Raw genomic sequence first — 57,106 nt, forward strand, 5'->3', positions numbered from 1 at the left:
CAACAACTCGGGCGCTTCTTCGGGGATGTAATGGCCGCATGGCAGCGCGTGGCCGGCGACTTTGTCGGAGAACGATTTCCATTCGGCGACCGGGTCGAAGCACTTTTCGATCACGCCTTCCGCGCCCCAGAGCGCCAGGAATTCGCATGCGATTTTCTGCCCTTTGGCCAGCGTCTCGCGATCGTGCTCGAGATCGATCGTCACGCTCGCCCGATAGTCCTCGCAGATGCCGTGCGCGGTGCCGGGGAGCTGGAGGCATCGAAGATATTCGGCGTATGCCTCTGGCGTGAACGGTTTCAACCCCGCGCTGCGAGCGCCGATGGTCTGCTTCAGGTAAAGGTCGGCGTCGGCGTTGATCAGTGTTTCGGGGAACGGCGCCGGGCGCACGAGGAAGAACCAGTGCCAGTAGGCGCGCGCAAAATCGAACGAGGTCTTTTCGTACATTGCGAGGGTCGGCGCGACGTCGAGCGTGAGAAGTTTCGTCACCGCGTCCGGATGGTCCAGCGCCATGCGCACGGCGACGCGGCCGCCGCGATCGTGGCCCAGCACCGCGAAGGTTCCATGGCCGAGCGTACGCATCAGCTCGACCTGATCCTGCGCAAGCCGGCGCTTCGAGTAATTGCTGTGATCGGGCAGACCTTCGGGTTTGTCGCTGTCGCCGTAACCGCGCAGATCCGTGATCACGAGTGTGAAGTGCTCGGCAAGCATGGGCGCGACCTTGTGCCAGATCGCATGCGTTTGCGGATGGCCGTGCAGCAGCAACAAAGCGGGACCGGCGCCGCCCGTGATTGCCTTGATTTTGACGCCATCGACTGTCGCCGATACGTCCTTGAATTGATCGAACATCATTGTCTCCAGCAGTTTTATGAAGTTTAATTGATGCGTCAGCCGATACAGTTTCTATTCAGGCAATCCAGACTTAACTTTTAGGAACGAATCCGATGGACGGTTTTTCCGACCTCAACCTGTTCACGCTGGTGGCGCGACACCGAAATCTGGCTGCGGCGGCGCGCGATCTCGGTGTGACGCCGCCATCGATCAGCAAGCGGCTTGCGCAACTCGAACGACGCCTGGGGGTGCGGCTGTTGAACCGGACGACGCGGCGCGTCAGCCTTACGCCCGAAGGCGAGTTGTATTTGGCGAACGGCTCGCGCATCCTCGATGAACTTGCCGAGCTAGAACAGCTCGTCACGAAAAGCCGTGGCGAACCGACCGGGTTGCTGCGCGTGAATGCATCGTTTGGGTTTGGACGCAGACGCGTGGCGCCGGCGGTATCGAAGTTCATCGCGCGGTATCCGGCGATCAAGATCCAGCTGCATTTGTCGGACAAGCCGGCGAATTTGCAGGAGGAAGGGTTTGATCTGGGCATCCGTTTCGGCGATGTCCCCGACGCACGCATCAATGCCCGCCTGCTCGTGAAGAATCGGCGGGTCGTGTGTGCGTCGCCGGAATATGTAAAGGAGTTCGGCGCGCCCGTGATGCCGCACGATTTGACGCGGCACGCGTGCCTGGTGCTGCGGGAGAATGAATCGGCCTATGGCACGTGGCACTTCACGCGCGGGAAAAAGGCAGAGACGGTCAAGGTAGACGGACCATTGAGCAGTAACGACGGCAGCGCAGTGCTGGAATGGGCGCTCGAAGGACGCGGCATCGCCGTGCGCTCGCAATGGGAAACGGAGGCTTTAGTTCAGGATGGAAAACTCGTGGTGCTGCTGAACGACTGGACGCTGCCCAACGCGGATATTCATGCCATCTACCTAGAACGGCACGAGTTGTCCGCGAAGCTCAGGACGTTTGTGGAGTTTCTGGGGGAGGAGTTGCGAGGATTTCGAATTGATAATCGTGGTGCTGATTAAACGCGAATAATTAAGGCGTTATTACAACGCTTAATTATTCGCGTTTTAAAGGCGCTGATTACGCAGCGCGCTCGAAAGCGGGTTGTGCATGGGCATTCCATTCATCGACTTTTGCCGGGTCGGGATGTGCGTGCCACCGTGCGTCGATTTCCGTCATGCCATAGGCCAGCGCAAACTTCCGGGCATCCAGCGCACACGCGAAGTGCCCCAGAATACCGCTCGCGCGCTGAAGGCCATCGAGTTCCCTGACAATCAGCATGGCGGCATACGTACCATCGTCGTAGGCCGCCATGGGAATCAGAACAACATTCTTGTAAGCGATCTCACCGTCGCGCATGTCGGACTCCTCTCAGTTCACGATCCCACCGTCCAAGGTTCTGGGCCGGACCGATACGTAAATTTGTGTTTAGGCATTATCGATAAACAAAATAACCGAGTCATCAGGATTTGCCCTATTTCGAAATTTCTTAATAGATTCGAGCGGTTTTAACAGCGGTTCTGATGCAGTTCCGAGCTTCATTCAGAATGCGCTTCGTTAATCGATGTGCGCCTGCTGTTATCGAAGACGAATGAGAGTCCGGTTTATTGCAGTGCGACGAGCGTTTGCCTCGCATTTCTTGCGGCGCTTTTTTATCCTGGCGTATGCTGGCTTTGACGTTAACTGGACGATGTGGCCGCGTCGAGGCATGCGTGCCATCCTGACAACCGACTTTTTGGGGGACTTGTGAAAATCGAATCGACCGAATGGTTTCCGTTGAGTGACTTTGCACCCGTTCGCGATGGCTGGTACGAGGTTCAGCTCGCCAGTGGCGAAACCGCGTTTGCGAAGTTCGGCGCGGATGAGTGGACGGAAAAGCCGTTGCTGGTTTTTACCCACTGGCGCGGACTGGTTGCGGATCCAAGCGCCGCCCAAGAAACGGAAAATATCAGCGCGGAAGTCGTCGCGGCCGAGGGCGTGAGAGCGGTTTGGGACAAGTTCTTCCCAGGGTCGGGGGAAGAACAACATAAGCCGTTGGGAGCCGGGTAACCGGAAATCGGGTCGTCTTTGCTTTTAGTGCACGAGAGTACGGCACGCCGCGTGTGACAATCAGCCTTCTCCATTCTCACAACCACATCGCGGCGGCTACACATGAACAAGAAAGTGACCTATCTGGTCAGCATCTTTATCGGCAGTCCGACGCAGCAGCACGCAAAGATCAAGGATATCGCCGTGCAATTGTCGGGCGGCGACTACGAGTTCTTGCATCTTCATCAGATGGGCGCTTTTCTTGTGCTCAACACCGACCGGGATGCGCGGGATTTATCGAGTTCATTTGCGCGTGCCACCGCAGCCGATGACCGCGTGTTCATTTGCGAGATTGGTCAGGACTGGCACACACAAGGTCTGAACAAAGCGATGTTCTGGCTGCAGAACCATCTTTCTACCAAGACACAAGCGCCTGCTGCGAAGAAAGGGAACCCGTTCGGCGACTGATCACGGCCACCGGCCCCAGAACGCATCCGAACCGCTGCATTCCGTACGAATGAAATCGGTCAGCAGTTTGACTCGGGCAATGTCCCGCGTATCGGCGTGTGACACCAGCCAATAGGAACGGCTGAGCGCGATTTCATCGGGCAGTATGCGCACGAGCGCCGGCTCGTTGCGCGCGATAAAACACGGCAGCACGCCGATCCCCGCGCCGCCGCTTACGGCGGCCGCCTGACTGATCACATTCGAGATCCGCACCGACGGCATCAACGCCGTCGATATCTGCGATAAATAATCGAGCTCCGTGCTCCACATCAGGTCGTCGATATACCCAATCCACCGATGCTTGAAGATGTCCTGAAAGGTATTGATGGGCGCGTGTGAAGCAAGGTATTCGCTCGATCCAAAAACGCCCAGCGCGTAATCATTGAGCCGATGCGCATAAACGCGGCCACGGGTCGGCCGCGTCATGGTCACTGCAATGTCCGCCTCGCGCTTCGACAAGCTGAACATGCGCGGATTTGCGACCAGCTCGATCTCGAGATCCGGATGCGCGGCCGTGAGTTTTGCGAGCCTCGGCGCCAGAAAATATGTGCCGAAACCCTCGGGCGTTCCCACACGAACGGTGCCGGTCAAACCGCCTGAAGGATCATCGAGACGCGCGTTGATACGCATCGCAAGACTTTCCATGGCCTCGGCATCGGTCATCAACCGTTCGCCTTCGGGCGTCAGTAGAAACCCGACCGAACTGCGCTCGAACAAGGTCACGCCAATGCTCGCCTCAAGCGATGCAACCCGCCTGCTCAACGTGGAATGATCGACGCCCATTTGCTGCGCCGCGATAGTCAGGCGTCCTGCGCGGGCGATTGCGAGGAAGGCTTGAAGGGCGTCCCAGTCGAACTTTCGCATGGGGATTTTTGCACAGCGCGGTTGTGGAATTGCCCATTCTATTGCAAAAAGCATGCTGCTATCTTTGGTTCAAGGACGCTTCAAACGCCTCTCGAACATCACAACAAAGGAGACAGCATGTCGCTTATCGCGAAACTCGAAGCACGCGCTCAGGCGGGCCGACCGGTTCGTGTCGGACTGATCGGCGCAGGCAAATTCGGCTCGATGTACCTCTCGCAGGCGCCGCGCACGCCGGGCATTCATCTGGTTGGTATCGCGGATATTTCGCCTGAACGCGCGCGCAACGCGATGCATCGCGTAGGTTGGGAAGAAGCGCGCTATTCCGCTGCTTCGTGGTCCGAAGCATTGCGTAGCGGCTCGACGTTCATCACCGATGACGCCGACGCCATGATCGCAAGCGATCACGTGGACATCGTGATCGATGCAACCGGCAGCCCCGCCGCCGGCATTCATCACGCGTTGCTGTGCTGCAAATACAAAAAGCACATTGTGATGGTCAACGTCGAAGCCGACGTCCTCGCCGGCCCGCTGCTGGCACGACGCGCGGCCGAAGCCGGCATCATCTATTCGATGGCATCCGGCGATCAGCCCGCGTTGATCGCGGAACTCGTGGACTGGGCACGCACGATCGGATTCGAAGTGATCTGCGCCGGCAAAGGCACGAAGTATCTGCCGGCCTATCATCAGTCCACGCCGGACACCGTGTGGGGATATTACGGCTTCACCGAGGAACAGGTCGGGTCCGGCGACTTCAACGCGCAGATGTTCAACTCGTTTCTGGATGGCACGAAGTCGGCGCTGGAGATGGCGGCGGTATCGAATGCATGCGACTTGCGTCCGCCTTCCGATGGCCTCGCGTTCCCGGCATGCGGCGTCGATGACCTTCCGAATCTGTTGAAGCCCGCATCCGAAGGCGGGATTCTTCCGCATCGAGGCAGCGTGGAAGTGGTGTCGTCGCTGGAACGCGATGGCCGGCCCGTCTTCCGCGACCTGCGATGGGGCGTGTATGCGGTCTTCGAAGCGCCATCGGATTACGTGCGCGACTGCTTTGCGCAATATGGCCTCAAGACCGATAGCAGTGGACGCTTCGCGGCCATGTACAAGCCTTATCACTTGATTGGACTGGAGCTGGGCGTATCGATAGCGAGCATTGCCGTGCGCGGTGAAGCAACGGGCGCGACGACCGGCTTTCACGGCGATGTCGCGGCCACCGCGAAGCGCGACTTACGCGCGGGCGAACGGCTCGATGGCGAAGGCGGCCACACCGTCTACGGCAAGCTGATGCCCGCAACGGATTCGCTGATGCAAGGTGCATTGCCCATCGGCCTGGCGCACAACATGGTGCTGCAACGGCCCGTTGCCGCGGGTCAGCCCGTTCGCTGGACCGATGTCGCTTTCGACGCCAACAAGGAAGCCGTGAAAGTGCGCCTGGAGATGGAAGCGATGTTCAGGAAGGAACTCGGCGTGGAGGTGGCAGCGGCCAAGCTTGCATCGTAAGCACCCCTGATTTGCGCGGGCGATGTCCCGCGCACTTCGCTCTCTATAACGCCCGCCAAAGGGCGACGGAGGAGACATGAGCCATATCAGCGACACCATCCTGGTCACGCCATCGGCGCGCACCGACGTCTACCGCAAGATCAGCTGGCGCATCATGCCGTTCATTGTGCTGTGCTATCTGTGCGGGTATCTCGATCGCGTGAACGTGGGTTTTGCGAAGCTGCAGATGCTCAGCGCGCTGAATATGAGCGATGCAGTGTACGGCCTTGGCGCGGGCATTTTCTTTATCGGCTATTTCATCTTCGAAGTCCCGAGCAACCTGATCCTGCACAGGGTTGGCGCGCGGCTATGGATCGCGCGAATCATGATCACGTGGGCGATCATTTCGGCCGCAACGTTGCTGGTCAAGACGCCGATGCAGTTCTACACCGCGCGGTTTTTCCTGGGCGTGGCGGAAGCCGGGTTCTCGCCGGGCATCATGCTGTACCTGACGTACTGGTTCCCCGCGCGAAAACGCGGCTTTGCGCTCGGCGTGTATTACATCGCGATCCCGCTATCGGGCGTAGTGGGTGGTCCGTTGTCGGGATGGGTTCTGACGCGCTTCGCGCATTCCACGGTCATGGCGGGATGGCAATGGTTGTTTCTTATCGAAGCGTTGCCGGCGCTTATATGTGGCATCGCCGTGCTAGCGTTGATGGTCGATAAACCCGGCCAGGCGAAGTGGCTCACCGATACCGAAAAGAGCCTGGTCACCAGCGAGATCGAACGTGAAGACGCCGAAAAAACGACGCATCACAACCTGCGAGCAATCCTCTCCGATAAACATATCTGGAAGCTTTGCGCAGTGTATTTCTGTCAGATTATCGGGCTGTATGGAATCAGCTTCTGGTTGCCATCGATCATCAAGGATTCGGGGCTTACGGATGTGTCGCTGATCGGATGGTTATCGGCGATTCCTTATCTCGTTGCGATCCCGGCGATCGTGTTGACCGGGATGAGCTCGGACCGGTTTCGTTCGCGGCGGATGCATTTTTCGGTGCTTGCCGTGATCGGCGCGATCGGGTTTGCGGCGAGCGGGTATGTGGGGCATCACCCGGCGCTTGCTGTGATCTGGCTGAGCGTTGCGGCGGCAGGGATCTTATCGGCGTTGTCGCTGTTCTGGAGCATTCCGTCGTCGTTTCTTGCGGGGACGTCGGTGGCGGTAGGGATCGCCGGGATCAATTGCGTGGGGAATCTGGCGGGGTTTGTATCGCCGTATGTGGTGGGTTGGCTCAACGTCACCACGCACGATAACCGCATGGGGCTTTACTTCGTTGCAGTGTGTCTCGTGCTCGGGGCGTTGCTGGTCAGGACGATATCGGGGAAGTTGGCGGATCGATGAATTTGTTTCGGGGCGGGGCCGGCTCGTCTGGGTCGGTCCCGATCGCCGCTTACCAGGGAACGACTCGTCCCAGATAGTCCAGATAATGCAAGCCGGAGCGCCCTTCATAGGCCTCCATCGTGTTCAGTAGATTCGGGATGCTTTCTTCGATGCTCAGACGCGCACCCGATCCGCCCATGTCCGTCTTGACCCATCCGGGCGCCATCAGCAGCAAGGTTTTCGCATCGTCTTTATGGCGTGCAGCAAAGCTGCGCATGAACATGTTGAGCGCTGCCTTGCTCCCCCTATAGACCTCGTAATTCCCATTCGTGTTGTTCGTAAGGCTGCCCTGCCCTGACGACATCACGCCGATCGTTCCGGCCGGTTGCACGAGGTCCTGAAACGTTTCGATGACCCTCATCGGACTCAACGCGTTCGTCACCATCACACGCACGAATTCGTCGGTAGAGACATCGGCGATGGTTTCGCGGTCATCGTTCTTGACCCCGGCGTTCACGAAAAGTACATCGAGTCGCCGGTCTTTGAGACGGTCGTGAAGCGTGGCGACCTGATCGGGAATCGTGATGTCGACTGTTTCGATTTCCAGCACGCCCTCCGCGTTGTCCGAGAGTTGGCGCAGCTTCTCTGTTGAGCCTTCCCTGCCGGTGGCGATCACCCGCCAGCCGCGCTTGAGATATTCCTCGACCATCGCGAATCCGAGACCGCGCGACGCGCCGATTAGTAGGACGGTTTTTTGTGTAGATGTGTCTTGCATGTCAACGGCGGTCGCGCCTCACGTGTGTTTGCGGTTTGCGCCCAAGGCCGAGAAGACGGCGGCGTATTTGCGGGACGGCTCGGCCGATCTGGAGATTGGTGTTTTGAGCGAGATGGGCCCGGAAGTCCGCGTGCAGGCGTTGTTTCGGGATCGCTTTGTGGGCGCCGTCAGGAAGGGGCATCCGCTAGCGATGAAACGCGAGGTGACGGCGAAACGGTACACCACGTTCGGCCATGTCGTTGCGTCACGCCACGGTCGCGCGAACGGACCGGTCGATGACGCGTTGGCCGCTTTAGGGCTGGAACGGAGGATTGTTGCCGTGGTTCCGAGTTTTCCGGCCGCGCTCGCCGTTGCGCGGGCGTCCGATTTGATAGCGCTCGTGCCTGCTTCTCTAGTGGGCGGTGAGGCCGCATCCGCCAGCATTTGTGCGTTCGAGCTTCCGGTAGAAACCGAGCAGATCACGGTGTCGCAGATGTGGCATCCGCGTTTGGAAGTCGATCCGGTTCATCGGTGGCTTCGGCAGTTAACGCTGGCAGTTTGTCGGGAGCCGGCTGCACAGGCCAAAGCATAGCGCCACTGCGTTGAAATGTTTTGACTACGCCAGAGTACTAGATGGATCGCGCCCGCCCAACGAACGCACTTGCTCCTGATAACAATCGGTGCGCTAACTGATCCAGGCAGTGCCTTTGTCAATGCATGTTGGTAACTTAAAAAATTGGCTGTCGTATTGCGGGCATGGTTTTGGACCCTTGGCGAGCTCCAATAACTTTATAGTTTGACATTTATTAAAAAAAGCTGAAAAAGGCATTGTATATGAGACCAAATCCATGTTTACTTACAAACGGCTACGCGTTTGCGTATCTATATGCGTGGGTATAACCATAGATAAAAATATCTGAGAAAAAATGAAACTTCATTCCTTAAAAATAAATGGCTTCAGAAGAATTGAAAGCGCGGAAATCAATTTCGGAGAAGCCACGTTTTTGATCGGCGCAAATAATTGTGGAAAAAGCACAGTCTTTAAAGCGATCGAATGGCTTCTCTCTGCAAAAAAACAAATTCCGAGTCAAGAGTACTTTTCCATCGTGGACGATGAAACTGGCGAAACGAAGCCTGCAGTCCAGACCATTGTATTAGAAGCCGAGTTTAGGAATCTACCGGTTGATGCTGTTAATTGGCGCGGCTTTAAAGGACGAATTTTTAGCTACGCGCCAAAAGACGCTGAGGATTCCGGCCTATCCGTAACGTATCGCAAGACGTTTCCACTAGGCAGTGACGTTGTGGTGGAATTCAAATCAAAAGAGCGGTTTATGAGCCCCAAGTTCGAGGGGGCAAAGACTGGAAATGATTTCATCCTAAAAGGAGTGCCTGAAGCCGACGTTATCGAGGTCTTCCCGATTTTGGGCGATAAAATTGGAGCGAGCAAGGCGGCGTTAGAAAAGCTCGAGCAACTTGACTTCATATGGGAAACAAGAGAGAACGAGACTTGGTTCCAAAATCCGGGAGGAATTCCTGGAAACGTGTTGAAGATGTTGCCTCGTTTTTTGATCATACCGGCTGATGCTGCAGCATCAGAAATCGAAGGCGGTGCTTCAGGCGTGCTCGGAAAGACTTTGGGTGAACTGTTTGAAGACGTACGCGGTATGTCTCAGAACTATGCACAAGCACAGATTTTTTTGGACAAATTGGCGACCGAACTAGATCCCGAAGACGGGCTCTCAGAATTTGGGAAAATGATCGCCGAATTGAATGGTGTACTTGCGGGGGTTTTTCCGGACTCCAAGCTTCACGCGAAAGCGAGTCTAAATGATCCCAAAACCGCTCTTCGACCAACTTTCACAGTTGAAATGTCTAGCAACGTCAGGACGCCAGTAACACACCAAGGCACAGGAATGGTCCGCGCGGCGGCGTTTGGTATGCTTCGATTTCGTCAACGTTGGCTATCCAAAAGGGAGGATGACCACACGCGTTCGCTGATTGTCTGCTTCGAGGAGCCTGAGATATATTTGCATCCCAGCGCAGCGAGTCAGATGCGTAATACCATCTACGAACTCAGTGGAGGTGCTTCGCAGATTATCGCAACAACGCATTCACCATACATCATCGATCTTTCTCGAAAGCCGCGGCAGATACTAAATAGTTTAAAGATCGAGGACGGTAGAGTTGTCGCCAAGGCGTTCAACGTCACTGACGAATACATTGCTCTTGAGGCTGACGACAAATCACACGTAAAAATGTTGCTGCGGGTAGATGACTATGTTTCCCGTGTTTTTTTCACTAAAAACGTAGTTATTGTTGAGGGCGATACCGAAGAGGTCTTAATTAAGGAGTCGATAAAACGTCTTGAAAAAGAGAAGTTGCTTCGAATCGTATCTGATTTTGAGATCGTCAAAGCGCGAGGAAAGGCATCGATCATAGGCTTGGTCAAATACTTGGTCGCGTTAAGGATTTTCCCTATTGTTGTACATGATCGCGACCAAGGAACGCCAGGCGCAGAGAAGTTCAATCTGCCGATAGCCAACGCCGTTGGCCAGAATGGTCGTGTCGTGCAAATGCACGAAAATGTGGAAGATGTACTAGGGTATAAGGCCGCTTCAGAAAAACCATTCCGCGCATACCAAGAGACGCTGAAGTGGGGCGAAACTTGGGATCAGGTTTCTCCTGCTTGGCAAGTTAAGATGAAAGAGATTTTTGGCGCCTATGTTTAGCCGATTTTTATCTCGTACGTGATTTTGTAGAGCAATTAGCTTCAGCTTTTCTAGCGATCCGCGAATTGTGCTTTTATACCGAGGCCGCTAGCGGCCTCGGTATGCCTGGCAGAGAAGGGGTAGAAGTAGCGAACGACCAACGATCTACTTCCCCAACACCCCCGCCATCCCCATCGCATGCCGCGCCTGCACCAACGCCCCCTTCGCCACCCTCGCATCCCCGGCGATTTTCAACAGCGCTCCAAGCTGCTTCGGCTCCCGTAAAAGCTCCCTTAGAATCGGCAGGATCGTCGTAGTCCCATCATCCCTGAGCCCCACCGTCGCCGCCTTCGGCAAGCTCCGCCACGCCGGATCCACAATCGCCCTACAAACTGCGAACGGCAGCCCTCTTGCCTTGGCGATCGCCCCGGCGATATGCGATTCCATATCCACCGCGAGCGCCCCCGTCGATCGATAAAGCGAGCTTTTCTCCTGCACCCCCGCCAACGGCGCCGCAACGCCCGCCATCGTCCCTCGAACCGCCTTCGCCTCGACCGGCGTTCCAGCAAAAGCCGCAAACATCCGCGCAGACCACTCAGCATCCGTATCGATAACCCCAAGCGGCCCCGTCACCGCACTCGCGATAATCACCGTCCCCGGCTCCAGGTCCGGCGCAAGCCCGCCGGCCGTCCCGAAGCTGACGATGCCGGAACACCCCCGAGCCAAGGCTTCGCTTAACGCACGCTCAAGCAAATCCGCCCGCGCCGCAAACACCGCCTCAACGCCGGGCCCGCGCGCAATGCGCGCTTCGAACGCCATCCCGGTTACCGCGATGACGGGCAAGCTCACATTCCCGCCGTCACGCGCGTGGTGCCATCGCGCAGCATATTTCTGTAGCGAGCCAGCGCCCAAAGCGGGAAGAACTTTCTGTAGCCGTGGTATCGCAGATAAAACACGCGCGGGAAGCCGGTCGCGGTGAATCGCGTTTCATCCCAAAGCCCATGTTCGCGCTGCGCGGCCATCAAATACTGAATCCCCTTCGCCACCGCCGGATGTCCGACAAACCCCGCCGCCATCAACCCAAGCAACGCCCACGATGTCTGCGACGCCGTGCTCGGCGCCGCCTCGTACCCGCGATAATCCAGCTTGTAGCTTTCGCCGCCCTCGCCCCAACCTCCATCGGCGTTTTGAATGCTGATGAGCCATTGCGCGGCGCGCTGCACTCGCGAATCGGTCAGCGGCAATCCCGCCGCGTTCAGCGCGCACAGCGCCGTCCACGTTCCGTAGATGTAGTTCAGGCCCCAGCGTCCGTACCAGCTTCCATCGCGTTCCTGATCGCGCAGGATGTAGTCCAGCGAGCGCTTCGCCGGCTCGCTCGTCGCGGGCAATTCGCCAAGCTGCGCGAGCATCGATAAACACCGTCCCGACACATCCACCGTAGGCGGATCGAGCAACGCGCCGTGATCCGAAAATGGGATGTTGTTGAGGTAATACTGGGTGTTTTCGGGCTCGAACGCGCCCCATCCGCCGTCGCTGCTCTGCATGCCGACGACCCATTCCCGCCCGCGCGAAATCGCCTCGCCATACAACGCGGTGCCGTTTTCGCGGTCGGCGCGTTCCATCGCCATGGCGACAACGGCGGTGTCATCGACGTCCGGATAATGCGGGTTTGCGAACTGGAACGCCCAGCCACCGGGCCGGATATTCGGCCGGCGTGAGATCCAGTCGCCGCGTACATCGAGAATCTGCAGCGGCACGAGCCAGTCCAGTCCACGCGATACCGCCGCGCGCGCCTTCGGTGTATCGGCTTCGAGCAACGCGTGCGCAACCAGCGACGTGTCCCATACCGGCGACAAACACGGCTGGCAATACGCCTCGCCATTGGGCGCTTCATCGATGATCAAAAGCTTTTCAATCGACTTGCGCGCGATCGCCCGGTTCGGATGATCTTCGGGATAACCGAGCACGTCGTACATCATCACCGAGTTGGCCATGGCGGGGAAAATCGCGCCGAGGCCGTCTTCGCCGTTCAGGCGTTCATCGACGAAACGCACGGCCGCTTCAATCGCGCGCTGGCGTGTGTGACGCGGGAACAGCGGATCAACGGTGCGCAGCACGGCATCCACGCAGCGGAACAACACGAACCAGCCCTGATGCTGGTGCGGCGCACGCGCGGCCATGCCGGTGTTGACGGGGGCATCGAAGAAAAGCTCGTCGATGCGCACGCCCTTCGGATTGCGCGCCTTCGGCCGCTTTGCGTTGAGCACGAGCAAGGGCACGATGACCGTGCGCGCCCAGTAAGACACCTTCGACAAATGGAACGGAAACCACTCGGGCAAAAGCGTGATTTCGACGGGCATCATGGGCACGGCGCGCCACGAGATCACGCCGAACAGCGCCAGCAAGATGCGCGTGAACACGTTCGCTTTCTCCGCGCCGCCAGCCGCGATGATCGCCCGGCGCGCGCGCTGCATATGCTCGGCTTCGGGCAAGTCGCCGATCATCTTCAGCGCGAAGTACGCCTTGACGGTGGCGCTGACGTCCATGGCGCCGTCGGTGAACAAGGGCCAGCCGCCGTCCTCGCGCTGGATGCGGCGCAGGTACCGACCGATCTTTGCTTCGAGTTCGGGCTTGGGCGTCTCGCCGAGGTAATGCACGAGCAGCACGTATTCGGCGGGGATGGTGGCGTCGGCTTCGAGTTCGTAGAGCCAATAGCCTTCGGGATGTTGATCGGCGAGCAGCGCGTCGGCCGCGCGGGATACCGATGCCTCCAACGCCGCCGCGTTGACTGGCGCGGTTGAGGCATCGGGTGGCTGGACAAAATCGTTCATCTGCTTTCCATCGGGGGATTCATGAGGAGGTCCGCGGCCTTCTGGCCGGAGCGGATCGAGCCTTCTATAGTTGCAGGCAGCCCGGTGGCCGTCCAGTCGCCCGCCAGCATGAGATTCGGCCAGCGGGTGCGGGTTGCCGGCCGGAGATTTTCCTGGCTCGGCAGCGCGGCGAACGTCGCGCGTTTTTCAGTGACGATCTGCCAGGTCGGCATGCGTTCGACCGGCAAGCGCGCGGCTTTCGCCACTTCTTGCCACAGCGTGTGGGCAAGGGTTTCGCGGGGGGTATCGATAAAACGGTCTGCGTCGTGAATGGTCACGGACAGACGGTCATCGAAGGCGAAGAGCCAGTCGGCCGTGCCATTGAGCAGACCGGTCATGGACTCGAACGCGAGCGGCGGATCGATCGCGAAATGCGCATTGATGATCGCGCGGAATTCGCTCGGCCCGATCAAACCGGGCACGAGTTCCTGCGCGGCTTGCGCGGGCACGGCGAGCACGACGCCATCGCCGGCGCTGATATCCACGCGCGTTTCTTCAAATTCCAGCGATGTCACGCGTGTCTTCGAATCGCTACCGGCGAAACCGATAGCGTTCAGCCGCGACCCGAGCCGGATTTCCGCGCCGCCGTATTGCAAAAGCCGCAGCGCCGGTTCGATAAACGCATGGCCCAGACCATTGCGCGCTGTCATCGGACGGCATGCTTGGCCGCCTTGCAGCACCGTTTCTTTCAGCACGTTGCCGGCGAGCACGGCGCTGCCTTCGCGCGGATCGACGTTGAGCAACGCAAGCAAGAACGGATCGAGCATTGTGTCCCACAACCGGCCGTTCGCGCGCAAGGTCTGCTGGATCGTGCGGCCCGGGTTGGCGAAAAAGAGCCGTACGAGCGCGAAATAATCCGCGGGCATGGTGCCCGGAACGCGTGTGGCGGAATCGAAGATCCAGCTAGGAAAACGTCCCGGCGACATCTTCAAGGTCCAGCGCGATCCGCTGCGCAGGTCCATGAACGGATAGTCGGGTTGCGTCGGACCGATGAGTTCATCGGCGGCGCCGATGGCTTTGGCAAATCCGAGCGCGGCGTGATTGCCGGACAGGATCAGGTGGTTGCCGTTGTCGATCGTGGCGTTGAGCTTGATGTCGAAGTACGAGCGGCACCGGCCGCCCGCGTGCGGCGCGGCTTCGTGCAGGACAACGCGCGCGCCGCGCCTTTGCAACTGGACCGCGGCGGCAAGCCCGGATAATCCAGCGCCAATGACATGAACTGTCCGTGACATCAGAACACGTTGCGCGCCACGATCCACAGCAGTCGTGAACGTGGGGTGCGGACGTGATTGCGCGGCAGATCGAAACCACGCTTCAGGTTTGCCTCGAGCACGCAGCGATACGCGCCCGACATGATGCGCGGCGCCTTGACCTGCGCGCGCGGCGCATTCGCCATGATGGCGTCGGACTGTGCGTAATGGCTGCGGGCGCGCTCGGCGATGGTCAAACACACGCGCGGCAGGCGGGCGTCGCCGACAATGGAAGCAATATCAGTGGTGGAAATGCCTTCGCGCGACAGCAGCTCGCGCGGCAGATAAACCCGGCCGATAGCCGCGTCTTCATCGATATCGCGCAGGATGTTCGTGAGCTGCAACGCGCGCCCGAGATGATGCGCGAGACGCCGTCCGGCATCTTCCTGCATCCCGAATATCCTCACCGACAAACGCCCCACCGCGCTCGCCACGCGATCGCAATAGAGGTCGAGCGTGGCTTCGTCGGGCGCGACAATGTCTTCGGAATCCATTGCCATGCCGTCGATCACGGCGATGAAGTCATCGCGCGAAAGATGGAACGCGTGGATATGCCGCGTGAGCGCGGCCAGCGACTGGCGCGGCTTGCCGGCGTAGCAGTCGTCGATATCCGCGCGCCATTGTTCGAGCGCGGCAGCGCGTTCGTGGCGCGGCATGGTGCCGTCGTCGGCTATGTCGTCCACCGCGCGGCAAAACGCGTAGACCTGGTACATCGCGTCGCGCTGCGCAGCCGGCAAGATGCGCATGGCGAGATAGAACGAACTGCCCGAGGACGCTTTGGCGGCGTCGGGCGCAGGTTCATCGGCGATAAGGTTGGAAACGGCCAAGACGAACTCCGCTGTGGCGCCCCCAAGGGCAGTAGTGTTAGATCGGGCGCCGTGCGTGAACTGCTCAGCCGCATTACCACGGCGAAGCGCACGTTCGTGCAAATCCGGCGCAAACCGGCTTCTTGCGGCCTTCAAACGCTATAAGAATCACGCTCAAACGACGCCAGAAGCGGCGAAAAGTATATCAATGTTTGTGGCCGATTGCCCCTGGGCGACTTCGGCGCACCGGAAATCCGCTTCAACCTTCGTACGAAACGTCCCGCCGTCAGCATATAACCCTCGTTGCGCACCGTGCGGATCAGCGTCGCGTCGCGGGCGGTGTCCTTCAGATGCTGGCGCAAACGGCTGATACAGACATCGATAGCCCGGTGCAACGGCGTATGGTTCTTGCCGAACACTTCATCGAGCAGATATTCGCGCGAAAGCGGCCGGTTCGGGTGATCGAGCAGCGTCCGCAGCGTCCGGTAATCAGAGCCGCCGAGCGTGATGATCACGCCCTCGGGCGAAAGCATTTGCTTCATGCGTGTATCGAGCTGCCACCCGGCAAACCCGATGCTCGCGATGGAATCCGCCGGCCGCGCGTTCGGCATGCTGCGCGCGCGACGCAGGATCACCTTGATCTTGGCGACAAGCTCACGCGGATCGAACGGTTTGAGAAGGTAATCGTCGGCGCCCATTTCGAGACCGAGCACGCGTCGGCCCTTCGTTCCTGCGATAAAGCCATGCTCCTTCACGGCGGTCGCATCTCCGGTTTCGGTACGCCTGCTGAAGTCGTGACGCCGGCAAGGCTTGATCAGGTGTTCGGCGTTATCGCGCGGATCGAGCCGTGTTCGCAAGGACAACTGCAAGTTTCGATCGACGGTCTCGCGGATCGCTCGCGAATCGCCAGCCGCTGATTACGCGGCAAGCCAGCGCCCCATCAACCGTTTTCCACGTGCCTCGGATGCTTCCTTGAGACATCGCGCCGGCGCGCGTCCGAACGGCCCAGTAGCGGCTTTCGGCGATGCGCAAACCGTTGTGCGCTGGGAATCCGCCATCGGTTTTGAATAGGTGAGATTGCTGCGCAGATAACGCTTGTCTGTTGAGGCCGCCCTTAAGGCGGCCTTGAACTATTTGTATATGACATTTTTGTGGCATAAATGTGAAAACAAAATGTCACCGCTTTGGCGACGCATATTCATAAGCCGCATACAGGGGAATGCTCGATTAGATGGCCCGACCTGATAAGAGAGAACTCCAAGATGAACGGTTTCGACGCGTCAATTGTTGCTCTTATTGCTCGACATTCGTCCACGTCTCTCACGATTAATTACGCTATCGGAGCCTTGGCCGGGCTTTATATGGCAAAGGGACTAATTCTGATTGGCGCGCTTTGGTGGATCTGGTTCAGCCGCGATAACCATAAGCCGTGGCGACGCGAAGTCGTTATTGCAACTTTTGCATCCGGGCTGGTCGCGCTGGTCCTTGGCCGCGGCCTCGCGTATTTTCTTCCCTTTCGTTTGCGGCCGCGCTTCAATCCCGAGTCGCATTTCGCCATTCCGGCCGGCGCCAAAGCCGACGAGGTATTAAGAACGTGGAGTTCATTCCCGAGCGATCACGCAATGATCTGGATGGCCGTTGCAATGGGCATTTTTGTTGTCTGGAAACGCGCCGGCATTGCGGCCATCGCCTATACGGCCGTTTTTATTTGTTTGCCGCGTGTGTATCTCGGTTTGCATTATCCGACCGATATCATCGCCGGTGCCGTGCTTGGAATCGCAATTACCTGGTTGATGACGCGGGATCGTATCCGCCCGGCCATATCGCAGCCGGTATTGAGGCTATTCGACCGATACCCGGGTCCGTCCGGCGCTTTTGCCTTTGTGGTCTGCTTCGAACTCGTGAGCCAGTTCGACGAGGTTCGCCAAATTGCGCAACATCTTCTCAAATTGCACGCGAATTAAAGCAAGCGCCTGCATATCCATTCCCCGCCGCCGCATTTCTCGCAAAAAAGCCGACCATTCAAATAGAATCCCGTCAGGCGCCAACATCGGACCAAAGGCATGATTTATGCGCGCGCCTTCTGACGCGCGCGCATCCCGCGCGGCCTTATACCCGGACTCAACTGAAAACGACCCATGACGCCGCATCGCGAGGAATCGGGCGCTGACCACTGGCAAGACGAGCCGCCGTTCCCGGTCGTGCCCGAGCGCAACTTCGCTGCTCAGCGCGCCACGTTGCGCGTCTTGCTGATCGCCGCAATCGTCCTGCCCTGCCTGTACGTAGCCGCCATGTCGTGGAGCGACCTGAAGGCGCGCGAAGCCGATGCCGCCGAAGTCGCCGAGCGCAACGCCCACGTCGCGGAAGAGCACGCGCTGAAAGTCTTCGACATGAACCAGACGCTCAATGCCCGGGTCATCGACCTGATCGACGGCGTGGACGACGGCACGCTGCGCCGCGACGAGGCGTCCATCCACGAGAAACTGAAGGCAATGGGCGGCGGTTATCCGCAGGTTGCATCGGTGAGCATCATTGGCGCGGATGGACGGTTGATCGCCACGAGCCGCGTCTTCCCGGCGCCGGATATATCGATAGCCACGCGCGAGGACTTCATTGCCGTGCGCGATCATCCGGCAGTGGAGAACGTCTCGAGCGTGATGCAGGGCAAGGTCGTGGGCGAGACCGTTTTCAACACCGCGGTTCCGCGCAAGACGCCGGACGGCCGTTTTGCCGGGATCGTGTCCATTGCACTGCGCCCGAGCTATTTCGCGGGTTTCTATCGCGAACTGCTCGGCGATAACACCAGCGTCTCGCTTGGCCTGACACGCGAAGACGGCGCCGTGCTCGCCTGGTATCCGGTGCGTCCGGCAAACCGCATGGAACTCGCGGCGAGTTCGCCGCTGCGCGAAGCGTATCTGTCGGATCGCCATGCGGGCGTCGTTCGCATGCGTTCCGGACTCGATAACCAGATGAAAGTGGTCGCCTTCCGGCGCGTCGGAAGCTACCCGGTGTTCGTATCGAGCGGATATCCGATCGCAACGATCTGGGCCGGCTGGTACAAGCACGTCAGCGTGCTGATGCTTTCGCTGTTCGCGCCTTGCATCGTCTTGTGGGGCGTGATCTGGCTGTCGCTGCGCCGGCTTGCCAACGAAGAAGACGCATGGGAGCGCTGGCAGGCGGAAGCGTCGATGCGCCGTTCCATCGAATCGGCTTACCGGCAGGCGCGCAAGATGGAGGCGCTCGGCAATCTGGTTGGCAGCGTCGCGCACGATTTCAACAATCTGCTGATGATCCTTTCCACTAATGTGCAGATCGCGCGCAGGCGCGGCGCGCCAGGGCTCGATCGCGAATTGTCTGCCATGGAACGTGCGCTCAAAAGCGGCCAGTCGCTCACGCGCCAGTTACTCGGCGTAGCGCGCAAGCAGCCGCTGCGCAATGAAACCATCTCGATCGGCAAATGGCTGCCGGCGTGCCGTGAATTGCTGAAGGCATCGCTTGGGGCGAAGGTCGCGATGAATCTGGAATCGGATACGGACGTCTGGCCGATCCGCGTCGATGCCGCCGAACTCGAACTTGCGCTCATCAACGTCGCCGTCAACGCCCGCGACGCCATGCCCAATGGCGGCACGTTCTCGGTCCGGGCGGACAACGTCCAGTTTCGCCACGAGGACGGCTTTCCGATCGTCGGCGAGTTCGTTCAGATGACGCTCGAAGATACCGGCGACGGCATGAGTCCCGAAATCCTCGGCCGCGCGTTCGAGCCGCTCTTCACCACCAAGTCGAAGGGCATGGGCACGGGTCTCGGGCTGCCACAAGTGTTCGCGTTCTGCGAGCGCGCGGGAGGCGTGGCGACCATCGACAGCGCCGTGGGCGCGGGTACGTCCGTGCGGCTTTATTTGCCCCGGGCGAGTGCGTCGGCGGCGCAAACTCCCGACGTTCCACATGACGCCGCCACGCCAGGCGACTCGGCAGGCCTGCGCGTACTGCTTGTTGAAGACAACGAAGAAGTGGCGGCAGGCACGGAAGCGTTGTTATCGATGATGAACCATCAGGTCACGCACATCTTCAACGCCGACGGCGCGATCGCCATGCTCGATACCGCCCGTCTGGACCCGGCCGCGGGCGGCGCCATTCCGTTCGACGTCGTGCTCTCCGATATCCATATGCCGGGCAAGCTGAACGGCATCGATCTGGCCGAGATCCTGCAAACCTGGAGGCCGCGCGTGCCCGTGATCCTCGTCACGGGCTACGCGGAAGAGCTGGACCGCGCGCGGCACGTGGATGCACGCGTGTTGTCGAAGCCATTCGATATCGGCCTGCTCGACTCCCTCCTGCAGGCTATCCGCGAAGACCTGACGGCGCGCGCCGAACACGGCGAAGCGCCGCACTAACGCCGCGCTTAAACTTTTCTCGCAGGTCTTTGTAAAAACCTCCGCGCTTTTAATGGGCATGGCGGGATTTGCCATATCCTGCGTCGCCTTGCTGCGCGCGCCGCGCGACCCGGCACGGGAGTTGCGATTCTCACCTGGACTTGCGGCGAATACGAACATCGCGTCGCAACTTACTCCAAGGCCACCCAGGGAGGCAGCCATGCGACACACAGTTATCGGTATCTTCGACACTTACGACCAGGCCGAAGTCGCGCGCAGCGCGCTCGTGGCGTCGGGCTTTGCCCGCGCCGACATCGAACTGCAGGCTGCGCCGGAACCATCGTCGCCGGCGGACCCCGCCTTCGACCCGACGACCGGCGCTGTGCAGCCGCCGGAAACGGGCGGCGTGCTGGCGAATATCGAACGCTTCTTTTCGATGCTGTTCGGCGGCCGCGACCAACCGCCCGAAGTCGCGCATTACTCGGAAGCCGTGCGGCGCGGCGGAATCCTGGTGGCAGTGGACACACCATCGGAAGCACGCGCCGATGCAGCCCGGCAGACGCTCGCGGAACAAGGCGCGATCGATATCGATGAACGGGCCGCAAGCTGGGGCGCGCTCAATCATCCGGGTACGGCCTTTGGAACGGTCCCGGCCGCAGATGACCGCGATCATTCCCTTCTGGATGAACTCGGCCTGGGTTCGGGCAGTGCTGTCCCGGGACGTGCGCCGGTCAATCCGGCGGCTGATCCGCTCGGCACGGCTCGAAGCGACACACGCGCCCGCGCGTATCGGCGTGATGACCTGAGTGAACCGGCTGCGGTGGATTCGCTCGATCCGATCAGCCCAGTTGCACGCGATCCGTTCGCGGGCAGCAGCGATTCGACTTATCGCGCAACCGGTGGAGATCCAATGACCAGCGGCTCGGTCTGGCCGGCTAAAGAGGAGACCACGCAAGGTTGGCGCCCTGTGACGCCGCTTGATCCGCTCGATGAGACCGAAACATCGGCGCATCACGGCAACGTGGGCACGCCGGTCGCGGGATCGCTGAGCCAGTCGACTTCCGATCCGCTTCGCCCGGATCTGCCGTTATCCCGCAACTCCATGCCCGACGAGTACATGGAATACGAAGACGACTTCCGTACCGACTATGAATCGCGCTATGCCGCGACGGGCGCGCGCTACGAGGAATACGAAGACGCTTACCGATACGGCGCGGGCTTAGGCAACGACGAGCGTTACCGCGGCCGCAGCTGGGACGATTCGATGGAAACCGAGTTGCAGCGCGACTGGCAAAGCCGCAATCCGCGTGGTGAAGACACGTGGGAACGCTTCAAGCTCGCGGTGCGTCACGGCTGGGATCGCGTGACGGGACATCACCACACGTAATTTCTCGGTTGCTGAAAAATCGACGGCCCGCTTTTGCGGGCCGTTTTTTATCAAACCGTCGAAATCCGCTTGACCCACGCCACGTATTTATCGACGAAAGCCTGCAAGAACTTGCGGGTATCGTCGTTCACGATCTTGCCGCTTGCATCGATACGGCTCTCGTCGTGCTTGATGAACATTTCCGGCTGGCCCATCAGCGGCACGTCGAGATATGCCAGCACGTTACGCAGATGCGCCTGAGCAAGCGCCGTCCCGATCGCGCCTACCGACGTCCCGATTACCGCGCCCGGCTTGTTCGCCCATGCGCTTTGCCCCCACGGCCGCGATCCCCAGTCGAGCGCATTTTTCAGCACGCCGGGAATCGACCGGTTGTACTCGGGCGTGACAAACAGCAAGCCGTCCGCCTCCGAAATCTTTTGCTTCAGGGTCCGCGCCGCTTCCGGAAAATCGGCATCGTAGTCCTGGCTATAAAGCGGCAGGCTGGCGATATCGAGAAACTCGAATGAGAAATCCTGCGGCGCCAGGGATATCAACGCGTGCGCGAGTTGCTTGTTGAATGAATCGCGCCGGATGCTGCCAACGACAACCGCAATCTTGTAGGCCATGGATATTCCTTCTGACTGAGTTGAATGAGGGATGGAACGACGGCAACGCGCCTCGCAAACATCATAGGCGCGGAAATGACGATACGGCTATTACGGAATGAACCGGAGTGGGCGGGGAGACAGCAGGATTTAAGAAAGCGTAATTCGCGTGCACTTTGGCATCGCATTGAGCAAATTAAGCGGAAGCCGCCTGACATGCCCCTTTCACGTTCTTTTTGAGATGATTTCCACAAAGTTGTCCACAGATTCTGTGGACAACTTTGTGGACGTTTAATAATTCGCACTAAACCGCCAATGGTTTGGCGGAAGAACGCTTGAGCAATACCAACCTGTGCTCAATGACCGAAAAACACGTTGCATTGTGATGCCGGGCCTTGGCACGTAGTGGGTTGCGAGCCCGAAGAATCGGCCGCGCTGGCCGCGCCGGCGGCGGCAAACAGAACAACGGCGGCAAAGATGGAAAGAACGCGCTTCATGGTGAGACCTCGATTGACTAAAAGATGATCCAGCGCTCGGGCTGAACCGGTGAATCGAGGATAAAGACGAAGCGCCTCCGGAAAAAGATCGAAGACGAGAAATGGTTTTTACGGAACCCGCAAGGATGAGCGCCCCAGCCCCGTGCAATGGGCACACACAAATTCACATTCATGCGATAACCACAACAATATGTTTTCTCAATCGACATTGGTTGCCGATAGTTAAGTGAATACACTAATTCATATCGATGGCGTGAAACGCGCCGTCTTACAAATCAGAGGTTCACATGAAACGCGCGCTTATCGGCAGTTTGCTTGTCGTCGCGCTGGCTTCGTCGGCCAGTGCTTTTGCTCAATCATCGAACGTCGCGCCGAGAACGCGCGCCGAGGTGAAGGCCGAACTCATCGCGGCAAGAAATAGCGGTGAGCTCGATGCGATTCATTCGGAAAGTTATCCGCAATTGCTGCCATACCAAACGGCAACGGCGCGGGATGCATTGCGTACAGCTCCAGTGGTTCAAGCGAACAGCGCGCGTATCAGTACGCAATAAGCCATTCGTTCTCAACATCGTCTTCTCACACCTCGCTCCGATGAGGCTTGCCCGGTAGTCAATCACCGGGCTTTTTTTATGGGTGTCATCGAGTGATGGCAGCAAGACATAACGTCACCGTTACGAGCGATATCAGCGTAGAGAACAAGATAGTGCTCGACGTGACACCCGCTTCGCGCCTGTAAAACTCCGCCAACATGAAGGGCCCCGTTCCAGTCGGCAACGCGCTGAGGATGACGGCGGTGTTCGCCCACAAGACGGGCAGCGCGAACACATGAAACGCCAGCCACCAGGTAAGCAATGGCTGCGCGATCAGTTTGGCGAAGACGAGCATGGATGTCGTCCCGAGAGCGCCTCCCTTCGACTTCTCGCCGAGGAACAATCCAAGTGCGACCAGCGCACATGGACTTGCCGCCGCACCCAGCAGCTTGAGGAAGGTATCGGCGCCGCCCGATATGGTGAGACCCGCACCGCTGCACAACCACCCGGCGAACGGCGCGAACAACAACGGGTTGGTCACGAGCGACTTGATCACCTTGAAGATCGTCGCGCCGAAATTCTTCTCGGTCTGCAAGCCGAGTTCAATCAACACGATCGCCACCGCGAACAGCACACATACGGTCAGGATCAACGCGATCACTGCGGGCGCGAGGCTCGCGTGACCAAATGCGAGCGCACACAAAGGCAAGCCGATAAAGCCCGCATTCGGGTAAGCGGCGTTGAGCGCATCAAGGCTCGCATCGGCGAGATGGTTTGATCGCTTCAGGCTCACCAGCAAGGTCAGCAGGAAAATCGCGCCCGCTGCAATTCCAAACGCGGCAATGAACGCAGGTTGATCAAGCGAACGCCACGACGTGGTCGCCATGATGTCGAAGAGCAGCGCGGGTAACGCGAGATACACGACAAAGCGATTGAGTTCCGACGATGCATTCGGCCCCAGCCGATTCATCTTGCGGCATGCATAGCCGGCGAAGATAAGACCGAACACAGGAAGGATGATGGTGAGAAGCGGCGTAAAGAGCGAGGAGACCAACGACGGCATGAGCAGAGTGCGACTGATTGAACAGGGCGCCAAGCATAGCCGTAGATGCGCGTTGGCGCTGCGCGTCAAAAAATCCAAAGGTGAGCGATTTCGGGAGTTACGCGGAGGTGAGCTTCCCGCTCATGTAAAAGCTCACGCTAAGGTTGATTGCAAGTATCGCTAACTAGATATGGGCTTGATGCCGAGTTCATCGAATGGCTTAGGTATCGGCTTGAAAGCCTTTATCCATAAGGGTTTCCGGGATCATGCGGTGCCGTTCCCTCAGCGCTGGTTTTCTTTCACACGGTCGATCAGTACGTTGGATTCAACATCGCACCCGCGCGGTGGTGTGGTGCTAGATATCTATAGGTGAGGCAATACGGGACCTCGATGAGTGGTGATGAGAAACCACATGAAGACTCTCTTGCAAGCTGTAACTCAACACTGACAGTACGCAACTAAACCGTTCGTGATCAATGGTTTGCAGGCTATTGTTAAAACAGTTGATACACATCGATACCTTTGCTAACAGGCTTCTCAGCTACTCTTTACCCATGAATTCCTACGTTAAAGGTGAGCTTATGCGGGACCTGATTTAACTGGCCAACCAACGGAACGAAGCTTGCTGACAGCCCCACGCCACTGAATTAACACAACAAGGACATACATGACTTTCAAACGATCCGTCACCATCGGCGCCGCTGCTTTGCTGGTGATCGGCGGACTTGGCGTGCTGGCGGCTTGCGCGTCGGCGGGGAGCAGCAATAGCGGCAACGACGAAGTGCCCGAACCCGCGAAGGCCGTGGACCTCGATCGATACCTCGGGCAATGGTACGAATTCGCGCGCTATGAAAACCGCTTCGAACGCGGTTGCGAAGCAGTGACTGCGAACTACGCCAAGCGCGAAGACGGGTTGATATCGGTGATCAATTCTTGCCGCAAGGGCAGCGTGAACGGCACGCCGAAATCGGTCGACGGCAAGGCGAAGATCGTTGCGGATTCAAACAACGCCAAGCTGAAGGTCTCGTTCTTTGGACCGTTCTATGTGGGCGACTACTGGGTGCTCGATCACGCCGACGACTACACGTGGTCGATCGTCGGTGAACCGAGCGGACGATATCTATGGATACTCACGCGTGAAGCGAAGCCATCGGCGCAGATGCGAACGGCGTTGATCGATCGTGCGCGCAAGCTGGGTTACGACGTCACGCTCTTGCGCGAAACGCTGCACTGAACGTCAATCATCGATAGCGTCATAAAGATGGCGCTCGAAGACCGAGGCCATCGGAAACGGCACCAATCCGCGCCGCTGGATCAACAAGATGCCGATCATGTCTTCCACGGGATCGGCGAACCAGTTTGTACCCAACGCGCCTGGCCAGCCGAACGAACCCTTAGACCGATAACTCAGCATGCGTTGTTGGGAAGGATCATCGACTATCGCCAGGCCCAGCCCGAACCCCTGTCCCGCCCACACGATCTGCCCGAACGCGGGAATGCGCCGTTGTTCGCGCGACAGAAAATTCGTACGCATCAGGTCGACCGAACGATGCGACAGCAAACGCGGCCCGCTCGCGCGCTCGGTGGCATCGCCTTGAAGACGGCCGCGTCCGAGCAACATGCGCGCAAACTTCAGATAGTCATCGGCCGTTGATACCAGTCCTCCACCGCCGCTTTGAAAACGTTCGGGTTTGGCAAAGCGGCTGGTTGCGGGGTGGTCTTCGACAACATGTTGTTGTGTCGATGGATCAATGGCGTAAGAAACCGAAAGCCGGTCGAGTTTCCCGGGCGGCACCACAAAACTCGTGTCCGTCATGCCCAGCGGATCGAAGATGCGCGTCCGGAAGAACGTTTCGAGCGGCACCCCACTCACGCGTTCGATCAATGAACCGAGGACATCGGTTGAAATGCCGTAATGCCAGCGCATGCCGGGCTGAAACATGAGCGGCAATCCGGCGACGCGTTCGAGCCACACGCTTGAATCGACCGTTGCATCTATGCCGTTGAATACTTCGCTATAGGCATCGGCGAGTGCGCCAAATGCGGTGAAATGGTACGCAAACCCGGCGCGATGCGTCAGCAGGTCGAGCACCATGATTGGTGCTCGCGCAGGCTCGGTTCGATCGAGCGACGCGTTCGGGTCGACGAGAACCTGCGGTTTGGCAAGTTCAGGCAACCATCGCGAAACCGGGTCGTCCAGCGCGATCATTCCGTCTTCCACAAGCATGAGCGCGGCGACGCTGGTCACGGGCTTCGTCATGGACGCAATTCGAAACAATGTGTCGCGCGTCATGGGTTCACGCGTTTCACGGTCGCGGTAACCGAGCGCATCGACCTGGGCAGTCTCACCGTGCCGCCAGACGAGCGATACGCAACCCGCGACATCGTCTTTATCGACAAAATCCTGCATTGCACTTCGGCTGCGTTCTAGGCGCGCGGCGCTGAATCCTGCGGCGGACATCCGGATTCCTTCAAATCGCTGTTAAGGCGGTTTATTTAAACACGTTCAAATGGCTGACGCCAAGGAACACTTACCGTGAATTGCGCAATCGCCCGACTCGTGCGGAAATGAATGCCGGGATAATCAGTTCGATGCTTCTAGTTGCGTAAGCCGTTCATGGATTCGCTGCATGCGGCTTTGCTGTGCGGGAACCAGATCGCCTGAAGCGACCGAATCAATTCGATTACGCCAGTAAGACAAAGGAATACGGTCTTCAGGGGAAATTCTGCCGATGACGCGCTCAAGATGAAGAATATCTGTCTCTATCTGCCGGTGATTCATTCACGACTCCATTGAATGCGTTGTTTTTACTTTTTTTGGAACGAGATCGGTTTGGCGATTGGAACGAATAACCGGTCCACGCCAGGTATCGAGATGCTGGATCAATGCGAATGGGCTGTGGCGCCGTGTTGCCCGAACGACGCTGGCCGTCAAAGTACTTAGAGAGCATAACTCAAATTAATGAGCCACGTGTACGGCCAGCGTCCGGCAGAGAACAGTATTGAAACGATCAGGGTGTTTAGATCGGAAAAATATTCTTGAGGACTTAATAATTTGTTAAACGAAATCGAGTGAAACGGAAATAATGGCGGTATCGGCTTATATCATTCCCCTATTTTAACGCGTTGAAAGAAACGCCTGATTACTGCATGCGGCTGACAAGTAATGAGAAGATGACGCAGTTGAATCGTTTGCGCGATTTGATTTGCGTCGATTTATCTACTGGTCGTAATTGAATGCGTCGAGGCATGCGATGCTTTAATCCGCCAGCACTTCAACACGGACGGATTAAAGATTGAACGTAGTTCTTTACTTTGCGCGACACGCGATCAGCAATCCGTTCTGGCCGTTGTCGGTGCTTTGATCGAGGACATCGTAGCTGCCCGCACACATCGCGCGCGCATTTTCCTGGCAATTGCTCCACCCGCCGCTCGCCGGACAATTGATCATGGAGGTCGGGCGGCCATCGGATGAAAACAGCGGCGGCGCGCTGCTGCATGCGGACAATGCCGAAAGGGCCGCCAAAAGCGGCACGAGCGCCAAAGAACGCGCGGCAAATACGCTGGAAAGCTTCATCCGATACCCCTTGTTATCGCTGTTTTTCTGATACCGGGAGTATGCCATGCGGCGGTTTCGGCTTGCCTTCAAGGCTTGCACTCGACGGTCAAGAATGGCGCGCCGTATCGACTTCGGCTTCGGGCCACAGGCGTGGAAAAAGGTAGCGGAACAATTTGAGCGGCAAAGCAAGCTCGATAGGTCCTTTCGGTGTCTGCGAACTGACGATCCCCAGCTTGAATAGATCAGCCAAAGCACGATCCGCGGTTCGACTTGTAAGCCCCGTCATTCCCTTGAAACGGGCCCTGTCGAAGGCAGCATTGGATGCATCTGATGGACCGCATAGTACGGATACGTGGATTCGGTGAGCGTCATGAGTGCTGGGCTGGCGGATTTGGTGGCGGATCTTACAGACGTTAAGAATTCCGAAAAACCATTATATTCCAAATAGATAGCGACCCCATGGCGAATCCCATGGCGGATCTTTTAGCTCGAAAAATCCGCTCTCAGACCGCAATCCCCAACGCCACGATCTTCTTGTACATCGTCGCCCGACCAATGCCGATCCGCTGCGCCGCCTCGGCTACCCTGCCGCCGCTTGCATGCAAAGCATCGGCGAGAAACTGCTTTTCAAACGATGCCATGGCCTCCGCGTACGGCACGACCTCGTCTTCGGGCGATGCCCTCGGCGGTTCCGGCTCCGGCGCGACACTTTCCGCGCCCATGAACGACCCCAGCGCGCGGGCATCGATATGCTCGCTGTCCGACAACATCACCGCCCGCTCCAGCGCGTTGCGCAATTCGCGCACGTTGCCGGGCCATGAATACGCGCACAAGAGGCGCAGCGCATCGTCGTGAAGAACGAACTGGCCGGCGTGACGCGGGCGGGCATCGGCGGAAAGTTCTTCGAGCATCGCGTACACGAGCGCCTCGATATCCCCCACGCGCTGACGCAGCGGCGGCGCATGAATCGCCAACACGTTCAGCCGATAAAAAAGATCCGCGCGAAACCGGCCGCTCGCCACGAGCGCCGGCAAATCCGCCGACGTCGCCGCGATAATCCGCACATCCGCCCGCACGATGCGGTTCGATCCGAGCGGCTCGAACTCCTTCTCCTGCAACACGCGCAGCAATTTGCCCTGCAGTGCGAGCGGCATGTCGCCGATTTCATCGAGGAACAACGTGCCGCCATCGGCGAGTTCGAATTTGCCCACGCGCCCTTTCCGGTCCGCGCCCGTGTACGCGCCCGCCGCCGCGCCGAAAAACTCGACTTCGAGCAGGGTATCGGGGATAGCCGCAACGTTCACCGATACCAGCGGCCGCGCCGAACGCGCCGACGCGCCATGAATGGCGTGCGCGAGCAATTCCTTGCCGGTGCCCGTCTCGCCCGACAGCAACACGGGCGAATCGACCTGCGCGGCGCGCCGGGCCTGACGTTTGACATCGAGGCTCGCTGTGCTCGTGCCGACAAAACTCGCGAACGTATATTTAGCGCGCCGCGCCTGGGCGAGCGATTGCCGCGTCGCGATCAACTCCTGCTGCACGCGCGAATAATGCGAAAACAGGGGCGTAAGCGCCTTCATTTCATCGAAAAGCGCAAAGCCGATCGCGCCGACCGTTTCGTCGAAATCGTCCTTCAGCGGCAGGCGCGTGACGACCAGCGGTTCGCGATCCGTCTCCAGCAAATCGAGCAGGATTGGTTTTCCGGTCGTCACGACCTCGCGCATCAGGCTGTTCGGGATCACGGCTTCGCAATCGCGGCCGATGGCGTCTTCGGGGTCCGCAAACCCGAAACGCGCCGCGTAGCGCTTGTTGATCCAGACCACGCGCGCATCTTTATCGACGATAAACGTGCCTTCGCTGAAATTCTCGAAGGTCTTGAAAAGCGAATCCATCGCGCGGCGCAAAACGTCGCTGTAGTCGACGGGGACGTGCGTCCAGTCGTTGAGCATCGGTGTCTCGTGGGGGTTTCTCGATATCGAGACAGGGTATCTCGAAACGTGGAAACTCAGCAAGGCATTACACTACCGACCGTTCGGCTGATTTCCTGCACGAATTTCGAAAACCTTTCCGTAGCTTTTCGTCTCGATTCATGGATTTTTCTCATCTATGCGCCGTTTCGAACGCCAATTATTCCCGGAAAGCCTTGATCAGCGGCGTTTGGCACAGATGCTGCATTAATGGCGCGCCCTTCCCGGACCGTCAACGGCGCGCCGGGCAATACAACAAGTAACGGAGACTCAATGTCGTTCATCATCGTCCTCGCCGCGCTGGCGTTTCTCATGCTGGCCGCGTATCGCGGATACAGCGTGATCCTGGTGGCGCCGCTCGCCGCCCTCGCCGCCGTCCTGCTGACCGAACCCGCCGCCGTTGCACCGGTGTTTTCGGGCATCTTCATGGAGAAGATGGTCGGTTTCGTGAAGCTGTATTTCCCTGTGTTCCTGCTCGGCGCCGTGTTCGGCAAAGTCGTCGAACTGTCGGGATTTTCGGAATCGATCGTGGCCGCCGCCATTCGATACATCGGCAAGACGCGCGTGAATGCGGTGATCGTCGCAGTGTGCGCGTTGCTCACCTATGGTGGCGTATCGCTGTTCGTGGTCGTGTTCGCGGTGTATCCGTTTGCGGCTGAAATGTATCGGCAAAGCAATATCCCGAAGCGTTTGATGCCCGGCGCAATCGCGCTCGGCGCATTCTCGTTCACGATGGATTCCCTGCCCGGCACGCCGCAGATCCAAAACATCATCCCCACGACATTCTTCAAGACCACGGGCTGGGCCGCGCCGATCCTCGGCACAGTGGGTTCGCTGTTCATCATCGTGGTCGGGCTGACTTTTCTGGAGTGGCGCCGCCGCTCGGTGATGGCGACCGGCGAGGGTTATGGCACGTCGCTTGTCAATGAGCCGGATCGCGTGGAAAACGCGCAGTTGCCCAATCCGCTGCTCGCGGTTGCGCCGCTCGTGCTTGTCGGCGTTGCGAACTTCGCACTGACGAAGCTGATCCCCGTCTGGTATGGCGCGAGTTATTCCGTCGCGCCTGACGTGTTGCCTGGCGTTCATGCCGCCGTCGTCACGCCGATCAAATCGGTGGTCGCGATCTGGGCCGTAGAAGGCGCGTTGTTGCTCGGTATTTTGCTGGTCGTGTTGACGGCGTTCGGGCGCGTGCGCGAACGCTTTGCCGTGGGTACGAAAGCGGCCGTCGGCGGTGCGTTGCTCGCCGCGATGAACACTGCGTCCGAATATGGTTTCGGTGGCGTGATCGCAGCGTTGCCAGGGTTTATCGTGGTCAGCGATGCGTTGAAAAGCATCCCGAATCCGCTGGTGAACGCGGCCGTTTCCGTGAGCTCGCTGGCCGGGATTACCGGATCGGCATCGGGCGGTATGAGCATTGCGCTCGCCGCGATGTCGGATACGTTTATCAAGGGTGCGGAAGCGGCGCATATTCCGCTCGACGTGCTGCATCGCGTGGTCGCCATGGCCAGCGGCGGCATGGACACGTTGCCGCATAACGGCGCGGTGATCACGTTACTCGCTGTGACGGGATTGACACACCGCGAGTCGTATCGCGATATTTTCGCCGTGACGATCATCAAGACGCTGGCGGTGTTTTTCGTGATCGCCGTGTACTACACGACCGGGCTGGTTTAACCCCCGGCGCAACATCTGGCAAACTTGGCAACGGCTATCTGGCTGTTGCCATCGACCATCCCTTTCCAAGGACCCGCCTCATGACTTCATCCGCAGCAACTCCGCTCGCCGGCAAGACCGCGCTCGTCACCGGATCGACAAGCGGTATTGGCCTCGGGATCGCCAACGCGCTCGCGCAAGCCGGCGCGAATATCGTGCTGAATGGTTTCGGCGATGCCACCGTGATCCAGAACGCCAAGTCGCAGATCGAAAAGCATGGCGTAAAGGCCGTGCATCACGGCGCGGACATGTCGAAGGCGACCGAGATCGAAGCGATGATTGCGTTCGCTATCGAGCAATTCGGCGCTGTGGATGTGCTCGTGAACAACGCGGGCATCCAGCATGTTGCGACCATCGATACCTTCCCGGTCGAGAAGTGGGACGCGATCATCGCGATCAACCTGACGTCGGCGTTCCACACCATGCGCGTCGCGTTGCCGAAAATGCGCGATAACGGCTGGGGCCGCGTGATCAATATTGCGTCGGCGCATGGGCTGGTTGGCTCGGCGGGGAAATCGGCGTATGTGGCGGCGAAGCACGGCATTGTCGGTTTGACGAAGGTGGCGGCGCTCGAAAACGCGCGCACCGGTGTGACGGTCAACGCGATCTGCCCGGGTTTCGTGCTGACGCCGCTGGTGCAAAAGCAGATCGACGATATCGCCGCGAAGGAAAACATTTCAGCGGACGCGGCGCGCTCGAAATTGCTCGGCGAGAAACAGCCGTCGGAGCAATTCGTGACGCCGGAACAGATTGGCAAGCTGGCGGTGTTCCTGTGCTCGGAAGCCGCCGATGAAATGCGCGGTTCCGCGCTTCAGATCGACGGCGGCTGGACTTCTCAGTAAGCGTGCTGCCTGTCACGTCAGTTGGTAATATCGGGGTTCCCAGAACGGAGACTCCGATGACTGCTGAACACAATCGAACAGAAGAAGCGCAGGCGATGGAGCGCATCGTGAACGCCACGCGCCAGGTGCAGGCGGCGTTCACGGCTTTACAAGGTCAATTCCCGCCGAACGGTGACGGGCGCCCGTCCCAGATCGCATTGCAGACTTTCGATGCCGCGTTGCAGGAACTCGAAGAAGCGCAAGGCGCCTTCGACACCATGCTGAACGATCTCTTCGACGGAAATCGTTGAGCCCTATTTAGGCGCCCCGAAGCACTGGAACAGCTGCCGGCACCTTCGCTGAATCCGCGGCGGGCTCGCGTTCTTCGGGGTTCAGGCCTTCCCACGAGACGCCATCGGTGGACTGGCGCCGCGCTGCGGCTACGCACGCCTCGACCAGTTCCTTGAACGACGTCGCCGCCGATGTCTTCCTGATCACCGCCTCGCCCTCCAGTGCGCTGTCCGGCACGACCAGACCCACGATCAGATCCGCCGCCCCCGCCCGTTGATGCAAACGGCGCAACAGATTGCGCAAATAGGGCGGTGATTCGGCGGCATCGAACGAAATCACGCAGATCAGCGATACCCCCGTCAGGTCCACTTCGTCGAAACGCGTGCGCGAGAACCGCTCGTACGGCGCGAGATCGGCGCCCAATCCGTGCTTGCGAAAAAGTTGCACGGCGATGGCCGCTGCCAGGTCGTCCAGCACGCCACGGCCTGCGATACACAGCACCGACGAGGTATGCCCTTCCTTGGCGGCATCGAAGTGAGGCGGCGGCGCTTCATGCACGATGCCCGCCTCGCGATCCGACATTTCCAGGCTCGCGGGCGGTTCTTCCTCGGGACGCGTGGCCATCACCACATCCTCGACTTCCTCCAGCCCTTCGATAATGTCCATCGCCGATTCGTTGATGCGCTTCAACTGATCCGCCGTCACCACGCCGCGCAGCACGTCCTGATGCGCGATCCGCAAGCCTTCGAGCGCGACCTCGTCGTAATACGCGCTGAGCGAGCGCTCCTTGAGAAGCGATTCGGCCTGTACAAGCGCTTCGTCAGGATCGTTGGCGAGCAAACGCTGATAAAAATTCTCGGCCGGGGTCAAGGCTGGACGGTCGCCGAAAAGCACATCGAGAAATTCCAGCCGATCCACGTGTCGTCCGAGAATCACGAGGCACAAGGTCAGCGGCGTCGATAAAACCAGTCCGATCGGCCCCCAGATCCAGCTCCAGAAAACCGCCGCGACGATCACGGCGAACGGCGAAAGACCCGTGCTGTGCCCGTAAAGCATCGGTTCGACGATCTGACCCGCGACGACATCGGTGACGCCGAAGAGGACAATCGTCCAGATCATCATCGACCATCCGGGGCCTACGGCCGCCGCGAACACAACGGCGAGCAATGCTGCGATCCACGTTCCGACATACGGCACGAAGCGCAACAATCCGGTCAGCACGCCGAACAGCAATGCGCCCGGCACGCCGATGATCGCAAGCCCGATCGAGACTACGATGCCAACGCCCATGTTGATGCCGAGCTGCGCGAGAAAATAGCGCGACAAGCGGCGCGCGGCTTCGTCCATGGCGGTTGTTGCGCGGTGCAGGTCGCGCGATCCAAACAGCCGGATCAGCCGGTCACGCAAATCTTCTCGCTGCAACAGGATAAAAATCGCGACCACCAGAACAATGCCCGTGGTTTCCAGCGGGCTGATGATCGGCGACAAGAACCGCTGCGCAAGCTCCACCGGCGACGGTGAAGGTTCATGGACTTCGACGGGCATGGGTGCATCGATAGGAGACGCCGTCTGGTTTTCCTGGCTCTTGCGGATTTCCTCCTGCCGGTTCGGCGAGATTCGCTTCAGCGCGGTGGCCGCCTTACCCAAAAACGCATCGGCACGGCCGACCGTCTTTTCCTGCACGGCATCGATTTTCCGTTCGACGGCAACCTGGTATCGCGGCAGATCGCCGGCGAGTTGCGCCACTTGCGCACCGATCAACGCCCCGACCGCCGTCAGCACGGACAACGCAACCAGCACCGCCAGAATCACCGATGGCACTTGCCCGAGTTTCAAGCGCCGCAATAAATCGACGAAAGGCGCCACCAGAAAGCTGAGCAAAACGGCAAGGATGATCGGGATCAATACCGCGCGCCCAAAGTACAACGCGCAGATCACCACCACGCCGGTCACGATTGAAACCAGCGCCCGCATACCCGGCGCCTCAGGCGGCAAAACCTTCGACGCGGGCCGGCGCGGGACGGGATTTGGTGTCATGACATCGTTCTCGTATGGGGCTTTAGCGGGGTTCATGATGCGGTCGCACCAGCGATCGATCAAGGATTGCCAGCGGAGCGTTGCGTCGGTTTGTAGGGTTCTAATCCGCGAGCCGGTGTCCGGCGGTCTCGCGAAACGCATGCGCCCGCTACGTATGAGCAAAGGCCATGCCATTTCGGACGGTTATTCTGAGGTGAGGGAATACAGGAGCGGGTTAGCCTGCCATCGTGACCATGCGGCGAATACGGCTTGCCATCGATTCAAGCGTGAAGGGCTTGGTGATCATCTCCATGCCGGTATCGAGGAAACCATTGGCGCGCGTCGCCGATTCGGCGTAACCCGTCATGAACAGGACCCGCAGCGCGGGACGGGTTGCGCGGGCGGCATCGGCGAGCTGGCGGCCGTTCAGGCCCGGAAGACCGACATCGCTGACCAGCAAGTCGATACGCGCACGGGAATTGAGTATTGCCAGCCCGGACGGGCCGTCGATGGCCTCGAGCACCTCGTAATCGAGATCACGCAAGATCTCGCAGACCAGTTCCCGCACCGACGCGTCGTCCTCGACCACCAGGATCACATGCCGCCCGGCCGCGCGGTGCGCTTCCGTGAGTTCCGTCGTCACCTCGGTCTTGCTTGCGCCGCCGGTGAACCGCGGCAGATAGAGCCGGATGGTCGTGCCGGCATCGGGCGCGCTTTCGATGGTCGCGATTCCGCCTGATTGCTTGGCAAACCCGTATGCCATCGATAAACCCAGCCCCGTGCCCTGCCCGAGCGGTTTGGTTGTGTAGAACGGATCGAAGGCGCGCGCCTTGACGTCGTCGGGCATGCCGGCTCCCGTATCCGACGCCGATACCACCACGTACTGGCCCGGCGTCACATCGGGGTGGGAGGCGGCGAACTCCGGCCCCAGCTCCACGTTGTCCGTTTCGAGCGTCAGACGGCCGCCTTCAGGCATTGCGTCGCGCGCGTTGATCGCGAAATTCAGCACGGCGTTTTCAAGCTGATTGGCGTCGCAGCGTGTCAGCCACAGCCTTGGGTTGGGAATCACGCGCGTGTCGATTGCCTCGCCCATCGTGCGCTTTAAAAGGTCGTCGATGGAATGCAGCAAATCATCCGCGTTCACCGGCTTCGGGTCGAGCGGCTGACGGAGCGAAAACGCCAGCAGCCGATGCGTCAGCGACGCAGCACGGTTCGCGGCGCCGGTCGCCATCGTGATGAAGCGGTCGATGTCGTCCGTCCGGCCGAGCTGGGTGTATCGGCGGATCAGCTCGAGCGGGCCCGTGATGCCCTGCAAAAGGTTGTTGAAATCATGCGCGATACCCCCGGTTAATTGCCCGAGCGCCTCCATTTTCTGCGCCTGACGCAAGGCTTCTTCGGTTTGCTGCAGCGCGCGCTGGGTTTCCTTTTCGCTGGTGACATCGCGGCCGTTGCCGTAAAGCGTATCGCCTTCAGGCGCGGCGACCCACGATACCCATCGGTACGATCCATCCTTGTGACGATTGCGGTTTTCGAAGCGCACGAGCCCCGCACGGGCGACCGATTGCAACGCGGTTTCGGTGGCTTCCACGTCGTCGGGATGCACGATTTCCGCGAACGACTTGCCGATCAGCTCGTCCTCGCGGAAACCCAGGATCTCGGTCCACGCAGGATTGACCGCGCGCAGCACGCCCGAACTGGTCGCCACAATGAACAGGTCGCGTGAATTGCGCCAGATACTGTTGCGCTCGCGGGTACGGGCATCGACTTCGGCGGCGAGCGAATCGTTCAGGCGGCGCAATTGCGTTTCACTCACGCGCAGGCGTTCTTCGAAGCGTTTGTGCCCCGTGATGTCGTAGGTCACGCCGAGAAAACGCATCCCGCCGCTGCTGTCGGCGATGGCTTCCCCGCGGCGCGCCATCCAGCGTTCTTCGCCGTTGTCGGCGCGGCGAATGCGATATTCGAGATAATCCAGCGCGCCCGTGTGCATCTCCTGATGCGCCGCGAGAACACGGCCGCGGTCATCGGGATGGACGAGGTCCAGTAGAACGTCGAGGTGGGTTTCGTGACGCGGCGTCAAACCCCATTGCCAGCAAAGTTCCTCCGATACCGCCATGCGCCCGCTATCCGGAAACAGCTCGAAAGTGCCAATTCCGCCCGCTTGCTGCGCAATGCGCAGCCGCTCTTCGCTTTCCCGCAGCGCGCGGTCGCCGGCGTGCCGCTCGATTGCCAGCGCCGTTACGCTCGCCACCTGGGCGATATCGTCCAGTTCCTCGGGCGACGGCTTCTTGGGCATCGAATAGTAATTGGCGAACGTGCCGAGCACGCGGCCATCCGCGGCGCAGATGGGCATGGACCAGCACGCGCGCAATTCGAACTTCCGGGCTATATCGCGAAAAGCGGCCCAGACCGGGTCTGTGTCAATGTCTTCGACGATCACCGGTTCGCCACGAAACGCCGCCGCTCCGCACGAACCCATCAAAGGCCCGGTTTCGAGGCCATCCACAATGCGGTTGTATTCCTCGGGCAAACTCGGCGCGGCGCCGTGAACGAGGCGTTTGCCGGAGGCATCGACGAGCAGCACGGAGGCGCGCATGGGCTGCTCCGAGCGGTTTTCCACCCGATGAATCACGTGTTCGAGCACCTCGGCGAGCGGCATGCCGGACACGACGCGTCCCAAAACGGCGCGCTCGAATTCAAGTTGGCTCAGTGTCGAGAACAAGTGAGGTTTTTGCATGGTCCAAAGCAAAAGCCGATGGGTCGCGCACGGCGTCACGTAGGGTGTTACTGCACGATGCCACGGAATGTTCCAAATCTTAGCACTTGAGTCCGGCGCACCACGGATCGGGTTCCCCGATGAACAATTTGTGTACATCCGCGCTGCGTCGGCTATTGGCCTGATCGGGATTATGTTTTTGGCATTCGGGCATGCATCGTGCGAGATTTCATGCATTCAGCATCTCGCAGCTTCACTACGAATGTAATTACGGATTCCATTGGATTGATATGGCAGTTGATTCGCCCTGCATCAGCATTTGCAAGTTCGACAGCAAGACCGGCCTGTGCATCGGCTGCTTGCGCACGAAGGACGAGTGCAAGAAGTGGAAGAAGCTGAAGAACAAGGCCCGGACGAAAATTATCGATGAACGGCCCAAGCGCGAAGAAAAACTAAAGAAAGCGCGCAAATAAGGCCGCACCTTTTCTCAAGCTGATTTACCCATAAGAACGCGCGCCGGCTTAACGCGAATCTAATAAATCACGGACACGAAAACCCAACGAAAGGGAGTTCAGTCATGGTTGATCACGTTAAGTTGAACCGCTTTTTGGCAGTATCGGCGACGGTGCTCGTTACTTCATTGGCTGCGTCTGCGGCCTTGGCTCAAACCCCGGGCATGAACCACGGTCAGAGTCCAAACGACGACATGAGTGCGCCGGCGAACAATCCCCGCCTGATGCCGAACGCACCGCTAGGCAGCGAATATCCCAGCCATGGCAACGCGCAGGCCGGTGAGATGAACCTCAATCCGACCGATCCACGCGCGCAACTGGTCAACGGGCTGCCAAACAATACGCAAAGCGGCGGTTACGGCTCACCGCTCGCGGGAAACAAGGCCAATGTGCCGCAAGGCAATTGAGCGCACGTATGTCAGGCGGCGGACCGGGTTATTGAAGTCCGCTCGTGCGCTGGATTGCTTGCGGTGGTTGCCCGAACGCGCGTAAAAACGCGCGGCGCATGCGTTCGCGGTCTCCAAACCCCGTTTCGCGCGCGATCACTTCAATTGGATGCCGCCCGGATTCCATCATCACGCGGGCGGCTTCCACGCGCAGGTGCTCCACTGCCTTCGCCGGCGATTGTCCGGTTTCCTCGCGGAACAAGCGACTAAACTGGCGCGGGCTGAGACTGGCCGCGCCCGCCAGTTCTTCCACGGACAACTCTGCGCTGAGATTTTCCTTTGCGTAGGCAAGCGCGTTTTGCACGCGATCCGACCGGGCATCGAGTTCGAGCAGCGCAGAAAATTGCGACTGACCGCCGGCACGCCGGTGATACACAACGAGCTTGCGCGCGACATTCCGGGCGTTTGCAATGCCCATGTCGTTTTCCACGAGCGCCAGCGCCAGATCGATTCCCGCCGTCATGCCCGCCGATGTCCAGATGTGCCCATCGTTGATAAAGATGCGGTCTTCTTCCATCTTGACCAGCGGATAAGCCCGCTGAAAAGCCCGGGCGAAGTGCCAGTGCGTGGTGGCGCGGCGTCCGTCGAGCAACCCCGCTGCCGCCAGAATGAACGCACCCGTACACACCGCCGCGACCCGGCGCGAGCGCACCGACGCGTCACGCAAATACTCGAGCATGCCCTCGGATTGCGGCGCGCACTCGTTGTCGCCGATCACGATGACCGTGTCGAACGCGCGCGAGTTCATTGGCACGGTGTCGATACCGAATCCCTGCGACGACTTCACTATCCCGCCATGCTCTGACACGAGCACGAGTTCATAAAGCGGCTCGTCGACCAAGGTATTGGCATGCTCGAATACCGTCGATACCGCCAGGCCCAGCGACTGGAAGTTTGGATAAATGATCAACCCGACACTTTGCATGGCGCGCTCCGGCAAGCTGGAAAACCGATGGCATAAAAGGTGGCAACTACGTCATTGATGCCATCATCGCACACTTCTACTATCTGGTCACACACCGGAGAATGGAAATGACCACATCAAGCAAAGGTACTGCAGTAGTGACGGGCGCATCGGCGGGAATCGGCGCGAAATACGTGCAACACCTCGCCGAGCGCGGCTACGACATCATCATGGTCGCACGCAACCGCGAACGCATGACCGCGCTGGCGAATCGCCTGGCGGCAGAGACGGACCGCAAGTTCGAGATCGTGGAAGCAGACCTGAGCGCCGCGGCGGACGTCCGCCGCGTAGCCGACATCCTGCGCACGAACGCCAGCATCACCATGCTCGTGAACAACGCCGGCGTGGGCGCCGTCACGCCGCTGCTCGATTCGAACGCGGACACGATGGAATCGATGATCGACATCAACATCACCGCCCTCACCCGCCTGACGATGGCCGTCGCGCCCGCGTTCGTGGCGCGCGGAGCCGGCACGATCGTGAACATTGCATCGATTGTTGCGATTGCGCCGGAGATGCTCAACGGCGTGTATGGCGGCACGAAGGCATTCGTGCTGGCCTATTCGCAGTCGTTGCGCCACGAACTCGCCGGCAAGGGCGTGCGCGTGCAGGCCGTGCTTCCCGGCGCGACCAGCACGGAATTCTGGGAACTCGCGGGTACATCGGTGGACGCGCTGCCTTCGGGCATCACTATGACCGCCGACAACCTCGTCAAGAGCGCCCTCGCCGGTCTGGACCAGGGTGAATTCGTGACGATCCCGTCGCTGCCCGATGCCGCCGACTGGCAAACCTACGACGACGCACGCAACGCAATGACGCCGAACCTCTCGCGTGAAAAGCCGGCCGCGCGTTATGGGATTACTGCCTGAAATCAGGAATGCTCGAGCACGTTGACGAGCTGGCCGAACGGGTCGCGCACGTAGAAACGCCGGACGCCCCAGGGTTCGTCGGCGGGACCGTATTCAATCGGAAAACCCGCCGCTTTCATGCGTTCGTGGGCGGCGTCGAGATCGTCGACTTCTATCGATAAATCCGGTACCGCCGTGCCCGATCCGCCTTCGGACGCCACGCTGAGCTGCACGCTCATCGTGGCGGATGTTCCGTAAGTCTGGATCCAGCCATGATCCATCAGCAGGTCGAGCCCAAGTGCATCCTGATAAAACGGCTTCGCGCGCGCGACGTCCTGCGTCGAAATGTTCGCGACGATTCTTCTGACCTGCATGCGTCTCCTCCTTCCAGGCGTCAGTCGTCCGGTGTCTTGTAGGGCAAGGGAATCTTGGAAGGCGTAGTCGTGGTGTTGTCGATAACCTGATCCACGTCCGCCGTTTTACCGAGCTCGGACAGGAACTTCGCGGTGTCGAATTCCTTCGATACACAACCCTGCACGTAAATAAACCGCCGCTGCAGCGTAATCCATAACGTCGAGTTTTCACGCCAGTGCAAGGCTGCGTTGATTGTGTTGAGACGCCGCTGCACGGCTTCGGCAATTTCGGCATCGTATAGATACGCATTCGACAAACGGCATCGCCCCTCCACCCAACAACTATTGCCGCGTTCGATGCGGTAATGCGCGTCGTCAAGCCATTCCTGATCGGTTTGCAACGGACCCAACGGCGTCGGGCAATGCGCGATGGCCGTCGATATCTGGAAGAACGGATCGTTGCCATGGTTCGTGCGCGGGCCCGCTGCAGTCGCCGTATGGCTGGCGATTGTCAGCAAGGCGCAGCAAGTGACGGAGCGAATGAGCGGGTTCATTGGTGCTGGAACTTCAAACAAGCGGTTCGCGCGGTCCGGGCCATTCGTCGCGCGGAGCCGCCGATACCACGGACATGCACGCGCCCGCTGTCACGCGAACCGGCACGGTCTTCGGATCAAAGTCATCCAGGCAACGGACGTTGACGCCGAAATGATCGGGCGCAGCGCGTTTCCGATGAAACGTATAAATCCCGCAGCGCGAGCAGAAATAATGCTTCGCGCGTTGCGTGTTCCATTGGTAAAGCGTGAGGAAGGCCTCGCCCTCCGTGATCGATAACTGGCTTTCATGCACCTTCGTCATCAGCGCGTTTTTCTTCACGCACAAGGAGCAATCGCAGGTGGTCAATTCCTGGATCTCGGCATCGACCAGGAATTTCACTGCGCCGCAATGACAGCTTCCTGCATGGCCCGACATGTGAATTTGCTCCATGTTGTTGATCGCCGCGCAAGGACGGCCGGTTCAAGCACGCCTCAGATTACACGCATAGAATCGATCACGTTTTCGATTCCGGATATCAACCTCAAGGTGCTCTCATGACGCGTAAAAGTGCGATCGTAATTGGCGTAGGCGCGGAACTCGGCTTGGGCGCCGCGCTCTGCAAGCTGATTGCGCGGCAAAATTATCACGTGTTTGTCGCAGGCCGCTCGCCCGAGAAACTCGACATCGTTGCACGCGCGATCACGGCGAACGGACATCACGCAGAGTCAATCGTAACCGATGCAACGTCGGAGCAGGACGTCCTCAATCTCTTCGACAAAGCCATGACTCCGCGCGATGGAATCGAACCGCCGTCGCTTGTCATCTATAACGTCGGCAACAACCGGCGCGTCGATTTTCGCGAGTTGACACTGGACGAATTTGAAAGCTTCGTGCGCACGGGACCTGTCGGAGGATTTCTCGTGGGGCGGGAAGCTGCGCGCAGGCTCGTCCCGCTGGGACGCGGCACGGTGATCTTCACGGGCGCATCGGCGAGCCTTCGCGGCAAGCCCGGATTCGCTCATTTCTCGGCATCGAAGGCGGGTGTGCGCATGATTGCCCAAAGCATGGCGCGCGAATTCGGGCCGCTAGGGTTGCACGTTGCGCATGTGGTCGTGGACGGGGGTATCGATGGTGAAAGGCTAAGGACTTCACGTCCAGAAGCGGTTGCCGAGCGTGGCGAGAACGGCCTGCTCAACGTCGATGCGATCGCCGAAACGTTTTGGGCCATCCACGCGCAGCACCCGTCGGCATGGACGCAAGAAATCGATTTGCGTCCGTTCAAGGAACCGTTCTAGTTTGCAGCGCTGACCGCCATGTGTCTTTGCGGTCAGCTCCCGAATAAGCTCACTTTGCAGCCGGTTGCACCAGGTTATTTCAGCAGCAAGCGCGTCCGGATGAAGCCGGGCTCTTTTGCGAGCGCCTGAATCAGCTCTTTCGGTGGCGCGCGGTCCAGATCAGTGACCACATATCCTGTTTCGCCCTGCGTTTGCAGATGTTGCGCGACGATATTGGCGCCCTCCGCTGCAAGCTTGGTGTTGAGCGTAGCCAACGCGCCGGGTGCGTTACCGTGGACGTTGAGCAGGCGCGCGGGGGCGTCGAGCGGTCCCGGGTTTACATGCGGGAAGTTGACGGCGCCGACCGTATCGCCCGTGCTCAAGAATGAAATCAGCTTGGTCGCAACCTCGGTGCCGATATTCTCCTGCGCCTCCTCTGTGCTGCCGCCAACGTGTGGCGTGAGGATCACGTTCGGCAAACCTTGAAGCACGCTTTTGAATTCGTCGGCATTGGTTTTCGGCTCTTCCGGAAATACGTCGATAGCCGCACCGCCCAAGCGCTTCGCTTTCAACGCTTGCGCGAGCGCTTCGATATCCACGACAGAACCCCGCGACGCATTGATCAGGATTGCACCGGGCTTGAAGCAGGCAAGTGTCTCTGCATCGATCATGAAATTGGTCTGAGCGGTCGCCGGCACGTGAAGCGTGACGACATCGGCCTGGGATACGGCGTCCGAAAGTGATTGCGATGCACGCGCCGATCCCAGCGACAAACGCGCTTGCACATCGTAATAAACCACGCGCATTCCCATGGCTTCGGCAAGCACGCCGACCTGCGAACCGATGTTCCCATAGCCCACGATCGCAATCGTCTTGCCGCGGGTTTCGAACGATCCGTTCGCGCCCTTCGCCCATTTGCCGGCATGCGCCTGAACGCTTTTCTCCGGCACGCGACGCAACAGCAAGATGGCTTCGGCGATCACCAGTTCCGCCACCGAACGCGTGTTCGAAAACGGCGCGTTGAATACCGGAATGCCCGCGCGCGCGGCGGCATTCAGGTCGACCTGCGACGTCCCGATGCAAAAGCAGCCGATCGCAAGCAGATGACGCGCGGCTTCGATTTCATCGCGCTTGAGATGCGTCGCCGAACGAATGCCGACGAGATTGTGAGCTTGAAGCGCACTCAGCAGTTCGCTTCCTGCAAGCGCGCCTGCGCGTCGCTCGACCTCGAGCTTTGCCTCGCTGAAACGGGCGACTGCGGTGTCGTGGATATTTTCGAGTAGGAGAACAGAGGTCATTGAACGCTTTCGAGCCGGTGACCTGGGCGTTTTACGCCCAGCAAGTTGCAGAAGTAAGTCCGGCCTGTGGTTGAACGGCGCCGGACAAGTTGGCGCTACGCAAACGCCATCCGTTCGATGTTACCGCTTGCAGCACTTGAACATTCGCCACCCTACTCGCGGCATGGCCTTTGCAAGTGAACGGTTTGTTTTTATTTTGATCAATTGATTGTTTTCTCCTGAAAACAATCAATTCAAGCGCGGCGTCCCAACGTGGTCACGTCCCGCACTAAACTGGGTTCTCACGCCACCAAGAGAATCGACATGCCGTTACTCAAATTCGACCTGATCGAGGGCCGCGATGAGCAGGAAATCACGGCCTTGCTCGATGCCGCCCATCGCGCCGTACTTGCCGCATTCAAGGTGCCTCAGCGAGACCGTTACCAGATCGTGACCGAGCACAAGCCTTATCACTTCATGATTCAGGACACGGGATTGAATATCGAGCGCACGCGCAGTCTCGTGGTCCTGACCGTTGTGACGAGTCCGCGCAGCACCGAGTCGAAGCAAGCGTTTTATGCGGAACTGACTCGGGAGTTGGAAGAGAGTTGTGGTATCGCGCCAAGCGATGTGATTGTGTCTATTGTCGGGAATACGACGGCCGACTGGAGCTTTGGAAACGGCGTTGCGCAGTACGTCACCGGCGAATTGTGAAGCCGCGCGGTATGCTACTGGAGTAGGTTTCTACAGAACCGCCCTAGAGTCCATCCCGATGAATTCCATTGCCATACGCGCATCGCGTACTTACGCAATGCCTGAGCGCAGCGACCGGCTCGACTTCTACATTCGCGACCAAACCCTGCGCTCCGCCATCACGGAACCGCACAAGCACGACTATTTTCAGATCCAGATCAATCTGGGCGGCGATACGCAACAGCATATCGGCGACGCAACCCGCCCGTTTCCAACCGGAGCCATCGCCTTCATTGCGCCGCATCGCGCCCACATGATTCCGCATCCGGCGCAATCGCGGTTCATCGTGATCAACTTCGCGCTGGATTTCCTGGGACTCGATCTGGATGCTTACGATGGCCGGATCGACCTGAACAACGTTCCCGTTGCGAGGTTTCCCGAGCTGGCGCCATTTCGTTTTCAAGGCGAGCTGGACTTCAGGCTCGCGCCGGCAGATCTTGCCGAGGTGGAACGCGTTGCGCGCGTCATGATGGGCATCGACAGCGCGCGAGGTTTTGGCGCCGTCAGCCGATTGCGCGGATACCTGCTGCAGTTGATCGGGCTCGTTTGTGCACAATACGCGGACCCGCTGCTGCAACTCGCGGCGCTCAACGAACGGGCAGTCAACCGGCGCGATTCCGTCAGCAAGGTGATGCGCCATGTACTCAAGAACCTGAACGACGACGCGCTGTCCCTGCAATCGACCGCGGACGCAGCCGCGCTGACGCCGGGTTACGTTGCCCGTTTGATGAAGAAGGAGACGGGACGTAGCTTCGTGCAATGGGTCACGGACCAGCGGATCAGCCGCGCAAAGGCCCTGCTCGCCGACGATACACGCCGGGTCAAGGACATCGCTTTTCTGGTCGGTTTTCGCGATGAAGCCTACTTTACGCGGCGCTTTCGCCAGGCGGAAGGATCATCGCCAACGGAATTCCGCACGGCGCAATTCAAGGGGCCGGCAGGCCACGTCAAGGCCGTTTAGTCCAAGACGCGGGTCGGTTTTGTCCTGCCATCAGGGCTGCTCGAAGCATATTGTTCATGGGTGATGCAGCGGATCTGCACCAACATCCTCAACTTTTCGAGTACCCGATATGGCCGAATACATCTTTGCTCCTTCGCCGGTTACAGCGGTTCCCATCGCCGGATCGACGGCTTCATTTCCAGTGCGCCGCGTGTTCTGCGTTGGACGCAACTACGCCGATCATGCGCGTGAAATGGGCGCGAATCCGGATCGCGAACCGCCGTTCTTCTTCACCAAACCCGCCGATGCAGTCGTGCCCGCAGCAGGAACGCTCGCCTATCCGATGCTGACCGAAGACCTGCATCACGAGATCGAAATGGTGATTGCCATCGGCAAAGAGGGAAGCCGGATCGATCCAAAAAATGCGCTTGATTACGTGCTGGGCTACAGCGTCGGTGTGGACCTCACGCGTCGCGACCTGCAGGCGATCGCCAAGAAGATGAGCCGGCCGTGGGACTGGGCCAAAGGCTTCGATGAATCAGCGCCCGTCACACCCATTCACCTCGCGGAAAAAATCGGCCATCCGGGCACCGGCAAGATCTGGTTATCGGTGAATGGCGAAACGAAGCAAACAGGCGATCTCGCCGATATGATCTGGCCGGTCGCGGACATCATCAGCCACGTGTCACACGCGGTGGTGATCAAACCCGGCGATCTGATTTTCAGTGGTACACCTGCGGGCGTCGGCGCGTTGAAGCGCGGCGACAAGGTCACGGGCGGCGTTGAAGGCGTGGCGGAATTTCAATTCGAGATCGGCAAAGCGTAGGCGCGGTTTCAGGGTTGTCAGTTATGCGGTCGCTTGCGTGGATGTGTATAACGTCAACACGTAACTCAATCATCGCGAGCGACCATGAGCAATCCCATTCCGCCCGGCGAACAAGGGCGTGACAAGCGTCATCACCTGCGTTTTCATCTGCCATACATGCATCTTTCATCGGTGTTCGGCGATGACTGGTTTGCGCTCAAAGCCGAGCGCTTCGCACGGTTCTTCGGCACGCCGACGTTCCTGATCGGGCAGACGCTTATCGTCGCATGCTGGATCGGCATGAATGTCGTGGGCCTGACAAAATTCGATGTCTATCCGTTCATCTTGCTCAATCTCGCATTCAGCCTTCAGGCTGCCTACGCCGCGCCGCTGATTTTGCTGGCGCAAACGCGGCAAGCCGATCGCGACAAGGTGAACGCGGACGCCGATGCCCGTCATCGTGAAGCTCTCGCCGCAGCAAACGAAGAACGCCAGGCGCAGGCCGCGAAACAAGCGGATCAACTGGTCGCGTTGCTCGAGCAAAACACGCAACTCACCGAGATCACACGACAAATGAGTGAACGCATTGAAGCGTTGACGCTCGAGGTGCATGGTCAGTTGGCTCAGGTAAAACTGAAGAGCTAAGATGCGCTACGTCTCCCGGAAAAGCTCACCGTTGCGAATCCGTGTTGCATAAGCGCTTTAAGCCGCGGAGATTCGCTTACCAAAACCGGACACGCAATTGAAAGCCAAGTGTGAATGGCAGATCGCTCGAGGGAATGGGCGGAATCAATATGATGTTCGCGCCAATGCGACCGTACTCGGCCATGATCAGAGGCGCGGCGACGGGGCCGACTTTGTGGTCGTGGCCGAATCCCCATTTCCCGTAATCGTATCCCGAGATAACGCCGCCCATTACCGCCAGCCGGACATAACCCCAGTGGGAAAACTCCGGCGCCCATACACCCCCGCCATAAAACGATGGCGCCGAGAGCGAATTCCGGAAATATCCGCCCGTCACGGCCCACTGTGGAGAGACCCAGCATTCAAGCCCGACGCCGGGGTTGAATTGATCGAAGTGTTTCTTGGGATGTACGTGGTAGGAGCCGATCATTGCGTCAGCCCAAAGGCCGTCGCTGCAAATTTCAGCTGCGGCGGAGCTGGAAGGTATGGCGAGTGCCGCCAGCACAAACAACGCCGTTGGAATTAAGGTTTTTCTCGCGATTACCGCTGACGTTTTCATTCGGCCCAAACCTGTACGTTTCGCCGCCGCCGGGTCAGCAGCCACGTTTTATCGATATGAAGTTCGAGCGAAACTGTACATGAACGTCATGTTTAATTGTGTGAATGCAGTGGGGGAGTTTCTGGACCACATATAAGAATTAGGGGATATTCGATTTCGATAAGTCGCAGCTTTTTTGTTGGTGTGTGGCTTCACGAAAAACTTGATGCGCATAAAGTTTTTGCTCACGCATCGGGCAAAAAGTAAGGCCGCGCCGACTTGCGTCGGACGCGGCCTTACCTGCAATCGAACTCCAGGTGAGCGAACAATCGCCAGCCTGTTTCGGGCCGACGAGATCAGTCTGCTCAGTGCTTCTTCAACGCATCCTTCACATTTTCGCGGGCATCGCCGGCGCCTTTCTGCACCTTACCAGCGGCTTGTTGAACATCGCCCTTGGCTTCCTGAGCGCGATCGCCGGTCACCTTGCCGACAACTTCATTGACCTTACCCTTTGCCTGCTTGACCACGCCGTCTTTCTGATCCTTGTTCATCTTCATCTCCTTTCGTATCAAAAGCGCGAATCCGATGTAATGAATTTCGCGGCGCCATGTCAGGAAATGTCCTGACCGTGAAAACAGGATCGCAAATCCCAGTTGCACCCAACAGCCGATCGCGTCTGATTCCCGCGTAGGCGGAATCGCACATACGCGACCGGCGTTCGGCGCGACGCTAAACGAAGATTGCGATAAGTACTGTATGTTTGTACAGTATCGAACCTGGTCGTTATCGCCGAGAGGGAGACAAAAATGGATATCGAAGAAGATCGCATCGACACGCCCGAATTTGCCCGCGTAGTGAAGGATTTGGAGCGCATCACGCGTGAGGTTGCTCATCGATATATCGTGCAGGGGGTGCCACTGACGTGGCGATTGCTGCTTGCGATCGAAGCCGAAGCGTTGGCGGATCTGGGATTTGCCGGTCGGCACGAGTCAGCGCTTCGAGCACTTTTCGCACGTCCGGACGACTTGAGCTTCCCGGAAACGGACGACCTTGTAGACTTTGGTACGTCTAACGCGCTGCCGCCCGTGTTTGCCTTTGCGGTCGACGCCTACGATCAGGCCGCACGCGCTGGGCATCCGGAACTGGCTGTCGCGGCTGTGCACTGAACGTCGCCTGGGTCCGAATCAATAACTAACGGATGAAATGCCGATGCAGCCTAACGCCGGAACCGACGACATTTTCGAACGCGAACGCGCCAGTTGGTACAACGATCCGTCAAGCGCGTTCGATGCCTGGATGGTCAACCAGGCATTCAAGGCATCGTCAGCAGACGTCTACCGTGCTCAGTGGGGTCTGTTTCTTGAATGGCTGAACGTCAAACGCGTCAATCTCAAGACCGTGGACAGGCTTGCCATCGAACAGTTTGTGACCCAGCTGGATATCCGGAAGCCGCAGCGCGTGCGCTATCTGCGCCTTATCGAGCGAGTGCTCGACCACGTCCGCAAAATCGAGCTTGCTTCCACGAACCCTGCGCGATTCATAGCGCAAGACGGCGAAGCACCTTGGCGTGAGGCCCGCGAGAACGAGCCGACCGGCTTTCTCGCAGACGACGAGCGCGCGGCGCTGATCGCTTATCTTTTTTCACCGATCGGGGATTTATCGGCTGGCCAACGCTGGCGTGAACGCCGGGACCGCGCGCTCGTCGGCGTTTTTCTCGGTGGAGGAGTAAAAACGGGCGAGGCCGCCGCTCTGACCGTTAGTAACTTTGACTGGAATCAGCCTTGGCTGACGGTCGAAGCCGCGAATCCCGCATTTAATCGGCAAACCCGGCTGGCGCCTTTTGCTGTCGCGTTGCTTGATCATTGGGTCAGCGAACGAAAAACTGCCAAATTGCCGGGTGAGCTGCTGTTTCCGTCTACCATTTCGGGGCGCCTCATGCACAAGGCGACAATGTTGCGCTCTATCGATGCAGTAACGTTGGCGGCCGGCATTGCGGAGTCAAGAACCGCCCGCGCCAGTCCGCAAACTTTGCGCAACACGTTTGCCGCCGAGCTGTTCGAAAGCGGAACAGCGCCTGAACGGGTCGGAGAGTGGCTGGGATTTCAGCAGGAAATTTCGGCGCACAGGTTGTATCGCGCGTGGGAACGGTGGATGGGTGAGGAAATACGGGAGCGTGATTTAGCGCATGCAAAGCATGACGCCACGTTTTCGGAAGATCGTTCAACCTGAAAAGCACCTCCCGAATAACCTCACCTTTCGGTTTGCTGGCTTGTATCGAATATTTCGGCGGTCTTGAAACACGCGACGGCCATGAGTCGTGAAACCGTGGCGCCGGACGTTCTTTCACAATCCGGGCAAGAGAGTTCGAACTCGTTGCCGTGCTGGGCAAGCTCGGGCTCGCCGACCGTGCAGGTCGGGCAGAACGATGGCAAGGCAACAAACGCATCGACATCTGTTCCCAAGTCCACAATTTCTTCGGTCGATAGCCGTCCTTCTTCAATCATCGCGCAGATCAATCGAGCAGCGCTCTTGTTCGTGCCGCCTTGTGCGCGCAGCGCATCCCGCTCCGACGCCAGTTCGTCTATTTCGTCGGATTTCTCGCGCAGCTGCAACTCCAGTCGATCCGCGCGTGCCTTGGCGGTGCTAAGTTGCTGAATAAAATCGAATTCCTTTTGGCTCGCCTGGCGTACGCCGGTCTGGTACGTCGCGGCAACACCGCGAAGCGAGTCTAGTTCTACCAGCATAGGTTTGACACGTCGCTCAGCTTCGCTTACCGCATCTTTGATCTGCTGCGCGTAGTGTTCGGTGTTGTGGCGCAACTCGGCGTTCAATGCGTCCAGCCGATCACGCAGCGCCGCATTCGCCGTTTGCTCAGCGTCAAGGCGCTTAGTCAAGCCAGCACTTTCGCCTTCCAAACGATGAATCAACGCATATAAACCACTTTGAGCATCCGAATCCTGGTCCTTCCGCGCGCGCACTTCTGCTTCCAAGGTGGAATTTCGTGCCAACGCGGCGTCAGCGCGCGCTTCGCTGCGTCGAAGAGACTCCTCGAGAGCGGCAAATCGAACCTCAGAGTCATGCAGACGGACAAGGGCGGCGTCGGCTTCTTCCTTCGCCGCGTTCCGTTCGGTCTCGAGCGATTGGGTCGCCAGGTGCCGTGCTTCCTGGAACAGTTGTCCAAGTAACTCACCGGCGCGCTCCTGCAAGACTTCGGGAATTGCGCCACCGTCGATACGAATGCGGGACGCGGACCTGATCCGAGCCCAGAACGCATCGATGTCTTTTGGAATATCGCTGGCACTGCCTGTTTGAGTCAGGTCCCTGACGGTCGCCATCGAAGGACGAATGCCGAAATCAAAGAAAAGTCGCTTGCATGCATGTTGTGACAGCTCCTGTCTTCGCGCTCCCTTGGATCTTAATTCAGCAAGTTCACTGCGCAACGCTAGACGCTCTATGTCATTCATTTCTACCCCGACGCATTTTCGTTCGATACATAATACATTACGTATTAAACACTACGGTTCCGGGTGACATTACATATTGTTTACTTCGCAACGCATTTTGTTAATGCAGATCAATCAGATCACCTGATCACGGTAGTGGTTTCCGTGAAACATGTAGAGCTTAGTCGTACAAGTCATTGATTACTAGCGGTTTGTGACGCGTTTTCGTAATTTAGACATGTTTCACGGTAGTGAGCCTTACGGTATCGGTCTTTATCTAGGTGCGCTCTCGCTTGAGAGTATTAGAAGTAAACACCTTTGAACCCTAGTTAAAAACGTTAACGCCACGGCAAAGCCTTACGGAATAAGGCTCTCCGGGGGCTTGGGTGAGTGTTTGCGGGAAGGAAGGTGAGCGCTAACGGGGGTTGGAGGTGATGAGGTTCAGGGGTGACAGTGAGCCAACACGGGAGCATGCGTGAGCGGATTCGGGAGGTGAGCAGTCGTGACAGGTGAGATTATTCGGGACGCCAAATCTTGATGAGGTCCAACGGATGGTCAACGAGTGCTTACAACGCGGGTAAGCGAAGTGAGTCTCTGCAGGACCCCGAAAAATCAAAAATCCGCGCATAAATTCGGTCATTTATACCGACAGGTGAGCGTTTGCGGGGAGAGAATGATGCCTAGGGTGAGCTTATACGGGGCGCCTGACCGGAAATCGAACGATTGCACAGAAGTGCGTTTGACTCAAGGTGAGGAGTTACGGGAGTGGTCTCGGGTCGAGGATTTAAGCGGGCCAAACCTGATCTCCTTGATTTTAAGGGATATTCGCGACCAGATTCGTTATGGGTGAGCTTTTTCGGGAGGCGCATCCAGTGTTTTCGAGGCCGCTGCATCTGCTCTGAGGGCGTTCTTTGGTGAGGCTTTTCGGGAGTCGTTTAGATATTTTATCGGTATTGAGTTGTCTCCTTGTCAGAATGGAATTTAAGTGTTGATGTCTTAACTCGTTGATAGTATTAGGGATTTGTTTTTGATTTCGTCGGCGCTGTGTCTGATAGGTGAGACTTTTCGGGAGCATTCCCTTCTCGGACCGTAGATGGCGGGAAAATCCAAAATTGATACGTGGGTGAGCTTCTGCAGGACCTGTTGCTCACGCTGTGACGGTGGCAAGGTGCCTTTGACGCACTTTTAAAGTCAAAAACACGGCGATTTGGGTCCAGAGGTGAGGCTTTACGGGAGAAACACGCGCCTTGGCCTACAGCGGCCGGCGACTATTGAAGGCAAAGGTGAGGGAATTCGGGACTGTTTGAGAGCAGTGCTGATGCGCGTGCTGCTACGTCTTTACGGTAGAACAAGACTTCCGGTCGAAGGAACGGTGAGCTTTTTCAGGACTTTGATAGCAAAGTCTTGCCTACGAAACCCACGCATCGTCGATTTAGGTGTCATTTTGTCGTTTTTCTACGTTCATGGAACCGCGCGGTTAGATATCTAGATAATTTTTTGGGAAATGCGTTTGCCTGAAAATTTTTTCAGGTGAGGTAATACGGGATCATCCGGAGGGCGTTGGAAGCAGACTCTATTGCGAGCTAAATCGTTTACCCGCTTGGCGCGGGGATAGCCGAGACGCTGCGCAACGGTGAGGGTGAGAACTTTCGGGAGTGCACCTCAGTGAGTCGGGTGTGCAAGAGGCGCATCACCGTACGAGGGTGAGCTTGCGCCTGTAGACGAGCTTCACCGTCATGGGTATCCTTTCCCAAAATTCTCCCTGACTCCAAGCATGGCAACCAAACGCGCGAAGAAGACTGATGTGGTGAGTCCAAGCTCGGCTGAGCTGCGCAAAGCCGTCGAGGCCATAGCGATCCAGCCGAAGAGCGGAAAAATCACCCTCTTGACTCGCAAGTTGTTCAACGTGTTGCTCGCTGTTGCGCAACAGGCCGACGAATCAGGCGATACCTATCGCGCGTTGTTATCGGACATTGTCGCTAATTCGGCTTTCGATTCCAACGATACCGCGTTGGTCAAGGAGCATTTGCGTCGGATGGTGTCGGTTCAGGTTGAGTGGAGTACGGGCACGTCCAGCCAGAAGCCGGGGCGCAAGTGGGGAATATCGACGTTGATTGCAGACGCTGAAATTCTTGAGGATCCCGCTACGAGGCGCGTCTGGGTCGAATTTTCCTTTGCTCCCAAGATCAAGAAAAAGCTTCTTGACCCGGTTCAATACGCTCGCCTGAGCCTGCAATTCCAAAGTCAGTTGCGAAGTAGCGCGGGCCTTGCGCTTTATGAGATCTGCGTTCGATACCTGACGAATCCGAGTCATCTGACCATGCGCGAGACGTGGGAATGGTGGCGGCCGATTCTCTCGGGCACGCCTGATACCGAGGCTGGCGACGAAGCAAAACGTGAATATAAGTATTTCAAGCGAGATTACCTCCGGCCCGCGATCGCCGAGGTCAATGCGGTAACCAATATTTTTGTCGAGTTGATCGAGCATCGGGAAGGACGACGGGTTGCCGAAATCCAGTTCCGCGTGACCGAACGTAAGCAACCCATGCTTGCACTCGATGAACACCCGAATGTCTTTGACAGCACGCTTGTCGATCGAATGGTCAAGATCGGGATACCCCTGAAGGACGCGCAAACGCTCTACGCGGACAGCGAAGAAAACCGGATTCGAGCCGCCTTGCAAATGACCGAGCAACGGATGCGCAGTACTTCGTTGCCTCCGGTGCGGAGCGCGGCGGCGCTGTTTAAAGATGCTTTGAAGAAGGGTTATGCACCACAACTCGAAGCGCTTCCGGCGGTTGCGGCACCTGCGAAAAGCAATGGTGCACCGGCCGACGATCTTAAAGCACGTCTGCTGAGCGAGTTTTCGGTTTATCGCCGTAAGGAAGCGCGCGCTTTGTATGAGGAACAAGGCGAGTCGGAGCGGGAGCTGGCGCGTCAGACGTTCGAGGAAGACGTACTCCCGGAACTTGGCGGTCATATGCGCGATGACTGGCGCAAGCGGGGACTGGACTCGAAGATGGGTGAAACGTCATTCTTCGATTGGCTCGCGCGCAAGACTTGGGGTGAGCCAACCGATGGCGATTTGCTGGCATTCACGTTGAATCAGAATCGCGCGGCGTGATCGCTAGCGGCGCTACTGATGCTTCCGCGTCGTAGCGCCTTGGATTATTGTTTGCCAGGTTCTGTCTGCAGCATCTTTTCGATTTGCTGGAGAAGCGCGTCGCGCTTGTCCTTGGACAGACCACGCAGTCGTAACTCAAGTCGGTCATCGCCATAAGTCTTGAGATCGCCCACGGCAATTCCTTCGAGTTTGATCTCCAGTCGTTGAGCATAGCGCTGGCGACCCACCGGTTTCGGCGTTTCTTGCGCGCTTGCGCGACCCTTCACGATGTCCGCGACTTGGCGCGTGCTCAGATCGTCGGATGCAATTTTGCTGATCAGGCGTAACGTCGCATCAGCACCGCGCGCACCGTGGAAACGCGAGACCTGGTAAGCCATGTTGGAGCCAAATCGATCCGGCCGGGCCACCATCTCATGCATCACGTTTTCGGGCAGCTTGGCAATTGCCAAGGCGACAGCGATTGTCGATTCGTCCAGGCCCAGGTGATCGGCCAACTCGCGCTGACTTTGAAAGTGATTTTCATCGAGGAAACGCTTCCAGACGACGGCATTATCGAACACGGTCTGTGAGTCTCGTTGCACGTTCAGGTCGTAGCCAAGCTTGTAGCTTTCGATCCCGATTGGAAGGTCGATAACAATCGCCTTCACCGTCTCCTTGTTGGCCTCTTTAAGGGCGCGAACTCTTCGGCCCCCATCACTCACAAAAAAAGTGCCAGGGTTATCGTGGTCGGGTATGACGTGTATGGCCTGCTGTTGGCCTTGTTTGGCCAAATTAACGGCAAGTTCAGCGATCGACGCCTTCAGGTAAAAGTGGCGAGGGTTGAATGGGCTCGGTTTGATAGCTTTTAATGGTAAATCAATGACCTGGCCGTTGACGTATCGGTTCTTTCGGCGCCAGGTCTTGAATTCTTCCGATTCCAAGGTCTCAGCATCATCCTCGATTTCGTTGTCGGCGTATCCGCTCGATCGTCCGGTGACCTGCTTGTCGTTGCCAGCCTCCTGATTGACGATATCGTCGATGGCGTTGATGCGATCGAGGGCCGTGCGTTTCTCGCTGCTTGTGGTATCGGGTCGGGCCTTGAAGCCTTTGGCGAATGGGTTCGGTTTCATTCAACGTCCTTTATGCGCATAAAGTCAGGGAAGCATGGCGAGAACTTCGTCTGCACACGCACGTATTTCGGCGGCAGCGAGGCGTGAGCCCCGGTCGGTCATCTGAAGGACGGTCTGGCCCAGGGCCATCGCCTGCTTGTAGCATTCTCGCGTGGGAATCTGGGTCTTGAGTAAGGGGAATCCCAGCTCTTCCAAAGCGCGCTTCAATTCCCGGGTCAGCATCCGTTTTTCCTCGGTTTTATTGAGGAGAAACACGGCACGGAGATCTTCGTTCATGACTTGCGCTTGCTGGATCAGCTTGACCAAACCAACGCTCGACCAGTAATCAGCAGGCGACGATGACGTCGGGACGATTGCGACAGTTGCAGCGAGAAGGACAACGCCCGATACCTTTTCGGTGATCGACGGCGGGCAATCCACCACGATGATGTCGTAGTCGTTGACGAACTTCTTGATTTCCCGATGGATTTGACCGCCCGCTTCGGAGAGGTTGACGATGGGAAAAGGAATTCCGCTGGCTTCATCGGACGCGGCACTGGCCCAATGGACCAGGGTGTTTTGGCCATCGGCGTCGACAACAAGTACCCGTTTCCCCTTTTCATGGAACGCAGCGCCCAAATGCATTGCGATCGTACTTTTGCCCACTCCACCCTTCTGCTGCGTGATCGCGATAATTTCAGCTGCCACGTTTTGCTCCCAAATTTAGCTTTTTGAATTTTACATTGAAAGCGGAAATTTTCTAGCGGAAACCGTGATGATTAGCTATTCGGTCAGGGTCCAGCGAGGTTTATGCGCATAAAGTCGGTTTCAGCTCTGGCTAGGCAGTTATCGTCTGCGAGGCAATCGTGTTGGCAACCTTCTGTTGGGGGCAGTCAATGCTTCGGAGATGAACACTCACGATTTCCGTGTAGCGATAATTGCTGCTCGTCGGCGACGGCGTTCAAACGTTGTATAAGGGCGGGCATTTCGCGCGGCAATTCATGCATTGAGGACCATCAACCGGTTCCCCACATCTCGGGCACCTTTATGCGCATAAAGTCGACAGTTCATACCCCGCTAAACGGAGATCGCGCGCCTATCCGCACTAACAACGCGTGTTCAACAACACGTTGCCTATCGACCAATAAAGTAATTCCCGCTTTACAAACCCACACGACCATTCAACCGAATACAGTCGTCCGCTGTTCCGAGCCACCCCAAGCATCCCGTAAGCAAGCACTCGTAAAATCGCCGCCACTACGCGGCGGCAAACAGTCGCGGGTACGCTAGCCTCTCCTTTTAATCAGCCAAGGGCATTTAAGTGCATCTGACTTCGACTTTCGCCGCGTGGTCCGACCACGACACGCGTCTTCTCATTGCATGCGCGCTCGGATTGGCGTCGATCATCGTTTTAATTAGTGCGCTGAAGCTGGCGCCGTTCTTGTCGATACTCGTAGGAACCTTCGTCGCTGGCTTTACCGCAGGATTGCCGCTCGAGGCAGTCGCCGGCGCGTTCAGCAAAGGCGCCGGCGGCTTGCTGGGCGATGTCGGGATCATCATTGCGCTGGGTGCGATGCTCGGCGCATTAATGGCGGAGTCTGGCGCGGCCGATCGATTGGTCTCGACCATCCTCGATCACTCCACGCCACGAACGCTACCTTGGCTGATGGCGCTGGTCGCGATTGTCATCGGCTTGCCGCTCTTTTTTGAAGTCGGCCTTGTCATGATGGTGCCTATCATCTTCGTGATGGCGCGCCGCTCGAAACAGCCGATTCTGTGTATTGCGATTCCAGCGCTGGCGGGCATGACGACGCTGCATGCGCTGCTTCCACCGCACCCGGGTCCGCTGATCGCCGTCAGCGCGCTGCACGCGGACCTCGGCATCACGATGGGCCTTGGCTTCATCATCGCGATTCCTGCTGTGATTCTGGCCGGTCCTGTGTATGGCATGTGGCTTTCGCGCCGGATGCACGTGGACGAGCCGGAAGAGATGGGCAAGCTGTTCGCATCGAAAGTCGATGAAACCGGTTCGCTCGATGCTCCCAGCTTTCAAATCTCGCTGCTGACGATTCTTTTGCCCGTGTTGCTGATGCTGGGTCGCACGGTCGCAAAACTGGCGGTTCAGCCCGAAACGCTGCTATTCGATACGCTTAACTTCTTAGGTGAGCCTTTGATCGCGCTTGGACTCACCGTTCTTTTCGCGATTGTCGCGCTGGGATGGACGCGTGGTATGCCGCGAGACAAGGTGAGCGGCATCCTGCGCAAAAGCTTGCCGCCAATCTGCGCGCTGCTGTTGACCATCGGCGCCGGTGGAGGTCTGAAGCAGACGCTGGTGCTAGGGGGAATAAGCACCACGATCGGCAAGATCGCGATCGGCTCGCACCTGCCGCTGATCCTGCTTGCATGGCTGATCGCCGTTGCGTTGCGTCAGGCTACCGGCTCGGCGACGGTTGCGACTACGACGACAGCGGGCATCATCGCGCCGGTCGTCGCAGGGTTGAGCGCGACGCACAACTCACTGCTGGCGCTGGCGATCGGCGCGGGTTCTGTGTTCT

At 58.5% G+C, this 57,106-nt stretch carries 53 protein-coding genes and 1 pseudogene (2 of these 54 only partly in view); 27 read left to right on the top strand and 27 right to left on the bottom strand.

Going from position 1 to position 57,106, the window contains the following annotated elements; genetic code table 11:
• Positions 1–846, bottom strand: the 5' portion of a protein-coding gene (locus HB633_RS00255; RefSeq protein ID WP_213776086.1) for an alpha/beta hydrolase. The gene continues 33 nt to the left of window position 1, outside the view; the window shows 846 of its 879 coding nt (coding positions 1–846); its start codon is at positions 844–846; its stop codon lies beyond the left edge, outside the window.
• Between the two features lie 95 nt (positions 847–941).
• Between HB633_RS00255 and HB633_RS00260 the strand changes: the two genes are divergently transcribed.
• Positions 942–1,856 carry a LysR family transcriptional regulator gene (locus HB633_RS00260; protein ID WP_213776087.1) on the top strand — a complete coding sequence of 305 codons (915 nt, stop codon included), beginning with the start codon at positions 942–944 and terminating at the stop codon, positions 1,854–1,856.
• Positions 1,857–1,914: 58 nt separating this feature from the next.
• Here HB633_RS00260 and HB633_RS00265 read toward each other — a convergent pair whose 3' ends face one another.
• Positions 1,915–2,193, bottom strand: a complete 279-nt coding sequence (locus tag HB633_RS00265) for a hypothetical protein (protein ID WP_213776088.1) — start codon at positions 2,191–2,193, stop codon at positions 1,915–1,917.
• 387 nt (positions 2,194–2,580) lie between these two features.
• On the opposite strand from HB633_RS00265, the gene HB633_RS00270 reads away from it, so the two are divergent.
• Both HB633_RS00270 and HB633_RS00275 read left to right on the top strand, forming a co-directional pair.
• The gene (locus HB633_RS00270) at positions 2,581–2,883 is read left to right on the top strand and encodes a hypothetical protein (RefSeq protein WP_213776089.1); all 303 of its coding nucleotides are present in this window, start codon (positions 2,581–2,583) and stop codon (positions 2,881–2,883) included.
• A 102-nt stretch (positions 2,884–2,985) separates the two neighbouring features.
• Entirely contained in the window at positions 2,986–3,330 is a 345-nt protein-coding gene (locus tag HB633_RS00275) for a hypothetical protein (protein WP_213776090.1), read from the top strand.
• Here HB633_RS00275 and HB633_RS00280 read toward each other — a convergent pair whose 3' ends face one another.
• Positions 3,331–4,233, bottom strand: a complete 903-nt coding sequence (locus tag HB633_RS00280; RefSeq protein ID WP_213776091.1) for a LysR family transcriptional regulator — start codon at positions 4,231–4,233, stop codon at positions 3,331–3,333.
• Positions 4,234–4,350: 117 nt separating this feature from the next.
• On the opposite strand from HB633_RS00280, the gene HB633_RS00285 reads away from it, so the two are divergent.
• Positions 4,351–5,730 (top strand): SAF domain-containing protein, encoded by a 1,380-nt coding sequence (locus HB633_RS00285; protein ID WP_213776092.1) that lies wholly within the window; start codon positions 4,351–4,353, stop codon positions 5,728–5,730.
• Between the two features lie 76 nt (positions 5,731–5,806).
• Positions 5,807–7,111, top strand: coding sequence for an MFS transporter (locus HB633_RS00290; RefSeq protein WP_213776093.1), 1,305 nt, complete (start codon positions 5,807–5,809; stop codon positions 7,109–7,111).
• A gap of 49 nt (positions 7,112–7,160) precedes the next feature.
• Here the strand turns inward: HB633_RS00290 and HB633_RS00295 are convergent, their stop codons facing one another.
• Positions 7,161–7,865, bottom strand: a complete 705-nt coding sequence (locus HB633_RS00295) for an SDR family NAD(P)-dependent oxidoreductase (protein WP_213776094.1) — start codon at positions 7,863–7,865, stop codon at positions 7,161–7,163.
• A gap of 1 nt (position 7,866) precedes the next feature.
• Between HB633_RS00295 and HB633_RS00300 the strand changes: the two are divergent.
• Together HB633_RS00300 and HB633_RS30720 are read left to right on the top strand one after the other, a co-directional pair.
• A pseudogene (locus tag HB633_RS00300) lies at positions 7,867–8,436 on the top strand (LysR substrate-binding domain-containing protein); the annotation flags it as partial.
• A gap of 334 nt (positions 8,437–8,770) precedes the next feature.
• Complete coding sequence (locus HB633_RS30720) at positions 8,771–10,573, top strand: AAA family ATPase (protein WP_255580675.1); 1,803 nt, start codon at positions 8,771–8,773, stop codon at positions 10,571–10,573.
• Between the two features lie 144 nt (positions 10,574–10,717).
• Here the strand turns inward: HB633_RS30720 and HB633_RS00315 are convergent, their stop codons facing one another.
• The 5 genes from HB633_RS00315 to HB633_RS00335 all read right to left on the bottom strand — a co-directional run bounded on the left by HB633_RS00315 (position 10,718) and on the right by HB633_RS00335 (position 16,341).
• Positions 10,718–11,371, bottom strand: coding sequence for a phosphorylase (locus HB633_RS00315; RefSeq protein ID WP_218626651.1), 654 nt, complete (start codon positions 11,369–11,371; stop codon positions 10,718–10,720).
• 26 nt (positions 11,372–11,397) lie between these two features.
• Positions 11,398–13,383, bottom strand: coding sequence for a squalene--hopene cyclase (gene shc / locus HB633_RS00320; RefSeq protein ID WP_213776097.1), 1,986 nt, complete (start codon positions 13,381–13,383; stop codon positions 11,398–11,400).
• On the bottom strand, positions 13,380–14,654 hold the full coding sequence (gene hpnE, locus HB633_RS00325) for a hydroxysqualene dehydroxylase HpnE (RefSeq protein WP_213776098.1): 1,275 nt from the start codon (positions 14,652–14,654) through the stop codon (positions 13,380–13,382). The genes shc and hpnE overlap by 4 nt, the downstream gene beginning before the upstream one ends.
• Positions 14,654–15,499 carry a presqualene diphosphate synthase HpnD gene (gene hpnD / locus HB633_RS00330; RefSeq protein ID WP_213776099.1) on the bottom strand — a complete coding sequence of 282 codons (846 nt, stop codon included), beginning with the start codon at positions 15,497–15,499 and terminating at the stop codon, positions 14,654–14,656. Before hpnD ends, hpnE begins: the two co-directional genes overlap by 1 nt.
• A gap of 131 nt (positions 15,500–15,630) precedes the next feature.
• On the bottom strand, positions 15,631–16,341 hold the full coding sequence (locus tag HB633_RS00335; protein ID WP_255580676.1) for a response regulator transcription factor: 711 nt from the start codon (positions 16,339–16,341) through the stop codon (positions 15,631–15,633).
• A 399-nt stretch (positions 16,342–16,740) separates the two neighbouring features.
• Between HB633_RS00335 and HB633_RS00340 the strand changes: the two genes are divergently transcribed.
• The 3 genes from HB633_RS00340 (at position 16,741) to HB633_RS00350 (ending at position 21,235) form a co-directional block, all read left to right on the top strand.
• Positions 16,741–17,442 (top strand): phosphatase PAP2 family protein, encoded by a 702-nt coding sequence (locus HB633_RS00340; protein WP_213776100.1) that lies wholly within the window; start codon positions 16,741–16,743, stop codon positions 17,440–17,442.
• Between the two features lie 174 nt (positions 17,443–17,616).
• Positions 17,617–19,869 (top strand): hybrid sensor histidine kinase/response regulator, encoded by a 2,253-nt coding sequence (locus tag HB633_RS00345; RefSeq protein WP_213776101.1) that lies wholly within the window; start codon positions 17,617–17,619, stop codon positions 19,867–19,869.
• Between the two features lie 199 nt (positions 19,870–20,068).
• Positions 20,069–21,235 (top strand): hypothetical protein, encoded by a 1,167-nt coding sequence (locus HB633_RS00350; protein ID WP_213776102.1) that lies wholly within the window; start codon positions 20,069–20,071, stop codon positions 21,233–21,235.
• A gap of 50 nt (positions 21,236–21,285) precedes the next feature.
• Here HB633_RS00350 and HB633_RS00355 read toward each other — a convergent pair whose 3' ends face one another.
• Positions 21,286–21,840 carry an NADPH-dependent FMN reductase gene (locus HB633_RS00355; protein ID WP_213776103.1) on the bottom strand — a complete coding sequence of 185 codons (555 nt, stop codon included), beginning with the start codon at positions 21,838–21,840 and terminating at the stop codon, positions 21,286–21,288.
• A 763-nt stretch (positions 21,841–22,603) separates the two neighbouring features.
• Here HB633_RS00355 and HB633_RS00360 point away from each other — a divergent pair.
• On the top strand, positions 22,604–22,867 hold the full coding sequence (locus tag HB633_RS00360; RefSeq protein ID WP_213776104.1) for a DUF4148 domain-containing protein: 264 nt from the start codon (positions 22,604–22,606) through the stop codon (positions 22,865–22,867).
• An 85-nt stretch (positions 22,868–22,952) separates the two neighbouring features.
• Here the strand turns inward: HB633_RS00360 and HB633_RS00365 are convergent, their stop codons facing one another.
• Positions 22,953–23,909, bottom strand: a complete 957-nt coding sequence (locus HB633_RS00365) for an AEC family transporter (RefSeq protein ID WP_213776105.1) — start codon at positions 23,907–23,909, stop codon at positions 22,953–22,955.
• Positions 23,910–24,555: 646 nt separating this feature from the next.
• Here HB633_RS00365 and HB633_RS00370 point away from each other — a divergent pair.
• Complete coding sequence (locus HB633_RS00370) at positions 24,556–25,122, top strand: lipocalin family protein (RefSeq protein ID WP_213776106.1); 567 nt, start codon at positions 24,556–24,558, stop codon at positions 25,120–25,122.
• A gap of 3 nt (positions 25,123–25,125) precedes the next feature.
• Here HB633_RS00370 and HB633_RS00375 read toward each other — a convergent pair whose 3' ends face one another.
• From HB633_RS00375 to HB633_RS00390, 4 genes are all read right to left on the bottom strand, one after another.
• Positions 25,126–26,349 carry a serine hydrolase domain-containing protein gene (locus HB633_RS00375; RefSeq protein WP_213776107.1) on the bottom strand — a complete coding sequence of 408 codons (1,224 nt, stop codon included), beginning with the start codon at positions 26,347–26,349 and terminating at the stop codon, positions 25,126–25,128.
• A gap of 123 nt (positions 26,350–26,472) precedes the next feature.
• A complete protein-coding gene (locus tag HB633_RS00380) occupies positions 26,473–26,670 on the bottom strand; it encodes a hypothetical protein (RefSeq protein WP_213776108.1) in 198 nt (65 codons plus the stop codon).
• Positions 26,671–27,198: 528 nt separating this feature from the next.
• Positions 27,199–27,513: a hypothetical protein gene (locus HB633_RS00385; RefSeq protein WP_255580677.1), complete on the bottom strand. Its 315-nt coding sequence runs from the start codon at positions 27,511–27,513 to the stop codon at positions 27,199–27,201.
• Between the two features lie 437 nt (positions 27,514–27,950).
• Positions 27,951–29,396: a sigma 54-interacting transcriptional regulator gene (locus HB633_RS00390; RefSeq protein WP_213776109.1), complete on the bottom strand. Its 1,446-nt coding sequence runs from the start codon at positions 29,394–29,396 to the stop codon at positions 27,951–27,953.
• Positions 29,397–29,687: 291 nt separating this feature from the next.
• Here HB633_RS00390 and HB633_RS00395 point away from each other — a divergent pair, with 291 nt between their 5' ends.
• From HB633_RS00395 to HB633_RS00405, 3 genes are all read left to right on the top strand, one after another.
• Entirely contained in the window at positions 29,688–31,088 is a 1,401-nt protein-coding gene (locus tag HB633_RS00395; RefSeq protein WP_213776110.1) for a GntP family permease, read from the top strand.
• An 80-nt stretch (positions 31,089–31,168) separates the two neighbouring features.
• A complete protein-coding gene (locus tag HB633_RS00400) occupies positions 31,169–31,969 on the top strand; it encodes a 3-hydroxybutyrate dehydrogenase (RefSeq protein WP_213776111.1) in 801 nt (266 codons plus the stop codon).
• A gap of 56 nt (positions 31,970–32,025) precedes the next feature.
• Entirely contained in the window at positions 32,026–32,259 is a 234-nt protein-coding gene (locus HB633_RS00405; RefSeq protein ID WP_056363127.1) for a hypothetical protein, read from the top strand.
• Positions 32,260–32,266: 7 nt separating this feature from the next.
• Here the strand turns inward: HB633_RS00405 and HB633_RS00410 are convergent, their stop codons facing one another.
• Together HB633_RS00410 and HB633_RS00415 are read right to left on the bottom strand one after the other, a co-directional pair.
• A complete protein-coding gene (locus HB633_RS00410; RefSeq protein WP_213776112.1) occupies positions 32,267–34,276 on the bottom strand; it encodes an AI-2E family transporter in 2,010 nt (669 codons plus the stop codon).
• Between the two features lie 214 nt (positions 34,277–34,490).
• Positions 34,491–36,989: a PAS domain-containing protein gene (locus tag HB633_RS00415; protein WP_213776113.1), complete on the bottom strand. Its 2,499-nt coding sequence runs from the start codon at positions 36,987–36,989 to the stop codon at positions 34,491–34,493.
• Between the two features lie 269 nt (positions 36,990–37,258).
• Here HB633_RS00415 and HB633_RS00420 point away from each other — a divergent pair, with 269 nt between their 5' ends.
• On the top strand, positions 37,259–37,441 hold the full coding sequence (locus HB633_RS00420; protein WP_213776114.1) for a DUF1289 domain-containing protein: 183 nt from the start codon (positions 37,259–37,261) through the stop codon (positions 37,439–37,441).
• Between the two features lie 104 nt (positions 37,442–37,545).
• Positions 37,546–37,887: a hypothetical protein gene (locus HB633_RS00425; RefSeq protein ID WP_213776115.1), complete on the top strand. Its 342-nt coding sequence runs from the start codon at positions 37,546–37,548 to the stop codon at positions 37,885–37,887.
• 28 nt (positions 37,888–37,915) lie between these two features.
• Here HB633_RS00425 and HB633_RS00430 read toward each other — a convergent pair whose 3' ends face one another.
• A complete protein-coding gene (locus HB633_RS00430) occupies positions 37,916–38,851 on the bottom strand; it encodes a GlxA family transcriptional regulator (RefSeq protein ID WP_213776116.1) in 936 nt (311 codons plus the stop codon).
• A gap of 107 nt (positions 38,852–38,958) precedes the next feature.
• On the opposite strand from HB633_RS00430, the gene HB633_RS00435 reads away from it, so the two are divergent.
• On the top strand, positions 38,959–39,759 hold the full coding sequence (locus HB633_RS00435; protein WP_213776117.1) for an SDR family oxidoreductase: 801 nt from the start codon (positions 38,959–38,961) through the stop codon (positions 39,757–39,759).
• A gap of 2 nt (positions 39,760–39,761) precedes the next feature.
• Here HB633_RS00435 and HB633_RS00440 read toward each other — a convergent pair whose 3' ends face one another.
• From HB633_RS00440 to HB633_RS00450, 3 genes are read right to left on the bottom strand one after another with little or no spacing between them, the layout of a single operon-like run.
• The gene (locus tag HB633_RS00440; protein ID WP_213776118.1) at positions 39,762–40,112 is read right to left on the bottom strand and encodes a VOC family protein; all 351 of its coding nucleotides are present in this window, start codon (positions 40,110–40,112) and stop codon (positions 39,762–39,764) included.
• Between the two features lie 20 nt (positions 40,113–40,132).
• Positions 40,133–40,645: a hypothetical protein gene (locus tag HB633_RS00445; RefSeq protein ID WP_255580678.1), complete on the bottom strand. Its 513-nt coding sequence runs from the start codon at positions 40,643–40,645 to the stop codon at positions 40,133–40,135.
• Positions 40,646–40,658: 13 nt separating this feature from the next.
• On the bottom strand, positions 40,659–41,060 hold the full coding sequence (locus tag HB633_RS00450; RefSeq protein WP_213776119.1) for a GFA family protein: 402 nt from the start codon (positions 41,058–41,060) through the stop codon (positions 40,659–40,661).
• Between the two features lie 119 nt (positions 41,061–41,179).
• On the opposite strand from HB633_RS00450, the gene HB633_RS00455 reads away from it, so the two are divergent.
• Positions 41,180–41,920 (top strand): SDR family NAD(P)-dependent oxidoreductase, encoded by a 741-nt coding sequence (locus tag HB633_RS00455; RefSeq protein ID WP_213776120.1) that lies wholly within the window; start codon positions 41,180–41,182, stop codon positions 41,918–41,920.
• A 74-nt stretch (positions 41,921–41,994) separates the two neighbouring features.
• Here the strand turns inward: HB633_RS00455 and serA are convergent, their stop codons facing one another.
• Positions 41,995–43,197, bottom strand: coding sequence for a phosphoglycerate dehydrogenase (gene serA, locus HB633_RS00460; protein ID WP_213776121.1), 1,203 nt, complete (start codon positions 43,195–43,197; stop codon positions 41,995–41,997).
• Positions 43,198–43,500: 303 nt separating this feature from the next.
• Between serA and HB633_RS00465 the strand changes: the two genes are divergently transcribed.
• The 4 genes from HB633_RS00465 (at position 43,501) to HB633_RS00480 (ending at position 46,319) form a co-directional block, all read left to right on the top strand.
• On the top strand, positions 43,501–43,890 hold the full coding sequence (locus HB633_RS00465; RefSeq protein ID WP_213776122.1) for a tautomerase family protein: 390 nt from the start codon (positions 43,501–43,503) through the stop codon (positions 43,888–43,890).
• A 58-nt stretch (positions 43,891–43,948) separates the two neighbouring features.
• Positions 43,949–44,890, top strand: a complete 942-nt coding sequence (locus HB633_RS00470) for a helix-turn-helix domain-containing protein (RefSeq protein WP_213776123.1) — start codon at positions 43,949–43,951, stop codon at positions 44,888–44,890.
• A gap of 109 nt (positions 44,891–44,999) precedes the next feature.
• The gene (locus HB633_RS00475; RefSeq protein ID WP_213776124.1) at positions 45,000–45,695 is read left to right on the top strand and encodes a fumarylacetoacetate hydrolase family protein; all 696 of its coding nucleotides are present in this window, start codon (positions 45,000–45,002) and stop codon (positions 45,693–45,695) included.
• Between the two features lie 84 nt (positions 45,696–45,779).
• Complete coding sequence (locus HB633_RS00480) at positions 45,780–46,319, top strand: DUF1003 domain-containing protein (protein ID WP_213776125.1); 540 nt, start codon at positions 45,780–45,782, stop codon at positions 46,317–46,319.
• Positions 46,320–46,395: 76 nt separating this feature from the next.
• Here HB633_RS00480 and HB633_RS00485 read toward each other — a convergent pair whose 3' ends face one another.
• Both HB633_RS00485 and HB633_RS00490 read right to left on the bottom strand, forming a co-directional pair.
• A complete protein-coding gene (locus HB633_RS00485; RefSeq protein WP_213776548.1) occupies positions 46,396–46,917 on the bottom strand; it encodes a hypothetical protein in 522 nt (173 codons plus the stop codon).
• 344 nt (positions 46,918–47,261) lie between these two features.
• Positions 47,262–47,447: a CsbD family protein gene (locus HB633_RS00490; protein ID WP_213776126.1), complete on the bottom strand. Its 186-nt coding sequence runs from the start codon at positions 47,445–47,447 to the stop codon at positions 47,262–47,264.
• A 255-nt stretch (positions 47,448–47,702) separates the two neighbouring features.
• On the opposite strand from HB633_RS00490, the gene HB633_RS00495 reads away from it, so the two are divergent.
• Both HB633_RS00495 and HB633_RS00500 read left to right on the top strand, forming a co-directional pair.
• Positions 47,703–48,062 carry a DUF2471 family protein gene (locus HB633_RS00495; protein ID WP_213776127.1) on the top strand — a complete coding sequence of 120 codons (360 nt, stop codon included), beginning with the start codon at positions 47,703–47,705 and terminating at the stop codon, positions 48,060–48,062.
• Between the two features lie 43 nt (positions 48,063–48,105).
• Complete coding sequence (locus HB633_RS00500; RefSeq protein WP_255580679.1) at positions 48,106–49,125, top strand: tyrosine-type recombinase/integrase; 1,020 nt, start codon at positions 48,106–48,108, stop codon at positions 49,123–49,125.
• Positions 49,126–49,145: 20 nt separating this feature from the next.
• Here HB633_RS00500 and HB633_RS00505 read toward each other — a convergent pair whose 3' ends face one another.
• Positions 49,146–50,360 carry a DNA-binding protein gene (locus tag HB633_RS00505; RefSeq protein WP_213776129.1) on the bottom strand — a complete coding sequence of 405 codons (1,215 nt, stop codon included), beginning with the start codon at positions 50,358–50,360 and terminating at the stop codon, positions 49,146–49,148.
• A gap of 1,753 nt (positions 50,361–52,113) precedes the next feature.
• On the opposite strand from HB633_RS00505, the gene HB633_RS00510 reads away from it, so the two are divergent.
• Positions 52,114–53,463: a replication initiation protein gene (locus HB633_RS00510; RefSeq protein ID WP_213776130.1), complete on the top strand. Its 1,350-nt coding sequence runs from the start codon at positions 52,114–52,116 to the stop codon at positions 53,461–53,463.
• Between the two features lie 44 nt (positions 53,464–53,507).
• On the opposite strand, the gene HB633_RS00515 is transcribed toward HB633_RS00510, so the two are convergent.
• Together HB633_RS00515 and parA are read right to left on the bottom strand one after the other, a co-directional pair.
• Positions 53,508–54,572, bottom strand: a complete 1,065-nt coding sequence (locus HB633_RS00515) for a ParB/RepB/Spo0J family partition protein (protein ID WP_213776131.1) — start codon at positions 54,570–54,572, stop codon at positions 53,508–53,510.
• Between the two features lie 24 nt (positions 54,573–54,596).
• Positions 54,597–55,259 (bottom strand): ParA family partition ATPase, encoded by a 663-nt coding sequence (gene parA, locus HB633_RS00520; RefSeq protein ID WP_213776132.1) that lies wholly within the window; start codon positions 55,257–55,259, stop codon positions 54,597–54,599.
• Between the two features lie 613 nt (positions 55,260–55,872).
• Between parA and HB633_RS00525 the strand changes: the two genes are divergently transcribed.
• Positions 55,873–57,106, top strand: partial view of a gluconate:H+ symporter gene (locus HB633_RS00525; RefSeq protein ID WP_213776133.1) — the 5' portion only. 152 nt of this gene lie beyond the right edge of the window; 1,234 of the gene's 1,386 nt are visible here — the first part of the coding sequence; it begins with the start codon at positions 55,873–55,875; the stop codon falls past the right edge of the window.

The organism is Caballeronia sp. dw_276 (genome assembly GCF_018449635.1).
Classification (GTDB): domain Bacteria; phylum Pseudomonadota; class Gammaproteobacteria; order Burkholderiales; family Burkholderiaceae; genus Caballeronia.

Excerpts from the sequence above, each read along its gene's own strand:
- HB633_RS00515 (WP_213776131.1), bottom strand. The coding sequence starts at position 54,572 with ATGAAACCGAACCCATTCGCCAAAGGCTTCAAGGCCCGACCCGATACC.
- HB633_RS00410 (WP_213776112.1), bottom strand. The coding sequence starts at position 34,276 with ATGACACCAAATCCCGTCCCGCGCCGGCCCGCGTCGAAGGTTTTGCCG.
- HB633_RS00445 (WP_255580678.1), bottom strand. The coding sequence starts at position 40,645 with ATGAACCCGCTCATTCGCTCCGTCACTTGCTGCGCCTTGCTGACAATC.
- HB633_RS00500 (WP_255580679.1), top strand. The coding sequence starts at position 48,106 with ATGCAGCCTAACGCCGGAACCGACGACATTTTCGAACGCGAACGCGCC.
- HB633_RS00420 (WP_213776114.1), top strand. The coding sequence starts at position 37,259 with ATGGCAGTTGATTCGCCCTGCATCAGCATTTGCAAGTTCGACAGCAAG.
- serA (WP_213776121.1), bottom strand. The coding sequence starts at position 43,197 with ATGACCTCTGTTCTCCTACTCGAAAATATCCACGACACCGCAGTCGCC.
- HB633_RS00490 (WP_213776126.1), bottom strand. The coding sequence starts at position 47,447 with ATGAACAAGGATCAGAAAGACGGCGTGGTCAAGCAGGCAAAGGGTAAG.
- HB633_RS00430 (WP_213776116.1), bottom strand. The coding sequence starts at position 38,851 with ATGCAAAGTGTCGGGTTGATCATTTATCCAAACTTCCAGTCGCTGGGC.
- HB633_RS00510 (WP_213776130.1), top strand. The coding sequence starts at position 52,114 with ATGGCAACCAAACGCGCGAAGAAGACTGATGTGGTGAGTCCAAGCTCG.
- HB633_RS00425 (WP_213776115.1), top strand. The coding sequence starts at position 37,546 with ATGGTTGATCACGTTAAGTTGAACCGCTTTTTGGCAGTATCGGCGACG.
- HB633_RS00355 (WP_213776103.1), bottom strand. The coding sequence starts at position 21,840 with ATGGCCTACAAGATTGCGGTTGTCGTTGGCAGCATCCGGCGCGATTCA.
- HB633_RS00465 (WP_213776122.1), top strand. The coding sequence starts at position 43,501 with ATGCCGTTACTCAAATTCGACCTGATCGAGGGCCGCGATGAGCAGGAA.
- HB633_RS00340 (WP_213776100.1), top strand. The coding sequence starts at position 16,741 with ATGAACGGTTTCGACGCGTCAATTGTTGCTCTTATTGCTCGACATTCG.
- HB633_RS00345 (WP_213776101.1), top strand. The coding sequence starts at position 17,617 with ATGACGCCGCATCGCGAGGAATCGGGCGCTGACCACTGGCAAGACGAG.
- HB633_RS00475 (WP_213776124.1), top strand. The coding sequence starts at position 45,000 with ATGGCCGAATACATCTTTGCTCCTTCGCCGGTTACAGCGGTTCCCATC.
- HB633_RS00290 (WP_213776093.1), top strand. The coding sequence starts at position 5,807 with ATGAGCCATATCAGCGACACCATCCTGGTCACGCCATCGGCGCGCACC.
- HB633_RS00350 (WP_213776102.1), top strand. The coding sequence starts at position 20,069 with ATGCGACACACAGTTATCGGTATCTTCGACACTTACGACCAGGCCGAA.
- HB633_RS00295 (WP_213776094.1), bottom strand. The coding sequence starts at position 7,865 with ATGCAAGACACATCTACACAAAAAACCGTCCTACTAATCGGCGCGTCG.
- HB633_RS00485 (WP_213776548.1), bottom strand. The coding sequence starts at position 46,917 with ATGAAAACGTCAGCGGTAATCGCGAGAAAAACCTTAATTCCAACGGCG.
- HB633_RS00495 (WP_213776127.1), top strand. The coding sequence starts at position 47,703 with ATGGATATCGAAGAAGATCGCATCGACACGCCCGAATTTGCCCGCGTA.
- HB633_RS00365 (WP_213776105.1), bottom strand. The coding sequence starts at position 23,909 with ATGCCGTCGTTGGTCTCCTCGCTCTTTACGCCGCTTCTCACCATCATC.
- HB633_RS00455 (WP_213776120.1), top strand. The coding sequence starts at position 41,180 with ATGACGCGTAAAAGTGCGATCGTAATTGGCGTAGGCGCGGAACTCGGC.
- HB633_RS00505 (WP_213776129.1), bottom strand. The coding sequence starts at position 50,360 with ATGAATGACATAGAGCGTCTAGCGTTGCGCAGTGAACTTGCTGAATTA.
- HB633_RS30720 (WP_255580675.1), top strand. The coding sequence starts at position 8,771 with ATGAAACTTCATTCCTTAAAAATAAATGGCTTCAGAAGAATTGAAAGC.
- HB633_RS00380 (WP_213776108.1), bottom strand. The coding sequence starts at position 26,670 with ATGAATCACCGGCAGATAGAGACAGATATTCTTCATCTTGAGCGCGTC.
- HB633_RS00275 (WP_213776090.1), top strand. The coding sequence starts at position 2,986 with ATGAACAAGAAAGTGACCTATCTGGTCAGCATCTTTATCGGCAGTCCG.
- HB633_RS00390 (WP_213776109.1), bottom strand. The coding sequence starts at position 29,396 with ATGCTCAACGACTGGACGCACGTCCCCGTCGACTACAGCGACGTTTTG.
- HB633_RS00315 (WP_218626651.1), bottom strand. The coding sequence starts at position 11,371 with ATGGCGTTCGAAGCGCGCATTGCGCGCGGGCCCGGCGTTGAGGCGGTG.
- HB633_RS00285 (WP_213776092.1), top strand. The coding sequence starts at position 4,351 with ATGTCGCTTATCGCGAAACTCGAAGCACGCGCTCAGGCGGGCCGACCG.
- HB633_RS00260 (WP_213776087.1), top strand. The coding sequence starts at position 942 with ATGGACGGTTTTTCCGACCTCAACCTGTTCACGCTGGTGGCGCGACAC.
- HB633_RS00415 (WP_213776113.1), bottom strand. The coding sequence starts at position 36,989 with ATGCAAAAACCTCACTTGTTCTCGACACTGAGCCAACTTGAATTCGAG.
- HB633_RS00450 (WP_213776119.1), bottom strand. The coding sequence starts at position 41,060 with ATGTCGGGCCATGCAGGAAGCTGTCATTGCGGCGCAGTGAAATTCCTG.
- shc (WP_213776097.1), bottom strand. The coding sequence starts at position 13,383 with ATGAACGATTTTGTCCAGCCACCCGATGCCTCAACCGCGCCAGTCAAC.
- HB633_RS00405 (WP_056363127.1), top strand. The coding sequence starts at position 32,026 with ATGACTGCTGAACACAATCGAACAGAAGAAGCGCAGGCGATGGAGCGC.
- hpnE (WP_213776098.1), bottom strand. The coding sequence starts at position 14,654 with ATGTCACGGACAGTTCATGTCATTGGCGCTGGATTATCCGGGCTTGCC.
- HB633_RS00440 (WP_213776118.1), bottom strand. The coding sequence starts at position 40,112 with ATGCAGGTCAGAAGAATCGTCGCGAACATTTCGACGCAGGACGTCGCG.
- HB633_RS00395 (WP_213776110.1), top strand. The coding sequence starts at position 29,688 with ATGTCGTTCATCATCGTCCTCGCCGCGCTGGCGTTTCTCATGCTGGCC.
- HB633_RS00265 (WP_213776088.1), bottom strand. The coding sequence starts at position 2,193 with ATGCGCGACGGTGAGATCGCTTACAAGAATGTTGTTCTGATTCCCATG.
- HB633_RS00375 (WP_213776107.1), bottom strand. The coding sequence starts at position 26,349 with ATGTCCGCCGCAGGATTCAGCGCCGCGCGCCTAGAACGCAGCCGAAGT.
- HB633_RS00470 (WP_213776123.1), top strand. The coding sequence starts at position 43,949 with ATGAATTCCATTGCCATACGCGCATCGCGTACTTACGCAATGCCTGAG.
- HB633_RS00280 (WP_213776091.1), bottom strand. The coding sequence starts at position 4,233 with ATGCGAAAGTTCGACTGGGACGCCCTTCAAGCCTTCCTCGCAATCGCC.
- HB633_RS00385 (WP_255580677.1), bottom strand. The coding sequence starts at position 27,513 with ATGGCATACTCCCGGTATCAGAAAAACAGCGATAACAAGGGGTATCGG.
- HB633_RS00435 (WP_213776117.1), top strand. The coding sequence starts at position 38,959 with ATGACCACATCAAGCAAAGGTACTGCAGTAGTGACGGGCGCATCGGCG.
- HB633_RS00360 (WP_213776104.1), top strand. The coding sequence starts at position 22,604 with ATGAAACGCGCGCTTATCGGCAGTTTGCTTGTCGTCGCGCTGGCTTCG.
- HB633_RS00370 (WP_213776106.1), top strand. The coding sequence starts at position 24,556 with ATGACTTTCAAACGATCCGTCACCATCGGCGCCGCTGCTTTGCTGGTG.
- HB633_RS00480 (WP_213776125.1), top strand. The coding sequence starts at position 45,780 with ATGAGCAATCCCATTCCGCCCGGCGAACAAGGGCGTGACAAGCGTCAT.
- HB633_RS00400 (WP_213776111.1), top strand. The coding sequence starts at position 31,169 with ATGACTTCATCCGCAGCAACTCCGCTCGCCGGCAAGACCGCGCTCGTC.